Raw genomic sequence first — 50,513 nt, forward strand, 5'->3', positions numbered from 1 at the left:
GCTTTTTACCATAGCGAGCACCCAAAGAGCCTAACGATCGGCCTAACAGCAGTAAGAGGCGATAAGGGAGAACGTTAACAATAAGCGCCAATAACCCAAAACCAAACCATACACCCCAATATTTAGGGTGAAGTAGAGCTAGAGTAAAAGGCGGCTTAGTAATCACGTGTTGTGCTGTGCCGTTTGCTGAAGAAGTTTTCGTCGTCATAACCATCACTTAAGATTTGATTGCTACTTAATTTGATTGTTACTTAATCTGAGCGCTTAGCAGAGCCCAATAAGCATCAAAGTTTTCTGTTGGTTGATATTTGAAGTCTGAGCGAACAAATCGATTCAAGCTGCCTTCAACTTGACCGAGCAGTTGAGCGGCTAAGATTTTCTCATCAACCGGGAATGATTTCCCTTCACGAAGCTTTCTTTCACGCAGGATCTGGCGAAGTTGCGTCTCAATGCGTTCGAAAAGTTGGTTGATGCGTTCACGCAGGCGCTCATTCTCAAACATTAGGGCATGGCCCGACAAAATACGAGTCAAACCAGGGTTGCGCTCAGAAAAGACTAAGATAAGTTGCATCACGAGGCGGATACGCTCAAGAGTGTCTTTTTCTTCATCGAGAATGCGGTTGATTCGAGACATCAACGCTTCTTCAATGAACTCTATTAGGCCTTCAAACATGCGAGCTTTGCTTGGGAAGTGGCGGTAGAGCGCAGCTTCAGATACGCCGACTTGCTTGGCCAACTTTACCGTTGTGATACGAGAAGCACCTTCGGTCGATTCCAACATTTGTGCGAGAGCTTGTAGGATTTCTTCACGACGGTTTGATTTTCGAGTACCAGCCATCTATTTACTTCCTTTCCTAAAGATGAGGATTGAGTGAAGCAGGATTATAAACACCATTCAATTCTGTTTCCTAGTTTTGTGAGCCCTAGGTCAACAGAATCGAGAGGTGTCAGCACATTGTCAGAGCGAAATCGTATATTTATTCGACAATAAGTTGTTGGATCTGATCGAGGATCTGGAAACCAAGTGTGTCTTTGCTATCCAGTGGCAGAGATTTATCACCGTCTTTCCAATAAAGGTGCAATTCATTACTGCTGCTGTTGAAGCCTTGTCCTTCGACAGAGACATCATTAGCACAAATCATATCGAGGTTCTTTCTTTCCAGTTTGCCGCGCGCGTACTTCTCAACATCTTGAGTTTCTGCTGCGAAGCCTACGGTAAATGGACGGCCTTCCGTCATTGAGGCAACAGAAGCGACAATGTCCGGGTTCTTAACCATTTGAATGGTCATGTCATCTTTACCATCCACTTTTTTAAGCTTCTGGTCTGCAATGGTCTCGGGGCGATAATCGGCAACCGCAGCGCAGCTGATGAAAATATCGTGTTGAGCTGCGTTGGCAGTAACGGCATCAAACATCTGTTGTGCGCTGTCGACATCAATACGATTAACCTTGTTTGGCGTCGCTAATGAAACAGGGCCACTGATTAGAGTCACTGTTGCGCCTTGTTTAGCGGCCGCTTCAGCCAGTGCATAGCCCATCTTGCCTGAGCTGTGGTTAGTAATGTAACGCACCGGGTCGATGGCTTCACGAGTTGGACCCGCCGTAATTAACACCGAACGGCCAGCAAGTGGTTTAGGTTGGAAGAAGTCTTCACAACGATGCACAAGCTGCATTGGTTCTAGCATACGACCCATGCCGACATCACCACACGCTTGTTCGCCTGCGGCAGGGCCCCAGATTTCACAGCCACGACGTTTTAGCGTCGCGATATTCTCTTGAGTCGCTGGGTGGCTGTACATCTGTTGGTTCATTGCCGGAGATACCGCAACTGGCGCATCGGTTGCTAAAAGCAGCGTGGTCAGCAGGTCGTTGCCCATACCCGCCGTCATGCGAGCAATAAGATCTGCGGTTGCTGGCGCTAGTAATACCAAGTCAGCCCATTTTGCGAGCTCGATGTGCCCCATGGAAGCCTCAGCAGCAGGATCAAGCAAACTATCAGACACTGGCCTTCCAGAGACGGCTTGCATGGTGAGAGGAGTGATGAACTCCTTGGCTGCATTTGTCATCACGACTTGTACTTGCGCCCCACGTTCAATTAAGCGTCGAGTCAGTTCGGCACATTTATACGCAGCGATACCACCACTAATGCCAAGTAGGATTTTTTTCCCAGCTAGGCCTTGTAGGTCAGCGTTATCCAGTTGATTAACCAATGTTTGCATGATTCTGTTCCTTAATTTCTCTGCGACTTACGATATCAGAACAAAGGATAAGTGCCTAGAAGCAGAACTCGAACAGAGTTGACGCTCATCAAGTTGGTGTTATCAAACTTATCAATTACACGATTTTGTTAGTGTCTCGTTTCCTTTGATCTCTATCGAAGGATCTCTGATTACGATCTCATTAAGGTGATGGGTTGTGTTCATGACCAATGATTGTCTTTATATGCCAATAGATAAAATACCTGCCGAATCGATGCCGAGAGAAAAGTTGTTAAATAGAGGGCCTGATTCTTTGAGTGATGCTGAACTGCTCGCGATATTCCTGCGAACAGGGACACAAGGAATGAACGTGTTGGAACTCGCTGACAAGTTGATCAAAGACTTTGGCTCACTCCGTCATCTTTTTTCAGCAACACAGGAAGAGTTTTGTGCTCATAAAGGGATGGGGCAGGCCAAGTATGTTCAATTGCAGGCTGTATTAGAGATGACGCAGCGTTATCTAGCAGAGACTTTATCTCGTGGAGATGCGCTTACGAGCCCTAGCCATACTAAGCTTTATCTTTCGAGCATGTTGCGTGATCGCCAGCGAGAAGCCTTCTATATATTGTTCCTCGATAACCAAAATAGGGTAATAAAGGACGAGGTGATGTTTGAAGGAACCATCGATGCCGCATCGGTTTACCCGCGGGAAGTGGTTAAACGGGCACTTCATCATAATGCGGCGGCATTAATCTTAGCTCATAACCATCCTTCAGGTGTTGCTGAGCCCAGCCAAGCGGATAGGCGGATTACACGCCGATTAACCGATGCATTAGCGCTGGTGGACATCCGAGTTCTCGACCATTTTGTCGTTGGAGATGGCGAAGTTGTCTCTTTTGCAGAGCGTGGATGGATTTGAATCACATTTTAGGTTGTTAGTTGCGTTAAATCTGCTATTATTCCGCCCACATTTTTAGACCTAAAATCAGCTCTGATTACTCAAGCAAGCTGCGCTGCACAAAAAAAGATCACGAAATCCGTAAAAAGGATCTGTTCGGGTCTTGAGCAATGCGTGTCAAGTTAGTATAATGCGCGACCTTTGATAGCCTTGTATGGATTTTCCATAACGGTTTTTACCTTCTATTTTAACTGATAGAGAGGTTCGGCCACCAAGGTTGATATCGAGCTGAAACGATTGGAGAAGACATTCATGTCCCGAGTATGCCAAGTAACTGGTAAGCGTCCAGTAACGGGTAACAACCGTTCACACGCACGCAATGCTACTAAGCGCCGTTTTCTGCCGAACCTACAAACTCATCGTTTCTGGGTAGAGAGCGAAAAACGTTTTGTTAAACTACGTCTAACTGCTAAAGGCATGCGTATCATTGATAAGAAAGGCATCGATGCTGTTCTTGTTGATATCCGTGCACGTGGCGAAAACGTTTAAGAGGAATTAAGCAATGGCTAAAGGCATTCGTGAGAAAATTCGTCTAGTATCTTCTGCAGGTACTGGTCACTTCTACACAACTGATAAGAACAAGCGTAACATGCCAGGCAAATTTGAGATCAAAAAGTTTGATCCAGTAGTTCGCCAACACGTTATGTACAAAGAAGCTAAAATCAAGTAATTGATGCTTTTTTTGCTCTTCTTCAGTAGAAGAAAGAATTGAAAAACCCAGTTTAATCGCTGGGTTTTTTTATATCTAAAATTTGAGTAACTCAATTGTTCTTGCTTGATATAGCCTCTGATAGATAGAAATCTGTACAACATAGAAAGTATTGCCACTTTCACGATATACTGAATGTTCAATAGGTTAGATGAGCAGAATCAGATGAGATATCGTGGACGCCGGTGGAACAACATACTCATGTTCAGTGTGATCGCTTTTATTGGCGTGTTAAACCTTCCAACATTGATCAAAGCGTACCTTATCGAGCCTGAACCGCAGGTTGATAGCCCTTATCCTTATCTCCTGAACCCAACAGCAAAGCTTCAAGCGTTACACTTTGCTAAGTGGTCTGTCATTCAACAAGATAATCAATGGGTTTACCAGTTCGAAGATACTGACTTTCCTCAAGCCACCAATGCACAAGAGCTGTCACAACGTTGGAAAGAGCTTGTGGGCACGGAAGTCGACTCACAGACCTACACAGACCTTACGCCTCGGTTAAATACACCACACACCATCGAAGTATGGTATCAAGACCAAGAAGAGCCCCAGCGTATTACCTATTATCAATTGCCTGAGTTCTGGTTGTTAAAAAACTGGAATGATCAGTGGTTGGCGGTGTCTATTGAAGAGAGCTACCTGTTTCCAAGCTTTAACGCTAACCACTCCTCTAAATCGGACGACTAACTATGCCTGAATTACCCGAAGTCGAAGTAAGCCGTATGGGGATCTCGCCTCATTTAGTTGGCGAGACCATTAAAACCCTTACTTTTCGCACGCCTAAGCTGCGTTGGGATATCCCACAAGAGTTAAAAGCATTAGAAGGGCAGGTGATTCGCTCTATCTCGCGCCGTGCAAAGTACCTATTGATTGAAACGGATACTGGCACTGCCATTGTTCACCTTGGTATGTCTGGCTCACTACGCGTATTAGATGCTGACTTCCCAGCAGCAAAGCACGATCACGTGGATCTTAAGCTCACTAATGGAAAAGTACTACGCTACAACGATCCACGTCGTTTTGGCGCTTGGCTGTGGTCTGCTCCCGACGAAACACACCCTGTGTTACTCGGTTCTGGCCCTGAGCCGTTAACGGACGACTTTAACGCTGATTACATCGCTGAGAAAGCAGAAAAGCGTAAAGTCGCAGTCAAGCAGTTCATCATGGACAACAAAGTAGTGGTCGGTGTCGGGAATATCTACGCTAACGAAGCGCTATTTGCTTCACGTATTAGCCCTTTGCGCCCTGCAAGCAAAGTGACAAAACAAGAGTGGGCCTTGTTAACCCAAGAGATCAAACAAGTGCTTGCCACCGCCATCAAGCAAGGCGGCACTACTTTAAAAGATTTTGCGCAAGCAGATGGCAAGCCGGGGTATTTCGCCCAAGAGCTGCAAGTCTATGGAAAAGCAGGCGAAAAGTGCCCAAGCTGTGAAGCTCTAATCCAAGAGTTAAAAATAGGGCAGAGGAATACGTTTTTTTGCGAAGAGTGCCAAGTATAAAAAAACTGAACGCGCGTTCACTTTTTACTGCTAGTAGATATAAGTGCTAGTCGCTACAATTACATTAATGATATGAATTGAGAATAGTAGAATGAAATATTTAGTAACTGGCGTTGCCGGTTTTATCGGCTCTGCAGTGTCAGAGCGACTATGCGCAGCAGGCCATGAGGTTGTCGGTATTGATAACTTGAATGACTACTACGAAGTCTCTTTAAAGCATGACCGCCTTAAACGTATCGAACATGAAAACCTGACCTTTATTGAGCTGGATCTTGCTGATAGAGAGGGCATGGCGAAGCTGTTTGCTGAGCAAAAATTTGACCGTGTGATTCATTTAGCAGCGCAAGCTGGCGTTCGTTACTCAATTGATAACCCAATGGCGTATGCCGATAGCAACCTTGTCGGTCACTTAGCTATTCTTGAAGGCTGTCGCCATAATAAGGTTGAACACCTCGTTTATGCTTCATCGAGTTCCGTTTATGGCTTGAATCAAAAAATGCCATTCCATACAGCAGACAGTGTTGATCACCCGATTTCACTGTACGCCGCGACTAAGAAGTCGAATGAGTTGATGGCGCATACCTATTCTCATTTATACGACGTACCAACGACAGGTCTTCGCTTCTTTACGGTTTACGGCCCTTGGAGTCGCCCTGATATGGCGATGTTCAAGTTTGCGAATCTAATCGTAGCGGGCAAAGAAATCGACATTTATAACAACGGCGACATGATGCGTGACTTCACTTATATCGATGATATCGTTGAAGGTATTATTCGTGTTCAAGATCGTATTCCAGCCAAGCAACCAGATTGGACAGTTGAACAAGGGTCACCAGCAACCAGTTCTGCTCCGTATCGCGTGTTTAACATCGGTCATGGCAGCCCGGTTAAATTAATGGACTACATCGAAGCATTAGAAGGTGCTCTAGGTGTTGAAGCGAAAAAGAACTTCATGCCAATGCAGCCTGGTGATGTGTACGCGACTTACGCTGATACGGAAGATTTGTTTGAAGCGGTTGGCTATAAACCTCAAGTGAAGATCCAAGAAGGCGCGAAAGCTTTCGCGGATTGGTATAAAGCCTATTACTCGCTGTAGTAATTGATAAACTTTGAATAAAAAATAGCGCTCAATGAGCGCTATTTTTATAGGTAATCGCATGATTGCTTTTTAGGTATAAACATAAGCATAAAGAGAGGGGGCAATTTAATGTGAGTGTACTTTTCCTAGACCTAGAATTTTGGTCTGAACTCTTTATCTAGTACTGCAAGGTGATAAAGGTTTGTTGATAGATTAAGTGCCATACTCTTTATTTTGTTCACAATCTTCATAAAGGCGACAGAATAGTCTTTTCTACCTTTATGTTTACGACTACCGATAATTGACGGCCGTTTACTACGCTGTAATCCAGCAGAAGAAACACCAAACATGGGGTGCTTATGAATCCAAGTATTCCTTAAGAATACATCAACTGGATAATTAAAAGTTGAACTTTGTTCGATGAAAGCTTGTGCCGCTTTGGGAGATATAGCATAGCAGGCGGTTCCTTGAGGAACTTTTAAATACTTTACAAGATGCTGTGTATCGTACTTATCAACTGAATAATGTAGTCTATTCTTACTGTCTTGTAAGCGAATAAAACCACACTGCTCAATATGCTGCTCGGCGATAGTCAAAGTATTGCGAAATATATCGATATCAATATCGGCATGATCTTCGAAGACTAAAATGGGTTCATTTAACTCTATGCATTTTTGCCAAATAAGATAATGGCTTGCATAACACCCCACTTCCCCAATTGCATGCGGTCTACCCATATTGTGTAAAAAAGCTCTATCGTGAATTCTTGTTAGTAGAGGATGTTCATCGGTTCGTGCATCCACTCCGATAAAAAACTCAAAATCAACCTGAGCATCCTTAAGGGCGTTAGCTGTTGATTTTTGCCTACAATGGTTTGCTTTTAAGGTAATACAGTATGATTTCATAAAGCTATATTGATGTATTTATTCACAAGAAATTATGTTATCACTCGTTTGGCTTTTTGTAATGATTGTTCGCTTTGTTAGAGGTTATGGTTGTGACGAACCTCAAGAGTGTTCGGGGTTCGCATGATCTGATTCATCGGTTCTGCAGTGTTAGAGCTAATATGTAGGGGTCTAAATGAATTTATCTGTCTCAAAAAATAGCGCTCAATGAGCGCTATTTTTTTCGGTTTAGGTAAAGAGAATTACTTGGCTGTCTTCAGCTTTATCTCGGCTGCCACCTTTTGTGGCACAAACTGGCTAATGTCTCCACCATGAATGGCCACCTCTCGAACTATTGTCGAAGAGAGGAATGCATACTCCTCTGAAGGTGTTAAAAATACACTTTCAAGGCCTGGAAGTAGCTTTCTGTACATGCTGGTGAGTCCAAACTCGTACTCAAAATCCATGGTTGTTCTTAGGCCTCGCACCAACACATTCGCTTGCTGCTGTTTAGCAAAATCGACCAGTAACCCCGAAAATCCTTCAACAGACACGTTAGGTAAGTGAGACACCGCATCACGTAACAACTCTACACGTTCATCTAATTCAAACATGGTTTTTTTACTTGGGCTCGCTGCTACTCCAACAGTGATATGGTCAAACATGCTAGCGGCACGAACAATGATATCAAGGTGGCCATTGGTCACCGGATCAAAAGTTCCTGGATAAATAACGTGTGTGCTCATTTTAGCTGTCCTTGCTTAATGTAGTGTTCGAATTCGGTGCTTTACTAGAGTTTAAGGCCTTATCGAGTTGCTGCTTTACCATATCGAGTGTGATGTCTTTCATCAGGTCATCGCCTTTAGCACGGGTTCCCCATGGAAGGTCTGCGACTGGTTTACCTTGTTGTGCTTCTACGTGCTGTTGATAAACACTCACTACGATATCGAGATCGTTGTAAGGTCCTGTTCTACGAGGATCGCTGTGCGCGTACAAGCCGATTACAGGCGTTGACTGCGTAGTTGCCAAGTGGGCTGGGCCAGTATCAGGTGCCAATACCACCGTTGCATGTTTCAGTACGGCAGTCAGTTGCTTCAAGTTCGTTTTGCCAATCAAGTTGGTTACTGGCGACTGGCATAATTTTTCGATGTCGCTACCAAGGTTAACTTCTCTTGGTGCCGGAGAACCACATAACACCACTTGCATGCCTTGTTCGACAGCATAATCAGCAATAGCTGCATATCGCTCAGTTAACCAATTGCGTGAATCTTTGCTTGCAGCTGGGGAGATAACCAAGGTCGGCTTGTCTGCCATGGTGCTAATTGCGAGTTGTTCATCTTCAGGTGTCAAAGGGATATCCCATTGAGGCTTATCGAAGGGGACACCAATGTAGCGAGCAAATTCGGCAAAGTTATCCAACACATGAAACTTATCTGAAATAGGTAGATGGTGGTTGGTAAAGAGTGACTGCATTTCACGAGTACGGTTTTTGCCAAATCCCACTTTGCACTTCGCCTTTATCCCCCAAGATAGCACGCTGGCTCTGAGTGCGGCTTGCATATGCAGAAGTGCATCAAATTTACGATCAGATAGCTGACGCCATAATTCACGCATTCCTTTGAAGCCTTGTTTCTTATCGAAAACAATCACCTCAATACCGGGTAGATCACCGATCAGCATGGCTTCTATTTTGCCCGTTATCCAAGTGATTTTCGTTTCAGGCCACTGCTTCTGGATGGCTTGAACCACAGAAATAGCATGACAAACATCGCCAATCGCGGAGAGGCGAAGTATGCAAAGAGATTGAGGTGCAGTTGAGAACAGTGACATAAAGTGCCCGAAAAAAGTGAATAACATCAGAATTATGCAGATACTCGCATTAGTTGTAAAATAGCAATGACGAAAAGCGACCCAAAGGCCTCATAGATGGAAACGATTAGCACCAAGAACCAAACAATTTGGTACGACCCTGAACTTTTGGCTCAGGTACCAGAGGGCGATATCGCTCAGATCTTTGAGGCTGAATATTGGCAGCAACAAGACGCCATTTCAGGCAGTGCTCAAGGACGCGGTACCACATGGTTCATCCAGCTTGATGGAATACAGGCCGCATTGCGCCATTATCGCCGTGGCGGATTGTTTGGGAAGCTAGTCGAAGACCAATATCGCTTCTCTGATTGGGAAAGCACGCGCTGTGCGATGGAGCTTAATGTTCTCAAGGCATTGGCAAACTCAGGTGTGAATGTACCGAAGCCCATTGCTGCTAGAGCCATTAAAAGCGGACTACTTTATCGAGCGGACTTAATGTCTGAACGAATTCCCAATGCCAAAGATCTGGTTGATGTCTTGGTCAATGGCCCGATAGATGCGGATGTTTATCGTCGAATTGGGCAAGAGGTACGCAAGATGCACGATGCTGGGGTTAATCATACCGATCTCAACATTCATAATATCTTGCTTGATACTTCACAAAACGTGTGGATTATTGACTTTGATAAGTGTGGTCATCAAGCGGGTGATGACTGGAAAGAAGACAACTTGAATCGCTTAAAGCGCTCGTTCTTAAAAGAAGTGAACAAGCGCCAGATTCAATGGCAAGAGCAGGATTGGGAACCGTTATTGCAAGGCTACCAAGGTTAGTTGCTGTTAGTTAAGAGTGGTGACTAGCTAAGAATGGTCATTAATTAAGAATGTATACCAAGGTTTTATCCAACGCCCCTCGATTCTGTTCAACCACTTGATAAGCCGCTAAGCCTTTAGTTTTACGCAGTTCTGATTGTTTGAACAGTTGTTGGAGTTGGCCAGCGATATCTTGGCTATTTTGACAAATAGTGACGGCTTGAGCTTCAAGCAGTTTGTCTGTGATCTCGCTGAAGTTAAAATAGCTAGGGCCATTGAGTAAAGGTAACTGCAGTGCCGCAGGCTCTAGAAGATTGTGGCCACCCACCTTACCGCCCACAAGGCTTCCTCCCATAAAGCACACATCAGATCCGCCGAGTAATACCAACATTTCTCCCATCGTATCCGCAATATAAACTTCAACATTAGAGGTGATTGGTTGCTGACTCGTTCGAGTGATAGTCTTGAAGCCGTGCTCTTGAGCTAGCTCAGACACTTGGTTAAATCTCTCTGGGTGACGAGGCACAATCATCAGCAAGGTATTCGGATTGTCTTTAAGGAGCTGTTTATGAGCGTCTAAGACAATTTCATCTTCGCCTTGATGAGTGCTGGCTGCTATCCACACACAGCGTTCAAAGCCAATTTGTTCACGTAACGCTTTGCCTTTTGATACTTGTTCAGCTGAAACTTCAATATCAAACTTGATCGACCCAGTCACATGCACAGATGCTTTATCTAACCCTAATCGTATAAAACGCTCAGCATCACTTGGGTATTGGCAAAGTACTTGAGAGAGATTTTTGGCTAAGAGATCAAAAACGGCTTGGAATTTAGCATAACGCTGGCACGAGCGTTCAGATAGGCGAGCGTTGAGTACCGAAATGGGGATTCCAGCTTTCGCGACGCAGTGCAGTGTGTTTGGCCATAACTCGGTTTCCATGATTAACATCTGTTTAGGCTGAACAGTCTTCAAAAAACCTCGAATACACCAAGAAAAATCAATCGGCATGTAGCGATGCTCGACTAAATCACCGAGTTTTTCTATCTGCTCTGCACCCGTGCTGGTTGTCGTGGTAACGATAATGGCTTGGTTTGGATTGCGTCGCTTCAGTTGCTTGATGATCGGTACGGCGGCAATCGATTCACCAACCGATACTGCGTGAATCCAGATAGGATTCTTACCTTGAGTTTGCGGTGTGATCCCGAAATGTTCTTTCCAACGCTGACCAAAACTTGGCTTTCCAGGTTTGCTCTTATAAAGCCCATACAGCAGTAGCGGAGAAGCTAATGACAATATGAGAGTATAGATAAGTCGTATAAGCATAAGAACAGTGACACCAGAAGGTAAAATCAATATTCAGAAGAGTATTTTCTTCAATCTCGAAAGTAAAGAGCGTTATAATTAAATGCTTAGTTGCGCTTTCAAACGGACATGGTGAATTTTATCTCATCGCTTATGCAAACCGATCAAACCTATCGTTTCTTGCTCTACGTCGAGCAAAATTATTCATTTGCTATTCTTCGCCCATTCTATGATTACGCGAAGCAACTCGGCCATGAGGTTAAGTGGTTGCTTGTTGGTGAAGACGCTTCTGAACATCTTTTACTGGATCAAGAGCAGAGCGTCTCTTTGACAGAAGCTATTGTTTTTAATCCTTCTGCCGTTCTAGTGCCCGGTGATCGTGTTCCAGCGTTTATTCCAGGGTTGAAGGTACAAGTATTTCATGGTTTGAACGAGAGCAAACGTGGGAACTTATACCCTGAACGTGGTCTATTTGATTTGTATTGCACCGAAGGCCATGAAAGAACGAGCTCATTGGAACCACTAGCTAAACAGCGCGGCTATTTTCAAGTAAAAGAGACCGGGTGGCTGAAGCTCGATAGCTTGTTTAATTACCAAGCCAGTGACAAGCATTTTGAAAGACCGCAAATTCTATTTGCTTCCACTTTTTCGCCAAGCTTATCCTGTGCCGAATTGGTTTATGAAGAGCTTAAGCGCTTAAGCAAACTGAGCCAGTGGCAATGGTTAGTCACACTGCACCCTAAAATGAAGCTAGAGACACGAGAGAAATACCAAGCGTTGGAAGGTGATAATCTTCTGTTCTTCGATAATGATCGAGTGATTGAGATGCAGCATCGTGCTGATGTGATGGTATGTGACAACTCATCGATATTTCAGGAATTCTTGTTGCTCAATAAGCCTGTTGTCACGGTAAATAATCGAGACCCTCAAGCAAGCTTTATTAACATTACTCAAGCCGAGCAATTAGAGTCAGCAATTAAGCAAGCAATGCTACCTGATGAAGAAAGAGATAACGCTATCGCTCATTACGGACCGTCAATAACACCATATTTAGATGGGCAATCCTCAGCGAGAGTTCTGAGTGCTATTACGGATGTGCTAGAAAGCGGCTGGCAAGATAACAAGCCAAAAAATTGGATTCGTAACTTTAAAATCCGTAAATCATTAAACTATTGGAAATTCTAGGGCTGAATAATGAGAAAACATACCCTGTCTGTCATTGTTATTACCAAGAATGAAGAAGACCGAATTGAAACTTGCCTTAAATCTGTTGTTGATATTGCCGATGAACTGATTGTTCTAGACAGTGGCTCAACAGATGCAACCGTTGAAATATGCCAAAAATATACAGATAACGTGACAATCACAGATTGGCCTGGTTTTGGTAAGCAAAAGCAGCGAGCGCTAGATAAAGCGACATGTGATTGGGTGCTATCAATTGATGCTGACGAAGCTCTCGATAAAGAGATGAGCAACGCTCTTGTTGAACTATTAAAACAAGATCAAATCAAACACACTGCGTACAAGCTGCCTTGGGGAGTGACGCTTTATGGCACGACTCTAAAACATGGCCGCAGTGCTCGTGCAGTATTAAGACTGTTTAAGAGAGAAGGCTCTCGATATACGTTAGACGAGGTTCACGAGACCGTCGTTCCTGAGCAAGGCTCTACAGGAGTACTGAAGGGGTTTCTTCTTCATTACACCCATCGCGATTATGGTCATGGTTTAGACAAAGCAGCGCAGTACGCTTGGCTTGGATCGCAAAAGTATCATCGCAAAGGTAAGAAATCACACGGCTTATTTTTAGCTTTATTACGTGCAATATGGACGTTCTTCCTTGTGTATATCATTCGCCGTGGCTTTATGGATGGCAGTGTCGGCTTCATTATGGCGATGACTTACGCTCAAGTGAATTTCAATAAATATGTCGGCTTGTGGCTTATCGAAAAAGAAAGGAGTTAACCAGTGGCTTTTAAATTAGAGTACTGCCTGTCAGATACTTACAATGTAGGGGATGATCTTAACCCTTGGCTATGGCCACAACTGTTTGGTGACTTGATTGTAGAAGATAGCTCTCGTTATTTTTTAGGCATAGGGACGATTTTGACGGAGAAGCGATTAAATAAAACGCTTTCAGGTGCGGACGAAGTTATTATTTTCTCATCAGGTGCATGGGAGTGGAACGTCCCCAAGTTATCTGACAAGTGTACTGTTTATGGTGTAAGAGGGCCTAGGACGGCAAAAAAATTAGGGTTAAAACCCGAACTGGTGGTTGGAGATGGTGCTTATCTCCTTCGTGAAGTTGACTTCCCTAAAGCGGAAATACAAAAAGGGAAGATTGGCTTTATACCTCATCATCGTAGTGAAGATTTTATCGATTGGGATAAAGTTTGCCAGAAGATAGGTTTAACATACATTACAGCAAAACAACCGGTCGAGACTTTTTTGTTGGCTCTTCAAGAGTGTGAGTCCGTTGTGACTGAGGCCATGCACGGTGCAATTATTGCGGACGCACTTCGCATCCCTTGGAAAGGAGTTCGTTTCTCCCCGACATTTGACGATGAAAAGTGGTATGACTTTGCTGAATCTATGGATGTAGAGCTAATATTACACGACTTACCTTTTATGAGTGTTAATAAGATGCCCATTGGTAAATTGTTAGAAAATACGTTTAAGAGAAATGTAGCTAAATTATTTAAATCTTCATCGAGAAAGTGGCTGTCACTCGTGACTGTGTACAAACTGGCCTCTAATGACGATATGAAAAATTTACAATTGAAGCTTAAAGTTTTAGCCAATGACAAGAGCAATTACCAATTGAGCTCTTTGGCACAACTCAATGCGATAGTCGAAATTCAAAAAGAAGTGATAAGTAAAATTATCAAAGATCAAAACTAAATCGTTAGGGCAGGTTAACTCATTTTCCTGCCCTTTTAGTATTAAATTATTTCTTAGTTAGTTTTTCAAAAAAATTAATATGCTGTTTTACTGTTTCTGATGACGAAAAGTAGCGTTGAAGTCTGATTTTTGCTTTACGTCCCATCTCCGCGCAATGTTCTTTATTCTTCGCCATATTGTTTATAGAATCACCTAATAACTGGGCGTTTTTTACGGGAACAATGTAGCCAGTTTCGTTTTCTTCAATAAGTTCTGGGGAGCCACCAGTTGTCGTTACGATGGATGGTGTCCCATTAGCCATGGCTTCAACTATCGTTCTTGGAAGGCCTTCTCCACTGATTGATGGCTGGATTTGAAAGTCAGCCATTGCCATTATAGATGGCACATCTTTTCTGTGACCAATGAAGTGTATTCTTTCCGACATAGGGCTTTCTTTGGCCATTTCGAAATAAGGTTCGTAGCCACTGCCAATCAAAAGAAGATGGAAGTCGGGATTATCTACAAAGTGTGTAGCTCTGATTAGAACATCAATTCCTTTACTGGGTCTTACATGAGCAGCGCACACAGCAACGACTTTATTGGAATCTAAGCCAAATTCTTCCGGTTTATTTGCTTGAACAGTGTACCAGTCTAGTTCATGACCTTTGTAGATGGTGACTACATTGTCTTTATTGCACCAAACTCTCTTCTTGACGTCGTTAGCAACAGCTTTTGATACACAAACAACGCCGCTGACTTTTGGGTGCAGGTGAGTAAGATAGGCTGAAGGATCATGACGATACAGACCACCTGTAGTCCCGCGATATGTGATTAATTTTGTTTTTGTGCCAATACACGCAAACGCCGCGTTTGGGATTGTTTTGGAGTTAAATGCATAAAAGATGTCATAGCTTTTATTATTAAGTTCTTTTTTATAAGCTTTGATAGTCTTTATACAAATCTTTTTATTTGGGTAGGCATCAACAACTCTTACGCCATTTTCTTGAAACCGTTGAGCGTATTCTGCATCGCCTTGGGTAAGAACTGTGACCTCATGACCTTGCTTTACCATTTCTATAAACATTTCGGCTTCAGGACGTACACTATTTCGAGCATGATAGTAGGAACTAGCAATAAGAATTTTCATTGGATTACCGCTTCGAGTATTTGAATTTTATGTTATGTAGGTGACGCTGGATAGTTTCGTTTAAATTGAACCATTCACGCTTAAATTTCTTGAATAAACTTCTGGTGCTTGTGCGTTTTTCATATCCGATATCAGAATCAAACTTTGGGTCGTTCGTTAAACAGGGTACTGCAGTGCCGTAGCACTCGACTTCGTTTTGCCAGAATCGGTCCATATAAATATCTACAGCCATATACCACTCTTTTGAGTGTTCAAGGAATTTTTTAGCTCCTGAAGGTCTTAAGAAATAGGCTGTTGCACTCATATGCCCTTTAGTAAACTTATGAATACTAGTAGATTTAGCTTCGAAAACTTCGTAAGAACCATATTTACGGCGCTTATTTTTGAATAATCTCACACACTCTACATTTTCTGGTATGTCACTAATATCTCGAATGAAGTTAAGGAACTCATCTTTATATAGAAGAGCATCATCTTCGATTACGATTATTGGTTGATTGAGTTCAACACACTTTTCCCATAATAAAAAATGGCTTGCATAGCACCCTAGTTGCCCTGCACTCAGTGTTTTTGCTCGGTACGTTTGGCTTAAACTATCGTTATAACGTTTTAGTAGCGGATGAGGAGGAGAAATTCGACCATCTATCGCAGAAAAGAGCTCAAAAGGAAGAGATAGTTCATCTAGTTGACGACTAATGTTTTTTTTTCTATCTGTGGAAGATTCTAAATTTATGACAAATATTTTAGTCATTGGTAACTCTCTTACATCTTGAGCAAATAGGTAGAAGGAACAATAAATACAACATCAGGGGTTGAGGGTGATTGAAAGGGACATCTGTTAGCCCTGCAATGAAAAATAGACTAACTAAACCAATCACTATATATGTATCGAGTGATGGTAAATTTTTCACTATCATTAGTGGATAAATTAGAAGTCCAATTACAAGTGTTAGCCCTATAATTCCAGACTTAACCATTTTATCTAAAAATTGATTGTGGTAGTGAGCTGAAGCGAAGTGAAAAAGTTGTTTGGATATTTCACCATTTTTCAACTTACCTTTTAATATTTCTCGTTGTTCTTGTCCGTGTCCTAGTATTGGTTTTTGTTTTATTAGTTCTGGTGCCAGCATCCACATTTGTAGCCTAAGCCCAATAGAAGTACTATAGTCATTTGATTGTATTCTCTCTATTTCATAGATGGTTCTGTCATATCTATCATTTATTTTTTCTTTAAATAAGAATACACCAGTAGAAGTTAGAATGGCTGTGAATATAAAGGCAAGTAATATTTTCCTTTTTGAAGGCGGGTTCTTAATGCATTTAGTAATGAATATAAAAAAGATACTCAAAGTAAACGCTAACCAGATACCTCTAGTTTCACTTAGGATAATAGGTGGGAGTGACAATAAAAAAGCTATCAAAGGAAGTGTTTTTCCCTTTAAAGATGAATTATCTAGCAATAAAGAGAAAGCGATTATGGATATCAAAGCGCAAGCTGTCGCGTAAGGTATTGGGTTTATATAGCCAGCATCACGTTCTATACCTATATAAAGGTTGAAATATACGCTATTGACACATACAACAAAACTACCGATCAAAACTACCCATTGAATTACTTTTTGAGTAAGCATTTGATATGGGAAAGCTATAAGAAAAAGAGTAACGCCAATCAGTGACCTCAGTTCTCTAGAGCTTGCTCCATGATAATAGTAACTAAATACTGTATATATACATGAAATGCCAATTAACCACACAAACGGGCTCTGTATGTTATTTAATATAGTTTCTTTTTTAAATACTAATATACTGACGATGATACTAATCAAAAATAGTGGGATCATTTTCTTATCACCACTATCTAAAACTAACATACCTGTAACAGCAAGAAAGTAAGGTAATAGTAAGAGTGCTGTATAAATCTGCTTTCTGTTAATAATATTCATACTGTTGAATTTAATGCTAACTATTATAAGGATTTATATTACTTTCAGGACGAGTCTTAAGCAGTCTTAAGATCCACATATATTGCTCAGGCTTTTTGCTTACGTAGTCTTCAATACATTGATTCATCATACGCGCGTCCTCCTCTTCGCCTCCTGTTGGGAATGGTAGAGCAGGGTAGAAGTCCAAGGTGTATTGGCCTGTACTGCTATCGTATTGAGCAAACAAGGGCACAATTTTAGCTTTACTTAGTTTTGATAGGCGACCAAGGCCTGAGATAGTTGCTTTTTGAGTCGCGAAAAAGTCAACGAAGACACTGTGCTCACGGCCAAGATCTTCATCAGGGAGGTAGTAACCCAGGTACCCATCACGTACCGACTTGATGAAAGGTTTGATACCACCGCTGCGATCATAAACACGACCGCCGTATTGCACGCGCTGTCGGTGCATTAGCCAGTCACTGAGTTTGTTTTTTTGTGCTTTTGCCATCGCAGATACAGGTAAATTGCGTGAAGCTAATAATACCGCTGGGATATCGATAGCCCATGTGTGTGGCACCAGCAAGATCACATTCTCGCCACTGTCTGTAATATCGGTTAGGTTGCTCAGGCCGTTTATCGCAGTGTTATTCTCTAGCCAAGTTTTACTCTTGAGTGTCAGTGAAGCAAATCCCATCAAAAATGAGATGGAAGTAACGTATGACTGATAGAGAGTTTCTTCGCGCTCTTCGATAGATTGCTCAGGGAAACACATCTCAAGGTTAACTCGAGCCCGGCGGTTAGCCTTATTCTTAATTTTTACAGCTTGCTTAGCCATAAACTTAGCTAATGCTAAACGAATGTTGTTAGGTAAGAAGCAGACTAAAGACGATAACAAAACAGCAATCCAAGTTCCCCAGTATTTAGGTGCTAGAAAACCCCATTCAAACTCAGGGTTGTAAGCTTTTGGATCAAAATCATTGCGTTGTGTGGTCATTCATTCACTACATTATTTAAATCAGAGAGTTAACTTAATATCGGTCACTCTGGGAATGATTATATTCGTTAGATATTCCCAATAATACACGCTAAAAGTAAGGTGTATTATTGGTCCTAATCTGAAATATACGTTAAGCGTTTACGATCTTCATGTACTCAGCAACGCCATCGGCTACTGCTTTAAACTCGATATCGCAACCTGTACCGCGAAGCTTCGTTAGGTCTGCTTGAGTGAATTCTTGGTAAGCACCTTTTAAATGATCAGGGAAAGGAATCGTTTCGATTTCGCCTTTACCATGGTGCTTGATAACTGCCTTGGCGACTTCTTCAAACGACTCAGCATTGCCAGTACCTAGATTAAAGAGGCCAGATACCCCATTTTCTAAGAACCACAAGTTTACAGCCGCAACATCACCTACATACACAAAATCACGCTTAAAGGTTTCGCTACCTGCGAACAATTTCGGGTTTTCACCGGAATTCATTTGGTTGTTTAGGTGGAAAGCGACAGAGGCCATGCTGCCTTTGTGTTGCTCGCGTGGACCATAAACATTGAAGTAACGAAACCCTACGATTTGCGAAAGCTTTTCGTTGTGTGCTGCTGCATCCGCGGTTAAGCGGCGAACGTAGTTATCAAATTGTTGTTTTGAATAGCCGTAGACATTCAATGCACCTTCGTACTCTCGTTCTTCAATGAAAGTGTCGGTTTCACCGTAAGTTGCAGCTGAAGAGGCATACAAGAAAGGAATTTCACGTTCAACACAGTAATGAAGTAGCTCTTTTGAGTATTCATAGTTGTTGAGCATCATGTATTTGCCATCCCACTCAGTGGTAGCAGAGCATGCTCCTTCATGGAAAACAGCTTCAATATGACCAAAATCATCACCGGCCATGACTTGAGTTAGGAAGTCATCACGATCCATGTAATCCGTGATGTCTAGGTCTACAAGGTTCTTAAATTTCTTACCATCTTTTAAGTTGTCGACGACTAGAATATCGTTGTGGCCCGCTTCATTAAGCGCCTTAACAATATTGCTGCCAATCATGCCAGCACCACCAGTTACGATAATCATAATTTCTAACTCTTTTGAATACAAAACTGTCACGAGTATAGCAAGGAATGGATAAAGCGGGCTAGTGGAATAATTCCCCAACCAGAGTATGATACGGCAAGCTAAGTTATAAATTATGTTGAGTTAATTACTCAAAACTATAGGTATTATCATGAAGATTGCAGTAGCCGGTACTGGGTATGTGGGTCTATCAAACGCAATGCTGTTAGCACAACATCATGAAGTAGTCGCGGTAGATATCATCGATGAAAAAGTGGCAATGCTAAACAATAAGCAGTCACCGATTGTAGACAATGAGATTGAGCACTTTCTATCAAATAAGACACTGAACTTCATGGCTACAACGGATAAAGCCGCTTACAAAAATGCTGAATTTGTCATCATTGCTACACCTACCGATTATGACCCTAAAAACAATTATTTTGATACCAGCTCTGTAGAATCTGTCATCAAAGACGTCATGGAGATCAATCCTGATGCGGTGATGGTTATTAAATCAACGGTGCCGGTTGGCTATACCGAGCGTATTAAGCAAGAGCTGAACTGCGAAAACGTCATGTTCTCACCGGAGTTTTTGCGTGAAGGCAAGGCCCTGTTCGATAATCTACACCCATCACGTATTATCGTTGGTGAATGTTCTGAACGCGCTAAAGTGTTTGCGAATCTTCTTGTGGAAGGTGCGGAAAAAGAAAACATCGACGTACTGTTTACTCACTCAACGGAAGCAGAAGCAGTAAAGTTATTCTCAAATACTTATCTAGCGATGCGAGTTTCTTATTTCAATGAGCTTGATTCTTACGCGGAAGCGCATGGCTTGGATTCTCGTCAGATCATAGAAGGTGTTGGCTTAGACCCTCGTATCGGCAATCATTACAACAACCCTTCATTTGGTTACGGTGGTTATTGCTTACCAAAAGACACCAAGCAACTATTAGCAAACTATCAAGATGTACCAAACAACATTGTGGGTGCGATTGTTGATGCAAACCGTACCCGAAAAGACTTCATTGCGGATTCAATTATTAAGCGCTCGCCTAAAATTGTCGGTATTTATCGTTTGATCATGAAGGCGGGCTCTGACAATTTCCGTGCTTCTTCCATCCAAGGGATCATGAAGCGTTTAAAAGCCAAAGGCATCGAAGTCGTCGTGTATGAGCCGGTATTGGAAGAAGAGCATTTCTTTAACTCTAAAGTTTATTCTGACCTTGAAGATTTTAAAACAGTATCGGATGTGATTGTATCTAACAGAATGGTAGAAGAAATCGCAGACGTAGCAGATAAGGTGTACACACGAGACCTGTTTGGCAGCGATTGATTACAGTAGCGATTGATTGTACGAGTGATTAAGATTAATGACACGAGCGATTAATTACAGCTGTGATTGATCAAAGGTGTGACGGTTGAAGGTGAATTTTAGCGTTTGCTAATTCGACCAGATGTTATCAGCTCGATCTATCCGCTTAGTGGCGATATACTGAACCACTAAACGGATAGGGATACTAATAACTAATGAAAACACGTGACAAGATTGTTTACGCTGCTCTAGAGCTTTTTAATGAGCACGGTGAGCGTAGTATTACGACCAATCATATTGCTGAGCATATCGAGATTAGCCCTGGTAACCTCTACTACCATTTCCGCAACAAGCAAGAAATTGTCCGTGACATCTTTACTCTCTATTCGACAGAGTTACTTGAAAGGTTCACACCGATTCAAGGCCAACAAGAAAGCCTGACGCTACTAAAGCGCTACTTAGATTCTATCTTCACGTTGATGTGGAAGTACCGATTCTTCTATGCGAACTTACCTGAAATATTGTCACGTGATGAAAAACTCCACCTTGATTACATGGCCGTACAAGAAAAGCTGCAAACGAATCTTGTCGATATCATGCGAGCCTTCGTTGAGTTGAACCTGCTCAAAGCAACGGATACGGAAATGAAATCGATGGTGACGTCTCTTCACTTGATTGCATCAGGTTGGTTGGCGTATCAATCTGCGATGTCTCCAAAAGCTCAAATTACCGAGCAAGTGGTTCATCAAGGAATGCTGCAGATGATCGCGACGGTTAAACCGATTGCGACAGCTCAAGGTTTTGAGCAGCTGACATTATTGGAAGATGGTGTAAGGGCGTTGAACTCTAAATAGAAAGAGACGAGTAAGCGGTATACGGGATTCGAAGAAAGATACTCGCATCCCGTATCTGCTCTTTACCTAACCAACCAACTCTTTGGATTCTGAGCTTGGCTGTTTCTACGAATTTCAAAGTACAATGATGGGCGTGTTTGGCCGCCAGTGTCACCTGCAAGCGCGATGGCTTCACCCGCTTTAACCTTGTCACCTTCTTTCTTCAGTAGTGCTTGGTTAAAGCCATAGAGCGTCATATCACCTTTACCATGGTCGAGAAGAACCACTAAACCATAGCCTCGCAGATACTCGGAAAATACCACCGTACCTGAGTAAACGGATTTTACCTGCTGACCGTACTTGGCGTTGATCACCATGCCTTTCCAGTTAATTTGCCCCGTTTGACGTGAACCGTAGTTATGTAGAACTTTATCTTTGATCGGCCAAGGTAGCTTACCTTTACGTTTTGCTAGGCCATCCATCGGTACTGCATTACGTCGTTCTCGAGCCGCTTTTTCTGCTTTTGCTATTTCAGCTTTCAGGCGAGTTTCATTTCGCTGAAGTTCAGCCAAGTAATTTTTGTCGCCAGAAATATTCTTCTTAATGCTGCCAACGGTTTTCTTACGTTGTGTTTGAGTCTGAGACAACTTGTCACGCTTTGTGGTTTGCTGTTTTAACAATGTTGCAATTTGTTCTTGCTCAAGTTGACGCTGTTTGTGGCTTTCTTCTAATTCGAGTTGCGTCTGTTCAATCGTTTTAATGGTTGCGGAGCGAGCTTTGGCAAGGTGCTGGTAATAATGACTGATGCGATCTTCTTCTACACCGGTGTTGAGAATGTGAGAAGAAGCCTTAGCTCGACTCGTCATGTAGTAAGTCTGAATGAGCTGCTCTAACTTGTCTGTCTGGACTTTTTTCTGTGCAGTGAGCGCTTTAATCTTTGTGTCTAAATTAGCAATATTAGCATTAGCAGTATTGAGCTGCTTTTTACTGTCTAGAATCGCTTTTTCAAGTGAAGCGATGGACAGCTCCTGCTTCTTGAGGTTTGCCTGTAGGCTATCGAGTTTCTTTTGCTGGGAAGAGAGCGCTTTCTGTTGACGAGAGATTTCGCTTGATACGCCTTTCAGTTCACCTTGAGATGCAGCAAATGATGATGAAGACAAAAGAGCAACACCAAGGCTGGCAGATATCAAAAGAACAGTGCTCATTGATTGAACGGGTTTCATCATTATCGTCATTTTGCTCTTATTAATAATCAGCATCTGCTGCGAGTCTTTTCGCATCTCGGCTATCGGCTATTCGTCGGATCCCGAATCTGCTCTTAAATCCCATCACCATGGATGAAGTTCTGAGAGCGACCGTTAAACCCCTGATCCATGTCTAAAGATGGCTTATCAGTTTTCGGCTTTCCAACAATTTTTGCAGGAACACCAGCGACAGTCGTATGAGGCGGAACGGCTTGAAGAACCACAGAGCAAGAACCAATTTTCGCGCCTTCACCCACTTCAATATTGCCAAGTATTTTAGCGCCGGCACCGATCATTACACCTTCTCGGATTTTAGGGTGACGATCGCCACCTTCTTTACCCGTACCACCTAAAGTCACGTCTTGAAGGATCGATACATCATTTTCGACGACAGCAGTTTCACCAATCACGATACCAGTGGCGTGGTCGAGCATGATCGCTTTACCGATACGAGCGGCTGGGTGAATATCCACTTGGCAAGCAACCGAAATTTGGTTCTGTAGGTAAGTAGCAAGCGCAATACGCCCTTGCTTCCATAGCCAGTTAGCCACTCGGTAACCTTGCAAAGCGTGGTAGCCTTTCAGATAAAGCAGAGGCATCGAGTACATCTCGACCGCAGGATCTCGATTTACCGTCGCGCAGATATCACAAGCAGCCGCATCAATAATCGATTGATCTTGCTTGAATGCTTGTTCAACCACCTCACGCACCGCCATTGCGGGCATTGAAGCCGTCTTTAGCTTGTTGGCTAGGATATAACTTAATGCAGCGCCTAAGCTTTCGTGGTTGATAATGGTGGCATGGTAAAAACTCGCAAGCATAGGTTCTTGCTCTGACTGCTGTCGAGCTTCCTTCACAATGCATTGCCAAACCTTTTGCTGTTCACAGTGTTTCATTTTTCCATCCATTTTATCTATTTCATTCCACGACTTAATAAGCGATGTTATCGCTCTGACTTCTTGTCTCGTGCAAGTAGATCTTGTGCTGCTAAGTGTGCATCTTTCCCTTGATACAACACTTGATAAATTTGTTCAACAATTGGCATCTCAACGCCCATGCGTTCTGATAATAACCAAACTTCTTTGGTGTTGCGATAGCCTTCAACGACTTGGCCAATTTCTTTTTGTGCGGTATCCACATCTTTGCCTGCGCCAAGTGCCAAACCAAAGCGGCGGTTGCGTGATTGGTTATCAGTACAGGTGAGTACTAAGTCACCCAGCCCAGCCATGCCCATGAAGGTTTCTGGTTGCGCACCAAGAGCTGCACCTAAGCGGCTCATCTCAGCTAAGCCGCGAGTGATAAGTGCGGTACGTGCATTGGCACCAAAGCCAATACCATCCGACATGCCTGCGCCAATTGCGATAACATTCTTCACTGCGCCGCCAAGCTGCATACCAATGAAATCTGAGTTTGCATACACGCGGAATGTTTTGCCGCAGTGGATTTTTTCTTGGAGCTCTTCTAGGAAAACTTCATCAGGTGAAGCTACAGAGATAGCCGTTGGCATGCCCATCGCTAACTCTTTGGCGAAGGTCGGTCCTGATAGAACCGCTAACGAGTAACCATCACCCAGCACATCATGCGCGACATCTTTAAGCAGGCGGCCGGTCTCTGGCTCTAAGCCTTTGGTCGCCCAACAGATGCGAGAGTCTGAGGCTAAGTAAGGTTTAACGCTATTAAGCACAACGCCGAATACGTGGCTCGGGACTACAAGTAAAAGGTCTCGGCTTGATGTCACTGCTTTTTCTAAGTCTGATTCAATGATCAGGCTTTCTGGGAATTCTATATTTGGTAGGAACTCATGATTAGCTCGCTCAGATTCAAGACGAGCCATATGAACAGGGTCGTGCCCCCAAAGAACAACATTGGCACCGTTACGCGCTAGAGATATCGCTAAAGAGGTTCCGTAAGAACCGGCGCCTATCACTGTCATCGCAATGTCTTTACCGTAAGCGTCTGCCGTGTTAGTCGGGCGAGTTGTGTCTGTCATGCTTCCACCTAAAAATAATGAGGGAAATCGAAGAGTTTTGGAGAAACCCTTTACTAAGAAGAAAAAGCGCTCTACCAAAGTACAGTGTAAATAAAAAATGCACATCGCAGAAGCTGCGATGTGCATTTAAAACTAATTATTTCACAAAAACTAGCTATCGAATAAAAGGCAATCTTCTAATAGAAATAGCCGTTTGTTGGCCGTTCGTTTATTAGTTATTTATTGGTCATTTATTCGCTAAGCGTTAAGACTATATTGAGACTTAAGCTTGTTCGCCTTCAGCTTGTTGAGCTTGGTTTTGTAGGTAGTTCATGAACAAAGCATCAAAGTTTACTGGAGCTAGGTTCAATTGTGGGAACGTACCTTTAACCACTAGGCTAGAAATTGTTTCACGCGCGTATGGGAACAGGATGTTCGGGCAGAATGCACCTAGGCAATGTGCCAGTTGGCCAGCTTCCATTTCGCTTGCAGAGAAAATACCGCCTTGTTGAACTTCACAAAGGAACGCTGTGTCTTCTGCATTCTTAACAGTAACAGTTAGACGTAGGATAACTTCGTAAACACCTTCGCCAAGCTCACGGCTTTGAGTGTCTAGGTCCAGTTTTACATCTGGGTTCCACTCTTTTTGAAACATATCTGGAGAGTTTGGCGCTTCGAAAGAGACGTCTTTTAGGAAAATACGTTGGATTGCGAAGTTCTGTTGTGCGTCTTGTTGTGCTGCTTCAGCCATTTTCTTGTCCTTAAAAATTTATAATTAGGCTCTGTTCATCATATCAGTCGAACAAAGCCCTAAAGTAATATCGTTTTACTCGGTCAGCTTATTTCTTACCTTTAACCAAAGGAAGGTTAGCTTCGCTCCAAGCCACTAAGCCGCTTTTCAGCACGCTTACGTTTTCGAAACCTGCTTTAACCATTAGGTTAGCGCTTTCTTGAGCAGTTTGACCTGTCTTGCATACTACGATGATTGGGTCTGCTTTGTGGCTTTCAAGGCTACCAAAGCTATTTGCTTTGATATCTGACGGCAAAATGTGAACTGCGTCCGTAATATGGCCCTTTTTGAACTCATCTTTAGTACGAATATCAACCACAACACCGTTTTCACGGTTAATCATGTGTGTGGTTTGCGCTGCCGTGATCTCTTTGTAGGCTGCGTTTGATGTCTTGATAACGTTCGCAATGATGGCAACAACCAAGCCGATCCATACGATGGCTAAAATCATATTCTCTTGAACAAATGGAACTAACTCTTGCATATCTTGAACTCTTATTCGTTATTGGGCGAAAAATCATAGGGTAGGAGTATAGCGAGAAAGGATAGGAGAATACAGGGGAAGCATGGGGTTGGATAAACAAATAATGGATTTATAGTAAAGAAGTGTAGCTATAGCCTTTGATATTATGTGTTTCATGCATGGAATCTTGCATTATTTTTAGGGAAAGATGGTCGTATACTAATAGTGGGAGCTTGAAGAAAATATCACCCTAATTTTAGATAGATATTATACGTTACTCCTCTAAACGAGCAACATCAAAAATTGACTCTGTTACAACCATTCAACTACCACCTTATATCCAGACGGTAGTTTAATATAAGGTGGACTTTGACATTACTCGTTCAATATTTATATTACATGAGAGGTGTTGTTACGGTCCGATTAATTCCGATGCTCGCAAAATACGATAATAGTCGGTATTCAAAAAATCAGGTTCTGAAATAATGCTTTGATATGGAATGAATACAACATTATTTGGTTTATATCGTAATGTGTTGTGTAAATTAACAAATGAAAATAATATTATCAAAATGGCAGATAGGGTTCGGAATGAGTTTTTTCTAAATAATTCAATTAGTAAATAAGAGTATGTAAATGATGAGATAGTCATGAAGTAAAATTTCATTCTCGTATATATTACTTGGATGTCGATAAATAATATGTAAATTGAATAATAAGCTAAGAATAAGTAACCAATGGTACTAATGCGCTTCGTTGGCTTCATGTCGGATCGAAGGTAGTATGCGTGGAAAATAAATAGAGTTATAAAACCAAATTTTTCCACAAAACCGAGTCCAAGAGTTCTTTGGGAGCCATAGTAATTATTCCCCATATAGTGTTGTAGCTTGGAAACGATTGTATTTGGTAGTATTCCTTGGAACAGATGTAAGGATATTTCAACTAATGAAATTGGTAAAAATGCAAACATTGTAACAGAAGAAAACAAAATTAAATATAGGTGCCTTGGTAAGTAAGTATAGTTAGCTATTAATAATATAGGTAAAAAAACGATTGCGGTCATATGAAATAAACTAGCAAGGAATATCATCATTAAGCTGGCTATTATTTTTTTATTGAAGAGAAATCTCAACGACAATAACAGGATGCCGATTGCGATACCCTGACGTAAAATTGAAAAATTCAGAAACAAATAACATGTGCTGTAGAATAAGAGCACAGCTAAGTTTTTATGTTTTACTTCTTCATCAATGAAATTGTAAACACAAAACAACACAAATAAATTTGAAAGGAAAATAAGAAACTGAAAGCTTAAGTTTAATGTTTTTATTATTGAAATTAATAGTTTAAATCCAAATTCAAAATAAACATCTGGTGAAAATCCATTGTTCAAGAATATGGAAATTGTAGGTATCTTGTCGAAATAGAACCGATAAGTTGCAAAATCCCAACCAGTATCGAAGCGAAAACTACCGAAAACAAAAAGTAGAAGAAATGATAAAAAAAATGATATCGTCTGAAACCTTTTGTCTTTGAGTAAATCACTCAAAGACAAAAGAGATAAAATTAAAAAAATAAAATAATAAATCATATTACTAATCGATAGATACTAATAAATAAGTAGATACTTAATCCAAATATCTTTTGTTTTATGTCGACATTTAAGTTAAGTATATCACGGAAAAATAACGGTGTATCTACTGCTTCCATTTTTATTATTAGATGGAAACGAGATAAGTCAGTGTCCCTGATTGCGTTCAATACTACCCTTTTTAAGTAGTAGCTATAATAGATAGATGAGGCTGTATCGCGTTGACGGTAGCGAGAAAGTAGTTTAAAAATAACTAAGGCTGATTGCTTTCTATTTCGAACGGCACTATCAGAAACATTATGGCTTAATGATGTAGGGATTACTCGATACAAAAATTTTGCTTGATTATCTACAACTTTTATCGATTCTTCATTATCTAAAGATATAAGATAATGAATGTTGAAACAAAAATCTTCACCAACGCGTAAATAGGGGGCAAACAATAATTTATTATCCAACACGTGCTGCCTTAAATATAACTTACCCCATACATAGACAAAAAACCTATTTTCTTCAATAGGCAATAAATTAGTAGAATTAGCCGACCAAGGTTTGGGTTGTTGGTTGACGTAATCATGAATATTTTTAGCAATTACTAAATTTTTATTTTCTGATTGACAAACTAACTCGCTAATAAAATCTGGTTCTATAAGATCATCAGCATCAACGAACGTGATATATTTACCTGTGGATATTTTTATGCCTTTGTTGCGGCTATTGCTTACACCGCTATTTTTTTCGTTTAAAATAACAGTAGAAACGTGTGAGAATTCGAATTTTGATATGATATCAAATGTTGTGTCTGTTGAACCATCGTTTATTAGTATTAATTCTAATTCCGGGTAATCTTGATTTTCGATTGCTTGTAGTGTATCACGTATATATTCTTCCGAGTTATAGACTGGTACGATTATACTTATTCTAGGATTCATAAATTTTCCTTAACATCCCGGACTTTAATGAAAATATAAGCAATAAGGAGAAGCTGATAAATTCGGTAATAAGAATACCAATACCAGATCCAATTGCGCCATAGTAGTGAGATAGTGGGATTATATATGAAAAGTGAAAAATGCATGTTATTAACGGTACGCATAAATAGTATTTTTTATAATTCCAAGTTAATAAAACATAATTTGACAAGATAACTGAAAGAGGTACTAATATAACCATTGGGCTCATTAACCTTAGCAAGTCAATAGATTCTTGAAATTCAGAACCAAGATAATTGATTACTATATACGGTGCCGAGTAATAAATTGCTGTAGCAAAAGTTAACCCTAAAAAAAACTGAATCATGGTGATTTTTTTAATAAAACGAAAAGCTAAAAATTCGTTATCAACTTTTAGCTTGTTAATTCTTGGATATATCACATTCGAAAGAATTAGAAAAATTGAAATGAAGGCTCCTCGGATTTTATCTGTTGCGCTAAATTGTCCAACTTCAAATGCTGTATTCACTAAACCTAATATAATAGGTGTGCTCATAGTGTACAAACTGACACTAATTGTACCTGTAAATATATGAGATGCGCTAGATAGTATACTTCTGATGTCTGAAAAATTAATTTTCACTAAATATATATCGTAACGTTTGGCAATGGTTATTAATAGCAATGCTGATAATAGAAACGATACACTTTGTATTGTTGCAAGTATGTTAATGTCATTTATGTCTCGTACCAAAGTAAAAATCATAGGCAGCATTAATAACTTCACAACAACATTAACTAAAGAGTAGATGCGGATTTTTTCTAGGCCTTGATACAGCCAAACAGTCGAGATAACTGACGACAACATCTGGATTATCAATATGTAACAAACACTCTTAATATTATCGAATTGACTAACATTATTGACTGTAAATATTATTATTAAGGCTACAGGGAAAAATATAAGAAATTTGCTAGCTATTGTTACTGTATATAAGTGACGGATTTTTTCTTTATTTTCAGTCTTTGAGATCTCTCCGGTCGTATATAAATTGAACCCAAAATCAATAAACAAACAACCGTAAAGAATAATAGACAATGCTAAATTAAACTCGCCATATGATTCAGCTCCAAGAGTGCGAACGAGATATGGAACTAAAATCAAAGGGACCAAATAGTTCACCCCTTGAGATATAAATAACATGAAAATATTTTTAAGCATAAGCAAGTCTACTTACGAAGATTTTTTTTAATAAAAAAAGGATGAACGCTTATATTAAAAAATGCTAGTATCAAAGCAATGAAAAAACCAAATAATATAAATATGAATGTTATTGAGAGTACGATGTCATTTTTATTAGAACCTGCGGGTGTTAAGAGTTTTCGTGGTTTTTCTAAGAAATTAAAGAACGCATCATTTTGCACATCTGGTATAGTTAACGAGTTAATGGCATCTAACTTGTTTTTCAAAGTAGTATATTTATTGTTGAAGACAATAGATATATCGCTATTTTTCAATAAATCTCGTTCTGTAGTAAGCGCTTCTGAACCTAATGTTATATTTAAGTATTTTTTTTCTACATGGAAGTTAAGAAGCGGCTTTTTAATCTCACTTTTATTTGCAATTTTTATTGCTGCTTCAGTTTCAATAAGATGTCTTTGTCGCTCTAAGTCAGCATATGCTTCAGATTCTGATAGTTGATTCGTTAAGTCATGCATCAAATTATCTCGGAAATGACTCAACGACTTAAATACTTCAGTGTTAATATTTTTCCTTGTGTACTCAATATACCCTGTCAAGAAAGACAAGCTTTCATCTGGTGTCATAGCTAAAGTTATTAACTGGTAAGAATCAGAATTAAGAATCAATGATGTCTTTTTCACAATTATTTTTTTTGTGAAGTTATCAAGAGTCTTTATAATATCGGGCTCATCGTTTATTTTGTTAACAGTCAAATAATTTTTGAAGACGAGAGTGTTTTCAATGTAATTTTTCTTATTGGTATATGATGATAATTGGTTAATAAACATTGAATAATTTTCAATTGGATCAATAATCTTCGTTAACTCTTTATTACTTATATCTCCCATTTTTAAGCTATTTGCATATTGAGTGAAGCTAGAGTAACTATGATATTGAGGTTTTGATATCTCAGTTTGACTAGTCCACCAAACGGGAGTGTTTGAATAAATTAACATTGATATTAAAAAACCTAATGCAGCAAATGATAAGATCAAATAACGAGATGAAATAAATATAAGTAATAGTTCTTTTGTATTAATAGACCTACGGTTTTTAACATCATCTTCCAGTAACATCATGTATCCTAATTTTATTAAGTAAATTTATAGCGATAAAATGGAAATGTTTATCTTAGTAGCAAGTGTCAAAGTAGTTTTATAATTTTTTTATAATGCTCTTCGTTGTTCCCTTGATACTTTATATTGAATAATTTAATCAAGTATTCTTTTTGTTGGTCATAGTTACCGTTATTTTTAAGGTTTTCGATTAACTCTAACATAGAGCTAATCTTCGGTCCTGGTGTCAACTCATTATAATCCATTGAGAAACCTGTTCTGCTTACATACTTCTCTATATCATATGGAATGAAAATTAAATCAGTATTCCGATTTGCAATTACATCGAAATAAATGCTGGAGTAGTCGGTAATAACAACATCCATATCCGGTAAGTAAGGGGTAAAATCAGTAATCAGATCTGCGTTGAGTACAATAACACGTTCAAGCATTAAAATTTGCTTTGGAATGTCTGATTTATAGTAAGGGTGCTCTCTTAGAATTATTACAATTTCTTCTGATTCTAAAAAATCAGACAAAGTTTCAGAATTCAAGTCATCGAATGGAAAGAATTTTGCATTTTCATATGAACGCCAAGTCGGACAGTATAGAACTTTTCTCTTGACCGATAAATGAGCAACATACTCATCAATTTTTTTTGAGTTATCAGAGGATAAACTATCGTTACGTGGCTGACCTAATGATACAAATTCAGGAGTCAGAGGTAAAAACATCTTTTTCATATCATCACGGAATGCATCTGAGTAACAAACTGCGTGTGAAATGTTTCTCATACAAATATAACGATTTAACTTCCTTAATAAGGAAATCTTGGTTTCACCGAAGCCTATGTTTTTTAGTGGTATACCATGACCAAAATGATAGACGATTCGTTTTTTGTGCTTTAATGTAAAAGGTAGGGGCATGTCAATCGTTGAGCAAACCCATGTTTTTGCATTTAAAATTAGGTCTATGTCATCCTTACTTGTATTGCTAATAAATCGGCCAGGATGTATCGAGTTTAATATTGTTCGCTTTTCAATATCATTGATCACAAAATAATAGTCTAAACTAACATTTTTATTTAACAAGTATTCAAAGAAGAACTTAGAATTAAAGTTGAAATTATTATTTGCGGTTGAATTTATAATAACCACTTCAGAGTTTAATTCTCTTTTTTTACGGAGAAATGAATAAGTTAAAACTCTGCTGTTGCATGAAAATTTCTCAAATAAATCAATTATTTTTGATTGTTTTTTTTTAAATTTACTTATTAATTTTTTATGCAATTTTGTTTTGTAAATATAGGTTAACCCTGACGTCAAATCTAATATATTTAACTTTAACATTTCAGATATGTAGTATTTACTTTTCTTATTGGAATTTATCGAGTAGCCTAGCATGAAAATAAGCCACACTGCTTTTTGTGTTCGAACCATTTTATGTTTGTGATTATTATAAGCAAAAGATATCGCATTGATTATATTATCATTTATTTTTTTTATGGAATTTCCCTTCCCCCCTCCTTTACTCACATTGTCATCGCCTGAAAGATCATAAAAATAACCCACATCATTAATGTATGTAGGTTTTTTTATGTTGCTCATATACTCTCGCCAAAAATTCATGGCATCTCCCCAAGGTTGACATGCCATTCCTCCGGCCTTGCTGTATAATTTAGTATTTAAACAATAAGGTGGTAGTGCTGGGTAATTTAAAGGGGAGTTAAGTATATAGGAGTTTATATCTTTTGGAGCATCTACTGAGTCAATATGTAAGCCGTTCTTATCCAATTTTTTTATTTTTAAATAAGATACGAAATCGTAACCCGCATCTAATTTTTCAGCTATATCGTTCAACACATTATTATTAGGAAGTACATCATCACTATCCAAAAATATCAAATATTTAGACTTTGCGTGACTTGCCCCCGCATTTTTTGCTGCTCCTGGTCCTGCGTTTTGTTGGTTTATAAGTGTGATTTGCTCTAAATATGGAATTAGCTTTTCAGCAGATTTATCTGTAGATCCATCATTTACAACAATGATTTCTTTATGGGGATATTCTTGTTCTAGTGCACTTTCAACAGCAGCTACGATGGATCGCTCTCGGTTGTACAATGTAATTATTATTGCAATTGAAATCATTTACACACTTTTCTTGTTTTTCAATGCCTTATGGTTCTTTGTTAACTTAAGAAGCACCTTAAGCGCATTGATAATTGCTACACAACATTTCACGACGATTATATCGTCATCACTTTAATATTTCTATCTTTTAGTGTAAAGTTCATTATCTTTTTTTTACGCAACGCTTTTTTATGCCATTGACCAAGACGTTAACCCCTGTTACACACTCTTCTTCAGTTGCTGTGATCATGTCTGTTTATCGTGGCGATACAGTTGAACTATTTCGACTAGCTGTTGAGAGTATTAAACAGCAAACATACCCTTGTTCCTTATATATATATCGCGATGGTCTTGTTTCTACAGAGTTGCAAGACCAGTTAAACTTATACAAATCAGACCCCACGATTTCCGTGGTAGAATCTCAAGATAGCGAAGGTTTGGCTAATGGTTTAAATGCATTAATAGAAATTACTCTCGCAGGTGAATTCTATTATATTGCTAGAATGGATTCTGATGACATATCACTACCTAATCGTATATCAGAGCAGGTACGTTTTATGGAATCTAATAGGACGATAGACGTCCTTGGTACTGCTTGTGAAGAGTTTGGTGCGAGTTATGCTTTGACTGAAAAGCGGTTACCCATACAACATCATGAATTAGTCGAGTTTAGTATTACTCGTTGTCCCTTTATCCATCCAACAGTTATGTTTAGGAACGTTGTGTTTGAACGTGGTTTTAAGTATCCCGTAGATACGGAGCTTACTGAGGATATGGCGTTATGGTTCATTCTATTAGATCATGGATTCAAGTTTCATAACTTAGATCAGGTATTGTTAAAATATCGTTTGAATGAAAATACTGTTCAACGTAGAAAAGGTTTGAATAAAGCTGTTAGTGAGATTAAATTGCGTTTACGTTATATGATAAAACTCAGAAAATTCTCATTGAAAAATGTAGTGTTGATCTTGTTACGTATAGTTTTCCATTTTCTTCCGATCAGACTTCTCAAGTCTGCATATAAAAATCTACGTTAAAGTATACCTTACTGTGGTGGATTGTAATATAATCTAGGTTGGTACACTTTCTATGGTCTGGGGCTTTACACTGTTGTGTATTATGAAGTTTTCGGATTTGCACTTTTACTAAAAACATGATAGTTACAGGGCTTTATGAATAATAAAATTGTTTATGTATCAGGTACTTTTGATCTTTTTCACAGTAATCACCTCAAAATGATAAAGTATAGCCGCGGATTAGGTGAAACGTTGATTGTAGGCGTGAGTACTGACGAACTGGTGTGCTCTTACAAGAACCCGCCAGCTGTACCTTTTGAAGAGCGAATAGCTATAATAGAAGGTTTAAAGTACCCCGACCTTGTTATTCCCCAGCACACTCTAGAACACAATGAAACGGTAGAGAACCTTAACATAGATATTTTTGTTATAGGTGATGATTGGAAAGGTAAGTATGATTATTTACGTGAGCGTGGTGTACAAGTATTTTACTTACCTTATGGAAAAGGGGTGAGCTCTACTAACCTTAAAGAAAAGATCTACAGTCAATATAAAAAACTGATAAGGCCGGCAGACGACCACCCAATCCCAGAACCTCAAGATGTTGCTAAATTATGAAGTCAATTCTAATAACTGGTGGGAATGGTGATATTGCAAAAAAGCTAGTTAGAGTGCTTTCGGAGGACTACTTAGTTTTTTCCCCCTTACGCTCTGAGCTTGATGTTAGCAATTCTTGTAGTGTTGAAGAGTACTTTAATGGCAAGTCTTTTGATATTGTTATAAATGCAGCAGGAACTCTATATTCATCGTTAGTTGCTGATTCTGAGCCTGAACAATGGATAAACGATATTAACGTGAATCTCATTGGCACTTATCTGGTCTCTCGTTTAGCTGTCCAAAGAAATCGGAATTGCCTAGTTATCAATTTGGCTTCTACAGCTGCCTTCAATCACTACAAAGATTGGACTTCGTATTGTGCTTCGAAAGCTGGAGTCGTCACCTTCTCTAAGGGGATGGCATTAGATGGGTATAATGTAATAATTTTGTGTCCAGGAGCTATTGATACGAAACTGAGAGGTGGTTTGAATATTATAAATAATAATATAATGACGCTCGATGAAGCCGTTGCTCCGGTTCTTGACGCTATCTCTGGGTTGTATCATTCTGGTGATATTGTATTTTATCGTAAAGGGACTATTTCTGTTAATCCTCCGTCTGATATTTGGTAGTCTTTGCTAGCGTTCAGTACCTTTATGACAACTAATTACAGAACTTCTTTTATGGCAGCTAGTTCCTATCTTGAGGAACTAGTAAGCTATTCGCTGAGACTAAATAACGATATTCTCCAACCTAAAATCTGGTTATTATACTCCCTACATACCCAATGCCGACTTCTTAACTTCTTATTCGTAAGCTGCAGCAGAGCGGTATTACCTCTAACTTCATGTCATCACTTTTCTAATATATGCGATAATTTTCCAGATATTACTTAAAATTACTAGATATATAATAAAGCATGCTACGAATGAATAAAGCATAATAAACTCTGGAATTGCTACCATTTCAGCATAAATTCCTATAGCAGCATATGTAGCAGCAATAGTACAAATAACTATAAGAGTTTGAGTTGAGGTTAGTCCTAACCGTTGAAAGATATGATGCAAGTGCTCACGATCAGGTTTAAAAGGAGAGTCTCCTCTTTTTATTCTTCTAATCATTATTGCAGCCATATCCATTAGTGGTACAGCAATAAGCCATAAAGCTGTTACTGGTCTTAGTGGGGGTTTTGTGCCGTTTTGGCTTGATAGTAGTAAAAGCCAAATAACAGTAAAGCCGATGAGCATGCTTCCTGCATCTCCCATAAAAACCTTTCTTTTTCTGCCGAAAGCACCAAGGTTTAACAGGATATAAGGAGTAATCACAACGACAAGTACTAAGCAGATGTAAGCTAGATTATATTGTTTGTCGTAACCTAGCATAATTCCTAACCCGCCAAATGTGACTATTGACAATCCTCCAAGTAGCCCATCTATACCATCTACCATATTAAAGGCGTTAATAGCACCTACAACTGCAAATATTGTAACGAAGTAACCAAACCAGCCCAATGTTACAACTTCACCAGAGCCCAAGATATCGCCAATAGTGTTAAGCTCAATGCCGCCGACAATCATCATAGCTACAGATAAAGAGGCTTGAATAGCAAATCGTAGTTGAAAGCTCAAATCGAATTTATCATCTAGAGCACCAATTCCAACTAATGTTAGAATACATGCAGCATAAAGCTCTGTATTTGGGAGAATGTTCGGGTTGTTAAGAAGAAAATATAAAAGCGAGATGCAAATAGAAATCCCACCAACCAATGGCACAGCTCCGCTATGGAGCTTACGAGTATTAGGTCTATCGACTAAGCCAATTCTCTTGGCGAATTTACGCATAGTAAAAAGGGTTGCAAGAGAAAAGAAAAAGAGAAACAAGAGGTCAAGGGTTGGAGTTAGCACGATTAAACCTAATTATGTATGTTGCTGTTGATTTTAGTTTATTTATTATAGATATAAAAGGCTAATACAAAAGTAACGTGACTCATTTTTGTTAATTTTGGGGCTGGTTGATCAACGATGGGCGGATGTTTTTTTGTTGCTGCTGCTGTTATTCTTTAAACCTAAATACTAATCGAGGAATTCTTGTTAAGTTTTTAACTTTAAAGAGTGTAACCTGGTGTCACTTTCCGCTTTTGTGGTAGTGACTTATGCTCTTTGGCGGTGATGATCATTCCGTAGTTGCTTTTCATGTGATGTAATTTCCTAAATATTGCTTTATAAGGTATTGCTTATGATTTATCCATTTACTTGATTGTGGTTATTATCTATCATGATCAATCAGTTGTTTAAGCTGAGCAACTGTTTGAGGGTGTGAAAATCATCTTCTACATATAAACGTTTATATTAATGGAAATCATTATGAAAAAGATGGCTCTAGCAGCTGCATTAGCAGTTAGCTTCTCAGGTGCTGCATTTGCAGCTGAAACTACAGCAGCAGCGGGTACTGGTTCAGGTACTGGTACAGCAGCTGGCGCGGGTGCATCTGCAGCAGCAGCTGGCACAGCAACAACAGTTGCAGTAGCGACAGCAGCAGTAGCGGCAGCAGCAGCTGTAGCGGTTGCTTCTAACGAAAGCGGTGCAACAACGACAACAACGACTCGATAATTTTTGAGTAGGCGTTTAAAACCATTTTATGTGAAAGCATAAAGTGGTTTTTTTATATCTAATTGATTAATTTTCCATATTGGACATCAGCAACCAGATTGCTAGGAAGCAGAACTCGTCATGCTTAAACCTCTAATCATATCTCTTGGTCTTTTTCTTGCTGGTTGTTCTCAGCAGTTTCAAGACGTTAACTCTACTTTTGATGAAGCCTTTTTTGGAAGCTCCGATGTTGAGCTATCCAAGGAATACATTCAAACGTTACCTTATTCCAGCATTTATGCAGAAGTGAATGACCAAGGTAAGATCTTCATGGTCTTAGCGTACGTCGGTGAAAACCCGCAAACGGGCGCAGAGCAGTTAAAGTGGATGTCTTCTGACAAAGCGATGATCGTCACTGAAAATGGACGTATTGTACAAACGCTATTGCTTCCTTACGAAAACCTATCTGGTTTGGCATTCCAACCGTTAAATACATTCTCTTCTGCAAACAATTCGTCAGCCGATTCTTCTTCTGCGTTTGATGTGTCTGCCAACCCCGGAGCTCAAAAATGGCAAGCGGTTTACGACTGGCAACCTAACTATCGATTCGGCTATAAAGCGAACATCACCCGAACGTATGTGGGAAATGACACGGTTGAAACTCCGTTAGCGTCTATCGATACCAAGAAATTCCAAGAAAAAATTCAATTCCCAATATTAGAACAAGACATCACCAACGAATATTGGGTCGACAGCGAAGGCAAAGTGGTAAAAACCATACAGTATTTAGGCCCTGATATGACAAGGCTTGAGTTAACCGTCCTTAAGCATTATCAAAGCAATTAACGAACAGGGTAATGAACTAAAATGATGAATTATATGAGTCATACATCAAAAATGATGGGACGTCGGTTGCCATTGGTGAGAACTTTATTAACGATGAGAGCTCTGTTAATGATGAGCGCTTTGTTTGCTTTGAGCTCCGCTTCTTCGGCTTCTGATCTTGTTACGCCTGAACGCTCTTCGTCGGTTAAAACAACAATCGAGCTTCCTCTTCAAGGTGTGACGCTTGAGTATCAAACTAACGTTCGACTGCTTCGTGTATTAGACGACGCAAACGCGAATGCGAGCTCTAACGCTAACGGTACTATTGGTTACTTCCCCCTTTCGGCTCAACTGTTTGATATAACCAATACTGAAGCGACTGCAGTTACTGGATTTAAAGAAGCTAACCAAGCTATCGAAGCCAAAAAGCGCAATGTACTGAACCAGCTTGAAGCTTTCGCAGTAGAAGAGCCAGAAGCAAACTTAGTGCGCCAACAGTTAGCCTCTTTCCAATATCTCAATCGAGTTTTTATTGAGCTAGACCGTAATGCCGTTATCTCTCAATCAGATAAGAACCCACTGCTTGTTTCAAGTTCTCATACTAACAAGCCGTCAGACAGTCAAACTCAAGCCTTTTCTCTGTACTTACCACAACGACCAACGTCAATTCAGTTGATGGGTGCAATGAAAGAGTCGGTAACAATGAATCTGATTGAGCATGGTACGTTGAATGATTATCTCGATGCATTGCCGAATGGCTTTATTGGTGAATCTGCAGATAAAAGCGTGGCTTATGTTGTTCAGCCAGATGGCGTGGTACAAACCATTCAATACGCATACTGGAACGAACAGCCGGTTTACTTAGCACCAGGTGCCATCGTATTTATGGCGTTCTACTCTTTGCCATCGGAATACTCAACGTTGAACCAAGATATTGTCGATTTGCTACGTCATAAGGTTGGCCTGTAATGCTGAAACAGAAATCATTCCCTCTATCGGCAGTGTGTGCATCGGTTACCTGTGCTTTATTAATGACCAACAGTGCTTCCGTTTTTGCCGAAACAACCATAGATTCCTCTTCGATTCGAGCAGAAAAATCACCATTCGACGACACAGAATACAGAACGTCGCAAATGAACTTTGGTGGTGTTGGCTTAATGCAAATGCCAACAGGCCGAATGGCACCAGAAGGTGAGTTCAACTTTAGTGCTTCGTTTAACAATGAATACTACTTTTATAACGTGAGCCTGCAGGTGATGCCTTGGCTTGAAACCACCATTCGTTATACACAAGTACAAGATCTCTTTTATAGCGGTGGTGGCAATCAAGATTGCTCTCAAAACTCATTCAGTGGCTGTACTAAATACACAGATAAAGGCATCGACTTTAAACTGCGTTTAATCGAAGAAGGGTACTACTTACCAGAAGTGTCAGTAGGCGTGCGTGACTTCGGTGGTACTGGCTTGTTCGATGGCGAATTTGTCGCGGCAACCAAGCGTTTTGGCCCCGTTGATTTCACTTTGGGCATGGCTTGGGGATACATGGGCACCAGTGGCAATTTCACTAACCCACTGTGCAAAGCCAGTGACAAGTATTGTGAACGCCCGTCTGATTTTAAAGGCAATGGCGGCAGTGTCGATTTTGAGCGTTGGTTTAAAGGCGATGCTGCAATTTATGGCGGCTTTGAATACCAAACCCCTTATAAGCCGTTAACCTTAAAGCTTGAATACGATGGCAACGATTACTCTCAAGACTTCCCTGTAGTACGTGGTGGTGTCGACATGACACAGCACACGCCATGGAACGTGGGTGCTGTGTACCATTTCACTGATTGGGGTTCGGCGAAAGTCAGCTATGAGCGAGGCGATACTTTAACCCTTGGCTTCGATCTTTCTACCAACTTCAATGAAATGTATTCTGTGTGGCGAGATACTGAAACAGCAGAATTGCGCCCAAGTGGTGTCGATACGGTTGAGGATATTGATATGGCGGCCCTTGCAGAAGAACTTGAAACGATCGCGGGCTATGAACAAGCGCAAATCTTGGTCGACGATAATAGTATTGTGGTAAAGGGTACTCAGGTTAAATACCGAGACAGAGATATCGCCCTTGAGCGTGGTGCGACCGTGATTGCCAACGCGGTGCCGAGTTACATCGATACTTATAAAATCATCGAAAATGATAAATCGATGGAACTCACTGAGACAACGGTAGATGCACAAGCGTTCAAAGCGGCGGCTAATAACAGTTATCTCAATGCTCAAACCAGTGATGCAACCGATACTCACGAGTTAGAGCGTAAGAAATCCGTTATTTATCATGATGGGCGTGAGCGATTCGATGTGTCGATTTCACCAAACCTAGCGCAATCGTTCGGTTCGGCTGAAAACTTCTATTTATACAGTTTGGGTTTATACACCAACGCTTCGTTCTGGGCGTTAAACAATGTTGAACTGTCGGGCTCTTTGTACGTTAACTTAGTCGATAACTACGACAAGTTTAACTATACCGTCCCATCAGACGGCACTGACCAAACGCCAAGAGTAAGAACCTTATTCCGCTCTTACGTTGACGATCCGGTTCGCTTAGATCGCTTACAACTGACGTGGTTTGAAGACTACGGCAGCGGTGTCTACACCCAAGCTTACGGGGGGTACCTTGAAAGCATGTTTGCGGGTGTGGGTGGCGAAATCCTGTATCGACCATTCAACCAAAACTGGGCCATTGGTGCAGACATGACTGCAATAAGCCAGCGCGATCCTGAAAGTTGGTTCGGCACATTTGATCAAGAGATTCAAGTTAACCCAGACGACAGCAGCCGAACGTACAAAGTGATCGATAAAGGCACTACTGGCTTTATCACTGGTTATTACACCCCACAATGGGACTTCTTGAGCGATACCTTGCTTAAAGTGGGCGTCGGTAAATTCCTTGCGGGTGATATCGGTACGCGTGTCGATTTCTCTAAGCAATTCAAGAGTGGCGTTATTGCCGGTGCGTTTGTCAGCTTAACCGACATGACAACGGAAGAGTACGGTGAAGGCAGCTATACCAAAGGCTTCTATGTATCGATTCCGTTTGATCTTGTTACCGTGAAACCAAGCTCAAGCCGCGCTGGCTTTACCTGGTTACCGATCACACGTGACGGCGGCCAAGTGCTGAACAAGCAATACAACTTGTTCGATCAAACCGATGCTCGCTCACCTTGGTTCCAAAGGCCGAGTAGCGTTAAGTAGATCGAAAGCAGATGCGGGTGACGAGTAAGCGGGATACGAAGAGCGGGGAAAGAGCAGTCTCGAATAATCGAATAATCGAATAATCGAATAATCGAATAATCGAATAATCGAATAACGAATAGCTTAAGATATCGTGATATTCATTGGGTCTAGCTTTTGGTTCTCCCCCTTGAACGCCGTTCGTTTTTGATCGGTGATGTTCATCAAAGGGGGAGTTAGAGGGGGATATTAATCTATGTGTTACCAACCCCTCCCAGCCTCCCCTTATGTTGGTATTTTCTGCCAAGCAACAGTTGTGATAAAGGGGAGGAGCTAAAAGCATCCCGACACGGCTTTAGGCTCTTCGTTTACTCGTATCTCGCTACTCTCATCTGCTCTTTAGCTCTTCGCCACTCGTTCACTCGCATCCCGTATCTGCTCTTTAACCATTCAACTAGGTTGATAATAAACACAAATTGTGGATAATGCATACGCAATAAAATAACCGGGTGAAAGTCCGATCTTTGGCTCGGTTTATGACAAAAAACCTCTATCTCAATTCCAGATAGATAGAGGCAGATTAACTACGCAGTGTGATGTCGCGGAATATCAAAGGGCGGTAGCGTTCCTATCTTTGATATTAAGTGGGAGCGATATCACAGTAATAGCCCTCCTTAACTCTATTAAATACTGCGTAGCTGATAAAATTGTTTGTTCTAACTTCTTTGGGTGTCCTTTGGGATATCACGACACATTCCGTTTCTATGACTTGGTTAACATGAAGATTAATAAAAATCGTCTCCTTTTAGCGCTCCTTCCTGTATTGCTTGCAGGGTGTACTACTCCAGGAACTCACCTTTCTACTGGCAACAAGAATGTGATTCAGCCTTCAGAGGAACAGCAAGAATCTGATATCTCTGATGTGGTTAACCTTTACCCACTGACAGCTCAATCAGTATCGACTTACCAAACGGGTACATTGTCGGTGTCACAAGCCAACCCTGAACTCGACGTAGACATCGCAAAGTATGAATACAAAGTCGGTGTGGGCGATATCTTAAATATTACGATCTGGGATCACCCTGAACTGACCATTCCAGCGGGTTCTTACCGTAGTAGTACCGAAGCGGGTAACTGGGTTCATGCAGACGGCACCATCTTCTACCCGTACATTGGTACAGTCGAAGTGGCAGGAAAAACGGTTCGTGAAATTCGTTCTAATATAGCGGAACGTTTGGCGAAATACATCGAAAGCCCTCAAGTTGATGTAAACGTAGCGGCTTTCCGATCTAAGAAAACCTACATTACCGGTGAGGTTTCAAACCCTGGCCAACAAGCGATTACTAATATCCCCTTAACGTTATTGGATGCCGTGAACCGTTCTGGCGGTTTGTCTGAAGATGCTGATTGGCGTAATGTTTCATTAACCCGCAATGGCGTGGAAGAGAACCTTTCACTTTACGGTTTAATGCAACGTGGTGACCTAACCCAAAACCGCTTACTGCAAGCCGGTGATATTGTTCACGTACCGCGTAATGACAACCAGAAAGTGTTCGTGATGGGTGAAGTGAACGATCCTCAACTACTTAAGATTGATCGCGTTGGGATGAGCCTAACCGAAGCACTCAGCAACGTAGGTGGTATTAACCAGCTGACGGCAGATGCAACGGGTGTGTTTGTGATCCGAACTTCTGATGATAAATCAGAACGCATGGCGGACATCTACCAACTGAATATGGAAGACGCCTCAGCCCTAGTCATTGGCACCGAGTTTGATTTAAAACCTTACGACATTGTTTACGTAACGGCCGCACCAATCAGCCGCTGGAACCGTGTAATCGGTCAGCTTGTACCAACCATTTCAGGCTTCAACGACCTAACCGAAGGTATGTTGCGCGTTCGTAATTGGTAATAAGCCCTGGTTTGTAATAAACCCTAATTAATCATCAGGTTGCATTGTGCGTGTAACCTGATTTTTACATCTAAAAGTAAACCCAGCTTATAAGCCCAATACAATTAGAGACCATTATGTTTAATAAAATTTTAGTCGTATGCGTGGGCAACATTTGTCGTTCCCCGACTGGAGAGCGAGTTTTACAAAACTTGCTGCCCAACAAAGAAGTGGCCTCTGCCGGTATCGCTGCTGAGAAAAGCCGTTTAATTGGTAAGCCTGCAGACGACACTGCCATTTTAATCGCCGCTGAAAATGGGGTTGATGTTGAAAACCATCAGTCTCAGCAAGTTACGCCACAGCTTTGTGCTCAGTATGACTTGATCTTGGTGATGGAGAAGGGCCATTTAGAAGCGCTTACTCAAATATCGCCGGAGGCTCGCGGAAAAACGATGCTGTTTGGTCAGTGGATTGGCCAGAAAGACATTCCTGACCCTTATCGTCAAAGTCGTGAGGCGTTTGAACACGCTTATAAGCTGATTGACGAAGCGGCGCAAGCTTGGGCAAAAAAACTGTAGGTTTAAATGCAATAGATTTTAGATGCAGTAGGTTTTAAATAGACAGCTTTTTAAATGTCATGCTCTAAATGTAGGCATGGCAAAGCCACCAACGGAATAATATAAAAGAGAAGTACGCGGAGCGTATATATCGTCTCTTAAATAGCAATACTTTAGGAAGTAGCAAACAAATGACAACACAACCCTCTCAGCAATCGCATACAGATAACTCTGATGAGATAGATTTAGGAAAACTGCTTGGCATCTTATTAGATGCTAAATGGCTAATCATGCTCACCACATTCGTTTTTGCTGTGTTTGGTATTGCGTTTGCTTTGCTTTCGACGCCGATATACAAAGCGGATGCCCTGATCCAAATTGAAGAGAAAAGCTCTGGTGGCATCTCTTCTATGGTTGGTGATATGGGTGAATTGTTCTCTCAAGAATCTTCAGCTACAACCGAAGTCGAGATCATCAAATCTCGTATGATCTTGGGTGAAACGGTGGATAAGTTTAACCTCACGACGGTGACATCTCCTAACTATGCACCTATCGTTGGTAAGGGCTTTGCGCGCTTGACCGGCGACATCAACCACATTGCGGTTAGCCGTTTCAACATGCCAAGCTATGCGAGCGACTACGGGCACACGATCCAGATCCTAGATGCCGAGCAGGGCACTTACCAATTAGTTCGCGACGATGAGCGCGTTATCCTAAAAGGCAAAGTGGGTGAGCTAGCAACAGCAGACGACTACAGCTTGTTTGTGGCAGGTTTTGAATCACATAACGATTTTGAATTCTCTATTAGTCAACGTAGCCGACTAGAAGCGATCGAATGGTTGAAAGCTTCTTTGTCTTTGTCTGAGCAAGGTAAGCAAACCGGTATTTTGAAGCTAAGCTTTGAAGGTGAAAACAAGCAACAGATCTCTGAAATCCTTAATCATATCAGCCAGATCTACTTCTTACAAAACGTGAAGCGTAACTCAGCAGAAGCAGAGAAGAGCCTACAGTTCTTAGAAAGCCACCTTCCGGGCATTAAATCTGAGCTAACTGGTTATGAAGACGTACTAAATAATTACCGCCAAAAGAACGAATCGATCGACTTGGGCTTAGAAGCACAATCAACCTTGAAGGTAATGGTCGAGCTTGAAGCGCAATTGAATGAACTGACGTTTAAAGAGAGTGATATCAGTCAGCGTTTCACTAAAGATCACCCGGCATATAAGTCACTGATTGATAAGCGTAAAACGTTGTTGGGCGAGCGAGAGCGCCTGAACAAGCAAGTGCAAAAGCTGCCGAAAACACAACGTGAAGTACTGCGTATGACACGTGATGTTGAAGTAAACCAACAGATCTACATCCAGTTACTAAACAAGGTTCAAGAGCTAAGCATTATTAAAGCCGGTACGGTCGGTAACGTTCGTATCTTAGATGACGCTCAAGCTTATGCTCGCGCCGTTAAACCGAAGAAGCCGCTGATTGTTGTGTTAGCAACGCTACTGGGTGGCATGTTAAGTGTCGCGTTTGTATTAGTGAAAGCAGCGTTCCACCGTGGTGTTGAAAGCCCTGACCAAATTGAACAAATCGGCCTTCCGGTTTACGCAGCGGTACCAAAATCTGATTTACAGATTGAGCTAACCAACCGCTTTAAATCGAAGAAAGTACAAACAAAAGGCGTTCAGGCACTGCTTGCTGAATCGAACCCTGCCGATCTTTCGGTTGAAGCACTGCGTGGCCTTCGTACCAGCTTGCACTTCGCGATGCTAGAAGCGAAAAACAACGTTCTGATGATTTCAGGCCCTGCGCCAGGCATTGGTAAATCATTCATCTCGACCAACTTTGCCGCAGTAGCTGCTAAAACAGGCCAAAAGGTATTGTTGATTGATGCCGATATGCGAAAAGGTTACCTACAACAAAGCTTTGGTGTGAACTGGGACAATGGTCTTTCTGATGTGCTGAGCGGCAAGCAAGAGTTCGCTCAATCAGTGAAAACCACACCGGTAGAGAACCTAGATATTATTACTCGCGGCCAAGTGCCACCGAACCCATCAGAGCTGCTGATGCACCCACGCTTTGCAGAACTAATGGAATGGGCATCGAAAGAGTATGATTTGGTGATTGTTGATACCCCGCCCGTACTTGCGGTAACCGACCCAAGCATTGTCGGCGCCTTCGCTGGCACCACATTAATGGTCGCGCGTTACGGTCAAAACACCATTAAAGAGATCGATGTAGCTCGCAACCGCTTCGAACAATCGGGCATCGAAGTGAAAGGCGTTATCTTCAACGCCATCGAGAAGAAAGCATCAAGCTCATACGGCTACGGTTACTATAATTACGCATATTCGAGCGACAAGAAATAACTAAGAGCAGTAACGAGATGCGAGTAACCGGGTAAACGAAGAGCTAAAGACAGTAACGGGATGCGAGTGGCGAGATACGAAAAGCGCCACTCGAATCCGTTCTTCATCTCTTGTTACTCGTTTACCCGCTGCTCGAATCTGCTCTTTTAGCTCTTCGAATCCCGTCTACCCGCCACCCGTATCTATTCTTTATCCAATCTTCAAATTATTCGAAGACTTAGCTTTTGGTTCTCCCCCTTGAACACCGGACTATTGTGAGTGATGGTGTTAATAGAAGGGGGAGTTAGAGGGGGTTGCTAGCGATGCCTAATCAACCCCTCCCAGCCTCCCCTTATATTGATATTTTCTGCCAAGTAACAGTCGTGATAAAGGGGAGGAGCTAAAAGCACAACAACCATCTTCTTCTCCTCGCTCTTAATCTCTTCGCATCCCGTTTACCCGTCACTCGAATCTGCTCTTCTACTTCTTCACCACGCCACCCGTTAAATACAATCCAATTGCCGCTAACACCGGATAACCAAACGCTTCATTGGTCATTTCCCCTAATGGCTTCCAATCGTAACCGTGCATGCAGCCAAGAATCACCATCACATGCAGTGCCACATAAGGAATGGTGAACAACAACACAATGTAGCGCTGTACCAACTTAAAAGGTTCATACGCTTTAAGCAGTGCCAGCTTGTGCTTCGCTTTTTCTTCATCAGTAAAAAACATCGCATCTCCTGTGTTGGTGAGTGCATCTAACCCCTTGCTAATCGAAGACTGGCTCCCAAATATTCTTCCGAACAATGTCATACTGCTCCTTGGTTTATTGATTGGCTTTGACCGCATGTATAACCTTTGACTGTATAACCTTACGGTTTGACAACCTTAGCGAGACCTCTGCTCCGCCATTTATCCGTTGAATTAGATTCCCTATCACGTTCGTCCCTCACTGTAGGGAATGACGACTACTTTTATTAAGTTAATAATCTCACGACTCCGTCATTCCGCCATTCTGTTGCTTTAGAGGCGAGGAACGAAGTATCTGGAATCCGCTTTTAATCTCTTCGCTACTCGTTTACCCGCCACTCGCATCCCGCAACTGCTCTTCAAATTATTCGAAGACTTAGCTTTTGGTCCTCCCCCTTGAACACCGGACTATTGTGAGTGATGGTGTTAATAGAAGGGGGAGTTAGAGGGGGTTGCTAGCTAATGCCTAACCAACCCCTCCCAGCCTCCCCTTATATTGATATTTTCTGCCAAGTAACAGTCGTGATAAAGGGGAGGAGCTAAAAGCACCACTCTCACTTTATTTTCCTCACCTTTCGAATCCCGCATCTGCTCTTAAGCTTTTATCTTCAAAACAGGACACGCCTTATTCACGCCCCAATCTTTATGCCCCTTAACATTCTCATCTGAAATCAAGAACTGCTCTTGCAGTGCAGCCATCAAACCAAACAGTGCCTTGCGCTGCGCAAGTGTGAAGTTATCTTCTGGTTGCAGCTCGGCATTACAACCGCCAACCAAACAAACCCCAATATTGCCCTTGTTGTGTCCTTTCACATGCGCGCCAGTTTGCGACAGCGGCCTGCCCAATTGGACATCCCCATTGCGACGAATAACAAAGTGATACCCCACATCGCGCCAGCCTCTCTTTTTATGCCATTGGCGAATCTCGGCTACGCCTACATCTTGCTGTGGCGGCGTGGCGCTGCAATGCACAGTAATAAAGGAATATGGCGGGCAATGAGGTAAGCGGAGTAAAACCGAAACCAGGCTGAATGAATAGGATGCTGAAGGTAAACAAGGCTCTAACGAAGGGATAAGCTCTATCTTGCTAGCCTGCTCTTCCGAATCAATTCGTTCTTTGGTGTCAGCCCGCTCTGGCAAAACAGACGCTTCTAACGGCTGATTTGGAACTCGATCAGTTGCTGGTGGAGTGTTTGACAAAATAAATCCTCGTGTTGTTGTAAATAGACGATTAAAGACGTTGATAGCGATTCTTTTAAATCAGGGTGCAATGCGATGTGTTGTCGCAGACTGGTGGCTACGGTTTTTGCATAGCCGGGGTGGTGGCTGACATAACGTAAATACATCACGTAATAACCCAGAGGCTGCTTACGCCGTGCTCGGCTGATCATCCAACAAATATCGTCATAGCTGGGGGGGTCACCGCATTCATCCTCATTAAAATAACAACCTTCCAAATGGCTTTCTTTATAACCGTTAACTTCATAGCTCAGTACTTGGCCAAACCCATCACTATCACTAAAAAATAACGGCTGACGTGATTGAGTGAGGGAGTTAGCACGGCACTCGATGCTCGCCATACCGGGTTGATACGCTGAAATAAAAAGAGAAACTATCGCCTTCATTAAGCACCTTATTGCTGCATGGGGAGGGAAATGTACTTCAACATTCTTGATTGGGGTTGGCGGGAATAACACGAAAACAGACGAATACAGAAAAATGAGAGGTGCTTCGAAAAGCCATTGCTTAATAAGGTTGATGTTGCATATCTATCCGAGGCGATTAACCAAACATCTTTTCTTACAACTTATCTCATGGGCCTTTCGCCCCTAAAGCGCCAAAAAGTGTTGTTAATGCTTCTGTATATCAATGGATTTCTATACGAATGACTAATTAACAAGGAGCGTTAACCATGTGTGTTTCTCTAATTCTTTCTTTCATCCCATTAAAAACTGGCTCGCCCATCAGCAAGTTGGTGTTATTAAAATTGGCCGATAACGCCGATGCGCGCGGCGTGTGTTTTCCTTCCCTCAATTACTTGGCGCAATATTGCGAAGTGTCGGTAAGAACCGTGAAACGACACGTTAACGAGCTCGAAAAACAAGGTTTTGTGAAGCGGATAAAGCGCTTTGATGATTCAGACGCCAGCGCAGCAACATATATCAGCTGCGCCTTCCCAGCGACAGCCACATTCAGCAGACCGATCTAGCCCAAGCGAATCAAGAGAACACGAATGTAGAACAAACAGGTTTACCGTCAGCTTCGTCGGAATATCCACAGAAGACAGAACATGCGAAGAAAACCGACCATTCAGACACTCCCCTGGGTGACTCAAGATCCAACACGGAGAGTGATCATCTGGCACACATAATCTTTCATAAAGAACATAAAACAGAGTTGATCTTGAAAAACGGCAGCTTGGATGACACCGATGTACTTGATCCCCCAAGCGGTTCTGAACAACATGAGATCTCGACACCTAAAACCAACGTCACAAACCCCATAAGCCAACAGAATGAAGTCGTGATTCACCTGCTCACCAAAGAGGGCAGCGCGCCGATTTATCATGAGTTCACCACCATATTAGAACGCACCTACCCAAAGTTAGATGTGCTGCAAGAACTGCATGCCATGCAAGCCTGGCTGTACATCAACCCCGATAAGCGCAAACCCTTTGAGCACATTGGTCACTTTGTGAATGGCTGGCTAAGAAGAAGCGCCCAAGCCAAAGCGAAGCGAGACTCATCGCCAGTCTTTAAGCAGGCTAGAGCGGCTAAGCAAACAAAAGCGGCTAAACCAGCAAGGGCTTCTGCTTCTACATCGACCAAGGAAGCTAAAACCCAACCGGCAGCCAAGACCATGGTTCACAAACAACCCACGCCCGTCTCTCAGGCCCTAGCGGACTACCAAGCCAAAAGCACCACCAATCCGTTCGAAGCACGTATCAAGGCCCTAGTTCAATCCAAATCGCCCTGCACGGATTCTAAAAAGTGACCATTCGATCTTTCACAGACTAAGCGCTTGCTCACACAGCTAAAAGCTATTGAAAACCAATGATTTAGGAATCGAAAAGCTTAGGAAAACCAAAGGCTAGGGCAGACCAAGCGCGAATACAGACAAAAAACGTCAAGAAACAAAAGTAGAATTAGGGAGAGGGCAAATGGACGATATCAGCCTAAAAAAACTGACAACGGAAGAAAAAGTCACCATTTTAGAAAAAGAAATAGCGCGAGTGGAAGGGCGTATTGGCGAGTTCTTGAAGCTGCTGGTTAGCCACTACCCACAAGGGTTAACACGCACAGAGATTAAAGCGTTATTGGCGGTAAACAACAACCCAAGCTTCGTTTCGCTATACCGCAACGGCAATATTTTCATTGATATAGAAAAACGCTACTGCGACGCAGCACAAGAAAACAGGTACCACATAGGGACTCAGTATCTACAAGACGTACAATGCTCTCGCTGGCTGAATGCGTGGTAAGATGTTCGACCAGACAGGGTGAATTTCAAACTGGTTAATATGCACTTACTTTGCTAGAATACCCCGCATATTTAAAACCGTATGAAAAACGCATAAAGCGAACAAATTGTCACTATTGCCTTTAGGAGCCAAACCTAAGGGCGGTAGCGTACCCAAATGCGACTGGCTGGCAAGCAGGAAAGGTTTAATTAGCCGTTTTTGCGGCCTATTGGGGCGGTTTTTAAAAAGACAGCAAAATCTAGGTTTTATAAGGGATTGTCAAAAATAGACTGTCTCAAAATGAATGAAAAGTGTCTCAGTGTGTATATATTTCTGAGATTTATCTGTGTTATTTCAACATTTTTCATTAACCATACCCGAGCTCATTGAAGGTACTTGATTTTAACCCCAGGGCAAGATCATGAAAAACCCATATGGAATAAGGGGTAGCGTGAAGTGA

The 50,513-nt window shown here is 41.4% G+C and carries 49 protein-coding genes and 1 pseudogene (1 of these 50 cut by a window edge); 24 read left to right on the top strand and 26 right to left on the bottom strand.

The features are described from left to right. From lpxL to coaBC, 3 genes are all read right to left on the bottom strand, one after another. A protein-coding gene (lpxL, locus tag AB6E54_RS12095; RefSeq protein WP_102332608.1) for an LpxL/LpxP family Kdo(2)-lipid IV(A) lauroyl/palmitoleoyl acyltransferase crosses the window boundary here: on the bottom strand, window positions 1-208 show its start. It extends 773 nt beyond the left edge of the window; 208 of the gene's 981 nt are visible here — the first part of the coding sequence; its start codon is at window positions 206-208; its stop codon lies off the left edge, out of view. Between the two features lie 39 nt (window positions 209-247). Next, window positions 248-838, bottom strand: a complete 591-nt coding sequence (gene slmA, locus AB6E54_RS12100; RefSeq protein WP_016768952.1) for a nucleoid occlusion factor SlmA — start codon at window positions 836-838, stop codon at window positions 248-250. Window positions 839-977: 139 nt separating this feature from the next. Next, on the bottom strand, window positions 978-2,219 hold the full coding sequence (coaBC, locus tag AB6E54_RS12105; RefSeq protein WP_102548306.1) for a bifunctional phosphopantothenoylcysteine decarboxylase/phosphopantothenate--cysteine ligase CoaBC: 1,242 nt from the start codon (window positions 2,217-2,219) through the stop codon (window positions 978-980). 223 nt (window positions 2,220-2,442) lie between these two features. Here coaBC and radC point away from each other — a divergent pair, with 223 nt between their 5' ends. From radC to AB6E54_RS12135, 6 genes are all read left to right on the top strand, one after another. Beyond that, window positions 2,443-3,117 carry a DNA repair protein RadC gene (radC, locus tag AB6E54_RS12110; RefSeq protein ID WP_017071069.1) on the top strand — a complete coding sequence of 225 codons (675 nt, stop codon included), beginning with the start codon at window positions 2,443-2,445 and terminating at the stop codon, window positions 3,115-3,117. Between the two features lie 291 nt (window positions 3,118-3,408). Then, entirely contained in the window at window positions 3,409-3,645 is a 237-nt protein-coding gene (gene rpmB / locus AB6E54_RS12115; RefSeq protein WP_004728407.1) for a 50S ribosomal protein L28, read from the top strand. Between the two features lie 13 nt (window positions 3,646-3,658). After that, entirely contained in the window at window positions 3,659-3,826 is a 168-nt protein-coding gene (rpmG, locus tag AB6E54_RS12120) for a 50S ribosomal protein L33 (RefSeq protein ID WP_002535344.1), read from the top strand. Window positions 3,827-4,030: 204 nt separating this feature from the next. Further along, entirely contained in the window at window positions 4,031-4,555 is a 525-nt protein-coding gene (locus tag AB6E54_RS12125) for a hypothetical protein (RefSeq protein WP_032546317.1), read from the top strand. Window positions 4,556-4,557: 2 nt separating this feature from the next. Then, the gene (mutM, locus tag AB6E54_RS12130) at window positions 4,558-5,367 is read left to right on the top strand and encodes a bifunctional DNA-formamidopyrimidine glycosylase/DNA-(apurinic or apyrimidinic site) lyase (RefSeq protein WP_372105875.1); all 810 of its coding nucleotides are present in this window, start codon (window positions 4,558-4,560) and stop codon (window positions 5,365-5,367) included. Between the two features lie 91 nt (window positions 5,368-5,458). Then, complete coding sequence (locus tag AB6E54_RS12135) at window positions 5,459-6,463, top strand: NAD-dependent epimerase (protein WP_010433784.1); 1,005 nt, start codon at window positions 5,459-5,461, stop codon at window positions 6,461-6,463. Between the two features lie 134 nt (window positions 6,464-6,597). On the opposite strand, the gene AB6E54_RS12140 is transcribed toward AB6E54_RS12135, so the two are convergent. The 3 genes from AB6E54_RS12140 to AB6E54_RS12150 all read right to left on the bottom strand — a co-directional run bounded on the left by AB6E54_RS12140 (window position 6,598) and on the right by AB6E54_RS12150 (window position 9,159). After that, the gene (locus AB6E54_RS12140; RefSeq protein ID WP_016792613.1) at window positions 6,598-7,350 is read right to left on the bottom strand and encodes a glycosyltransferase family 25 protein; all 753 of its coding nucleotides are present in this window, start codon (window positions 7,348-7,350) and stop codon (window positions 6,598-6,600) included. Window positions 7,351-7,592: 242 nt separating this feature from the next. Beyond that, on the bottom strand, window positions 7,593-8,075 hold the full coding sequence (coaD, locus tag AB6E54_RS12145) for a pantetheine-phosphate adenylyltransferase (protein WP_010433787.1): 483 nt from the start codon (window positions 8,073-8,075) through the stop codon (window positions 7,593-7,595). A gap of 1 nt (window position 8,076) precedes the next feature. After that, complete coding sequence (locus AB6E54_RS12150; RefSeq protein ID WP_010433790.1) at window positions 8,077-9,159, bottom strand: glycosyltransferase family 9 protein; 1,083 nt, start codon at window positions 9,157-9,159, stop codon at window positions 8,077-8,079. A gap of 96 nt (window positions 9,160-9,255) precedes the next feature. On the opposite strand from AB6E54_RS12150, the gene AB6E54_RS12155 reads away from it, so the two are divergent. Continuing rightward, entirely contained in the window at window positions 9,256-9,969 is a 714-nt protein-coding gene (locus AB6E54_RS12155) for a 3-deoxy-D-manno-octulosonic acid kinase (protein WP_010433793.1), read from the top strand. A gap of 40 nt (window positions 9,970-10,009) precedes the next feature. Here AB6E54_RS12155 and waaA read toward each other — a convergent pair whose 3' ends face one another. Further along, on the bottom strand, window positions 10,010-11,272 hold the full coding sequence (gene waaA / locus AB6E54_RS12160; RefSeq protein WP_016792883.1) for a lipid IV(A) 3-deoxy-D-manno-octulosonic acid transferase: 1,263 nt from the start codon (window positions 11,270-11,272) through the stop codon (window positions 10,010-10,012). A gap of 132 nt (window positions 11,273-11,404) precedes the next feature. Here waaA and AB6E54_RS12165 point away from each other — a divergent pair, with 132 nt between their 5' ends. Genes AB6E54_RS12165 through AB6E54_RS12175 form a run of 3 tightly spaced genes read left to right on the top strand, consistent with a single transcriptional unit; the run spans window position 11,405 to window position 14,149 of the window. Further along, window positions 11,405-12,436, top strand: a complete 1,032-nt coding sequence (locus tag AB6E54_RS12165; protein ID WP_102332611.1) for a CDP-glycerol glycerophosphotransferase family protein — start codon at window positions 11,405-11,407, stop codon at window positions 12,434-12,436. 9 nt (window positions 12,437-12,445) lie between these two features. Continuing rightward, complete coding sequence (locus AB6E54_RS12170) at window positions 12,446-13,213, top strand: glycosyltransferase family 2 protein (protein WP_102332612.1); 768 nt, start codon at window positions 12,446-12,448, stop codon at window positions 13,211-13,213. Between the two features lie 3 nt (window positions 13,214-13,216). Continuing rightward, window positions 13,217-14,149 carry a polysaccharide pyruvyl transferase family protein gene (locus tag AB6E54_RS12175; RefSeq protein WP_372105877.1) on the top strand — a complete coding sequence of 311 codons (933 nt, stop codon included), beginning with the start codon at window positions 13,217-13,219 and terminating at the stop codon, window positions 14,147-14,149. Between the two features lie 46 nt (window positions 14,150-14,195). Here the strand turns inward: AB6E54_RS12175 and AB6E54_RS12180 are convergent, their stop codons facing one another. The 5 genes from AB6E54_RS12180 to rfaD all read right to left on the bottom strand — a co-directional run bounded on the left by AB6E54_RS12180 (window position 14,196) and on the right by rfaD (window position 19,266). Continuing rightward, the gene (locus AB6E54_RS12180) at window positions 14,196-15,275 is read right to left on the bottom strand and encodes a glycosyltransferase family 4 protein (RefSeq protein ID WP_102332614.1); all 1,080 of its coding nucleotides are present in this window, start codon (window positions 15,273-15,275) and stop codon (window positions 14,196-14,198) included. Window positions 15,276-15,279: 4 nt separating this feature from the next. After that, window positions 15,280-16,026 (bottom strand): glycosyltransferase family 25 protein, encoded by a 747-nt coding sequence (locus AB6E54_RS12185; protein ID WP_102332615.1) that lies wholly within the window; start codon window positions 16,024-16,026, stop codon window positions 15,280-15,282. Next, window positions 16,019-17,218 carry an O-antigen ligase family protein gene (locus AB6E54_RS12190; protein ID WP_372105879.1) on the bottom strand — a complete coding sequence of 400 codons (1,200 nt, stop codon included), beginning with the start codon at window positions 17,216-17,218 and terminating at the stop codon, window positions 16,019-16,021. Before AB6E54_RS12190 ends, AB6E54_RS12185 begins: the two co-directional genes overlap by 8 nt. A gap of 16 nt (window positions 17,219-17,234) precedes the next feature. After that, window positions 17,235-18,191, bottom strand: a complete 957-nt coding sequence (gene lpxM, locus AB6E54_RS12195) for a lauroyl-Kdo(2)-lipid IV(A) myristoyltransferase (RefSeq protein ID WP_102332617.1) — start codon at window positions 18,189-18,191, stop codon at window positions 17,235-17,237. 133 nt (window positions 18,192-18,324) lie between these two features. Next, window positions 18,325-19,266 (bottom strand): ADP-glyceromanno-heptose 6-epimerase, encoded by a 942-nt coding sequence (gene rfaD / locus AB6E54_RS12200; RefSeq protein ID WP_102332618.1) that lies wholly within the window; start codon window positions 19,264-19,266, stop codon window positions 18,325-18,327. Window positions 19,267-19,417: 151 nt separating this feature from the next. Here rfaD and AB6E54_RS12205 point away from each other — a divergent pair, with 151 nt between their 5' ends. Then, window positions 19,418-20,581 carry a nucleotide sugar dehydrogenase gene (locus AB6E54_RS12205; protein WP_102332619.1) on the top strand — a complete coding sequence of 388 codons (1,164 nt, stop codon included), beginning with the start codon at window positions 19,418-19,420 and terminating at the stop codon, window positions 20,579-20,581. Between the two features lie 194 nt (window positions 20,582-20,775). Further along, window positions 20,776-21,414: a TetR/AcrR family transcriptional regulator gene (locus AB6E54_RS12210; RefSeq protein WP_004733226.1), complete on the top strand. Its 639-nt coding sequence runs from the start codon at window positions 20,776-20,778 to the stop codon at window positions 21,412-21,414. 62 nt (window positions 21,415-21,476) lie between these two features. Here AB6E54_RS12210 and AB6E54_RS12215 read toward each other — a convergent pair whose 3' ends face one another. The 10 genes from AB6E54_RS12215 to AB6E54_RS12260 form a co-directional block, all read right to left on the bottom strand. Next, window positions 21,477-22,628, bottom strand: coding sequence for a murein hydrolase activator EnvC (locus AB6E54_RS12215; protein ID WP_265575842.1), 1,152 nt, complete (start codon window positions 22,626-22,628; stop codon window positions 21,477-21,479). Between the two features lie 83 nt (window positions 22,629-22,711). Beyond that, entirely contained in the window at window positions 22,712-23,533 is an 822-nt protein-coding gene (cysE, locus tag AB6E54_RS12220) for a serine O-acetyltransferase (RefSeq protein ID WP_009847961.1), read from the bottom strand. 47 nt (window positions 23,534-23,580) lie between these two features. Next, window positions 23,581-24,627 (bottom strand): NAD(P)H-dependent glycerol-3-phosphate dehydrogenase, encoded by a 1,047-nt coding sequence (gene gpsA, locus AB6E54_RS12225; RefSeq protein WP_102332620.1) that lies wholly within the window; start codon window positions 24,625-24,627, stop codon window positions 23,581-23,583. 262 nt (window positions 24,628-24,889) lie between these two features. Next, window positions 24,890-25,357, bottom strand: a complete 468-nt coding sequence (gene secB / locus AB6E54_RS12230; RefSeq protein ID WP_009847959.1) for a protein-export chaperone SecB — start codon at window positions 25,355-25,357, stop codon at window positions 24,890-24,892. A gap of 88 nt (window positions 25,358-25,445) precedes the next feature. Then, a complete protein-coding gene (locus AB6E54_RS12235; RefSeq protein WP_017061445.1) occupies window positions 25,446-25,880 on the bottom strand; it encodes a rhodanese-like domain-containing protein in 435 nt (144 codons plus the stop codon). A gap of 391 nt (window positions 25,881-26,271) precedes the next feature. After that, entirely contained in the window at window positions 26,272-27,450 is a 1,179-nt protein-coding gene (locus AB6E54_RS12240) for an EpsG family protein (RefSeq protein WP_102332621.1), read from the bottom strand. Next, window positions 27,447-28,382 (bottom strand): glycosyltransferase family 2 protein, encoded by a 936-nt coding sequence (locus tag AB6E54_RS12245; protein WP_102332622.1) that lies wholly within the window; start codon window positions 28,380-28,382, stop codon window positions 27,447-27,449. Before AB6E54_RS12245 ends, AB6E54_RS12240 begins: the two co-directional genes overlap by 4 nt. Then, complete coding sequence (locus AB6E54_RS12250) at window positions 28,372-29,604, bottom strand: oligosaccharide flippase family protein (RefSeq protein ID WP_372105881.1); 1,233 nt, start codon at window positions 29,602-29,604, stop codon at window positions 28,372-28,374. Before AB6E54_RS12250 ends, AB6E54_RS12245 begins: the two co-directional genes overlap by 11 nt. Window positions 29,605-29,612: 8 nt before the next feature. Beyond that, window positions 29,613-30,704 carry a hypothetical protein gene (locus AB6E54_RS12255; protein ID WP_157938693.1) on the bottom strand — a complete coding sequence of 364 codons (1,092 nt, stop codon included), beginning with the start codon at window positions 30,702-30,704 and terminating at the stop codon, window positions 29,613-29,615. Window positions 30,705-30,769: 65 nt separating this feature from the next. Continuing rightward, entirely contained in the window at window positions 30,770-32,827 is a 2,058-nt protein-coding gene (locus AB6E54_RS12260) for a CDP-glycerol glycerophosphotransferase family protein (protein WP_102332625.1), read from the bottom strand. A 173-nt stretch (window positions 32,828-33,000) separates the two neighbouring features. Between AB6E54_RS12260 and AB6E54_RS12265 the strand changes: the two genes are divergently transcribed. The 3 genes from AB6E54_RS12265 to AB6E54_RS12275 all read left to right on the top strand — a co-directional run bounded on the left by AB6E54_RS12265 (window position 33,001) and on the right by AB6E54_RS12275 (window position 35,054). Next, complete coding sequence (locus AB6E54_RS12265; protein WP_102332626.1) at window positions 33,001-33,846, top strand: glycosyltransferase; 846 nt, start codon at window positions 33,001-33,003, stop codon at window positions 33,844-33,846. Between the two features lie 135 nt (window positions 33,847-33,981). After that, window positions 33,982-34,443 (top strand): adenylyltransferase/cytidyltransferase family protein, encoded by a 462-nt coding sequence (locus tag AB6E54_RS12270; RefSeq protein WP_102332627.1) that lies wholly within the window; start codon window positions 33,982-33,984, stop codon window positions 34,441-34,443. Continuing rightward, window positions 34,440-35,054, top strand: a complete 615-nt coding sequence (locus AB6E54_RS12275) for an SDR family oxidoreductase (protein WP_102332628.1) — start codon at window positions 34,440-34,442, stop codon at window positions 35,052-35,054. The genes AB6E54_RS12270 and AB6E54_RS12275 overlap by 4 nt, the downstream gene beginning before the upstream one ends. Before the next feature lie 213 nt (window positions 35,055-35,267). Here AB6E54_RS12275 and wecA read toward each other — a convergent pair whose 3' ends face one another. After that, window positions 35,268-36,326: a UDP-N-acetylglucosamine--undecaprenyl-phosphate N-acetylglucosaminephosphotransferase gene (gene wecA / locus AB6E54_RS12280; protein ID WP_102332629.1), complete on the bottom strand. Its 1,059-nt coding sequence runs from the start codon at window positions 36,324-36,326 to the stop codon at window positions 35,268-35,270. 459 nt (window positions 36,327-36,785) lie between these two features. Here wecA and AB6E54_RS12285 point away from each other — a divergent pair, with 459 nt between their 5' ends. The 7 genes from AB6E54_RS12285 (at window position 36,786) to AB6E54_RS12315 (ending at window position 45,861) form a co-directional block, all read left to right on the top strand. Then, window positions 36,786-37,031: a hypothetical protein gene (locus tag AB6E54_RS12285; protein ID WP_016784037.1), complete on the top strand. Its 246-nt coding sequence runs from the start codon at window positions 36,786-36,788 to the stop codon at window positions 37,029-37,031. A gap of 120 nt (window positions 37,032-37,151) precedes the next feature. Then, a complete protein-coding gene (locus AB6E54_RS12290) occupies window positions 37,152-37,856 on the top strand; it encodes a YjbF family lipoprotein (RefSeq protein ID WP_065584528.1) in 705 nt (234 codons plus the stop codon). A 21-nt stretch (window positions 37,857-37,877) separates the two neighbouring features. After that, window positions 37,878-38,804: a capsule biosynthesis GfcC family protein gene (locus tag AB6E54_RS12295; RefSeq protein WP_372105883.1), complete on the top strand. Its 927-nt coding sequence runs from the start codon at window positions 37,878-37,880 to the stop codon at window positions 38,802-38,804. Next, window positions 38,804-41,071 carry a YjbH domain-containing protein gene (locus AB6E54_RS12300; RefSeq protein ID WP_372105885.1) on the top strand — a complete coding sequence of 756 codons (2,268 nt, stop codon included), beginning with the start codon at window positions 38,804-38,806 and terminating at the stop codon, window positions 41,069-41,071. Before AB6E54_RS12295 ends, AB6E54_RS12300 begins: the two co-directional genes overlap by 1 nt. Window positions 41,072-41,828: 757 nt before the next feature. Further along, entirely contained in the window at window positions 41,829-42,962 is a 1,134-nt protein-coding gene (locus AB6E54_RS12305) for a polysaccharide export protein (protein ID WP_372105887.1), read from the top strand. 116 nt (window positions 42,963-43,078) lie between these two features. Beyond that, the gene (locus AB6E54_RS12310) at window positions 43,079-43,519 is read left to right on the top strand and encodes a low molecular weight protein-tyrosine-phosphatase (protein WP_017069276.1); all 441 of its coding nucleotides are present in this window, start codon (window positions 43,079-43,081) and stop codon (window positions 43,517-43,519) included. 170 nt (window positions 43,520-43,689) lie between these two features. Beyond that, complete coding sequence (locus AB6E54_RS12315) at window positions 43,690-45,861, top strand: polysaccharide biosynthesis tyrosine autokinase (protein WP_372105889.1); 2,172 nt, start codon at window positions 43,690-43,692, stop codon at window positions 45,859-45,861. 459 nt (window positions 45,862-46,320) lie between these two features. Here the strand turns inward: AB6E54_RS12315 and AB6E54_RS12320 are convergent, their stop codons facing one another. The 3 genes from AB6E54_RS12320 to AB6E54_RS12330 all read right to left on the bottom strand — a co-directional run bounded on the left by AB6E54_RS12320 (window position 46,321) and on the right by AB6E54_RS12330 (window position 48,218). Next, the gene (locus tag AB6E54_RS12320; protein WP_004733275.1) at window positions 46,321-46,656 is read right to left on the bottom strand and encodes a hypothetical protein; all 336 of its coding nucleotides are present in this window, start codon (window positions 46,654-46,656) and stop codon (window positions 46,321-46,323) included. A gap of 531 nt (window positions 46,657-47,187) precedes the next feature. Continuing rightward, on the bottom strand, window positions 47,188-47,733 hold the full coding sequence (locus AB6E54_RS12325) for an N-acetylmuramoyl-L-alanine amidase (protein ID WP_372105896.1): 546 nt from the start codon (window positions 47,731-47,733) through the stop codon (window positions 47,188-47,190). 11 nt (window positions 47,734-47,744) lie between these two features. After that, entirely contained in the window at window positions 47,745-48,218 is a 474-nt protein-coding gene (locus AB6E54_RS12330; RefSeq protein WP_372105891.1) for a hypothetical protein, read from the bottom strand. A gap of 287 nt (window positions 48,219-48,505) precedes the next feature. On the opposite strand from AB6E54_RS12330, the pseudogene AB6E54_RS12335 reads away from it, so the two are divergent. Both AB6E54_RS12335 and AB6E54_RS12340 read left to right on the top strand, forming a co-directional pair. Continuing rightward, window positions 48,506-49,587: pseudogene (locus tag AB6E54_RS12335) on the top strand (helix-turn-helix domain-containing protein). A 166-nt stretch (window positions 49,588-49,753) separates the two neighbouring features. After that, window positions 49,754-50,074, top strand: a complete 321-nt coding sequence (locus AB6E54_RS12340; RefSeq protein ID WP_372105892.1) for a hypothetical protein — start codon at window positions 49,754-49,756, stop codon at window positions 50,072-50,074. The last annotated feature ends 439 nt before the right edge of the window (window positions 50,075-50,513 follow it).

The organism is Vibrio sp. 10N.247.311.49 (assembly GCF_041467655.1).
In the GTDB taxonomy this organism is placed as follows: Bacteria; Pseudomonadota; Gammaproteobacteria; order Enterobacterales; family Vibrionaceae; genus Vibrio; species Vibrio crassostreae_C.

Excerpts from the sequence above, each read along its gene's own strand:
- slmA (WP_016768952.1), bottom strand. The coding sequence starts at position 838 with ATGGCTGGTACTCGAAAATCAAACCGTCGTGAAGAAATCCTACAAGCT.
- coaBC (WP_102548306.1), bottom strand. The coding sequence starts at position 2,219 with ATGCAAACATTGGTTAATCAACTGGATAACGCTGACCTACAAGGCCTA.
- radC (WP_017071069.1), top strand. The coding sequence starts at position 2,443 with ATGCCAATAGATAAAATACCTGCCGAATCGATGCCGAGAGAAAAGTTG.
- rpmB (WP_004728407.1), top strand. The coding sequence starts at position 3,409 with ATGTCCCGAGTATGCCAAGTAACTGGTAAGCGTCCAGTAACGGGTAAC.
- rpmG (WP_002535344.1), top strand. The coding sequence starts at position 3,659 with ATGGCTAAAGGCATTCGTGAGAAAATTCGTCTAGTATCTTCTGCAGGT.
- AB6E54_RS12125 (WP_032546317.1), top strand. The coding sequence starts at position 4,031 with ATGAGATATCGTGGACGCCGGTGGAACAACATACTCATGTTCAGTGTG.
- mutM (WP_372105875.1), top strand. The coding sequence starts at position 4,558 with ATGCCTGAATTACCCGAAGTCGAAGTAAGCCGTATGGGGATCTCGCCT.
- AB6E54_RS12135 (WP_010433784.1), top strand. The coding sequence starts at position 5,459 with ATGAAATATTTAGTAACTGGCGTTGCCGGTTTTATCGGCTCTGCAGTG.
- AB6E54_RS12140 (WP_016792613.1), bottom strand. The coding sequence starts at position 7,350 with ATGAAATCATACTGTATTACCTTAAAAGCAAACCATTGTAGGCAAAAA.
- coaD (WP_010433787.1), bottom strand. The coding sequence starts at position 8,075 with ATGAGCACACACGTTATTTATCCAGGAACTTTTGATCCGGTGACCAAT.
- AB6E54_RS12150 (WP_010433790.1), bottom strand. The coding sequence starts at position 9,159 with ATGTCACTGTTCTCAACTGCACCTCAATCTCTTTGCATACTTCGCCTC.
- AB6E54_RS12155 (WP_010433793.1), top strand. The coding sequence starts at position 9,256 with ATGGAAACGATTAGCACCAAGAACCAAACAATTTGGTACGACCCTGAA.
- waaA (WP_016792883.1), bottom strand. The coding sequence starts at position 11,272 with ATGCTTATACGACTTATCTATACTCTCATATTGTCATTAGCTTCTCCG.
- AB6E54_RS12165 (WP_102332611.1), top strand. The coding sequence starts at position 11,405 with ATGCAAACCGATCAAACCTATCGTTTCTTGCTCTACGTCGAGCAAAAT.
- AB6E54_RS12170 (WP_102332612.1), top strand. The coding sequence starts at position 12,446 with ATGAGAAAACATACCCTGTCTGTCATTGTTATTACCAAGAATGAAGAA.
- AB6E54_RS12180 (WP_102332614.1), bottom strand. The coding sequence starts at position 15,275 with ATGAAAATTCTTATTGCTAGTTCCTACTATCATGCTCGAAATAGTGTA.
- AB6E54_RS12185 (WP_102332615.1), bottom strand. The coding sequence starts at position 16,026 with ATGACTAAAATATTTGTCATAAATTTAGAATCTTCCACAGATAGAAAA.
- AB6E54_RS12190 (WP_372105879.1), bottom strand. The coding sequence starts at position 17,218 with ATGAATATTATTAACAGAAAGCAGATTTATACAGCACTCTTACTATTA.
- lpxM (WP_102332617.1), bottom strand. The coding sequence starts at position 18,191 with ATGACCACACAACGCAATGATTTTGATCCAAAAGCTTACAACCCTGAG.
- rfaD (WP_102332618.1), bottom strand. The coding sequence starts at position 19,266 with ATGATTATCGTAACTGGTGGTGCTGGCATGATTGGCAGCAATATTGTT.
- AB6E54_RS12205 (WP_102332619.1), top strand. The coding sequence starts at position 19,418 with ATGAAGATTGCAGTAGCCGGTACTGGGTATGTGGGTCTATCAAACGCA.
- AB6E54_RS12210 (WP_004733226.1), top strand. The coding sequence starts at position 20,776 with ATGAAAACACGTGACAAGATTGTTTACGCTGCTCTAGAGCTTTTTAAT.
- AB6E54_RS12215 (WP_265575842.1), bottom strand. The coding sequence starts at position 22,628 with ATGACGATAATGATGAAACCCGTTCAATCAATGAGCACTGTTCTTTTG.
- cysE (WP_009847961.1), bottom strand. The coding sequence starts at position 23,533 with ATGAAACACTGTGAACAGCAAAAGGTTTGGCAATGCATTGTGAAGGAA.
- gpsA (WP_102332620.1), bottom strand. The coding sequence starts at position 24,627 with ATGACAGACACAACTCGCCCGACTAACACGGCAGACGCTTACGGTAAA.
- secB (WP_009847959.1), bottom strand. The coding sequence starts at position 25,357 with ATGGCTGAAGCAGCACAACAAGACGCACAACAGAACTTCGCAATCCAA.
- AB6E54_RS12235 (WP_017061445.1), bottom strand. The coding sequence starts at position 25,880 with ATGCAAGAGTTAGTTCCATTTGTTCAAGAGAATATGATTTTAGCCATC.
- AB6E54_RS12240 (WP_102332621.1), bottom strand. The coding sequence starts at position 27,450 with ATGATTTATTATTTTATTTTTTTAATTTTATCTCTTTTGTCTTTGAGT.
- AB6E54_RS12245 (WP_102332622.1), bottom strand. The coding sequence starts at position 28,382 with ATGAATCCTAGAATAAGTATAATCGTACCAGTCTATAACTCGGAAGAA.
- AB6E54_RS12250 (WP_372105881.1), bottom strand. The coding sequence starts at position 29,604 with ATGCTTAAAAATATTTTCATGTTATTTATATCTCAAGGGGTGAACTAT.
- AB6E54_RS12255 (WP_157938693.1), bottom strand. The coding sequence starts at position 30,704 with ATGATGTTACTGGAAGATGATGTTAAAAACCGTAGGTCTATTAATACA.
- AB6E54_RS12260 (WP_102332625.1), bottom strand. The coding sequence starts at position 32,827 with ATGATTTCAATTGCAATAATAATTACATTGTACAACCGAGAGCGATCC.
- AB6E54_RS12265 (WP_102332626.1), top strand. The coding sequence starts at position 33,001 with ATGCCATTGACCAAGACGTTAACCCCTGTTACACACTCTTCTTCAGTT.
- AB6E54_RS12270 (WP_102332627.1), top strand. The coding sequence starts at position 33,982 with ATGAATAATAAAATTGTTTATGTATCAGGTACTTTTGATCTTTTTCAC.
- AB6E54_RS12275 (WP_102332628.1), top strand. The coding sequence starts at position 34,440 with ATGAAGTCAATTCTAATAACTGGTGGGAATGGTGATATTGCAAAAAAG.
- AB6E54_RS12285 (WP_016784037.1), top strand. The coding sequence starts at position 36,786 with ATGAAAAAGATGGCTCTAGCAGCTGCATTAGCAGTTAGCTTCTCAGGT.
- AB6E54_RS12290 (WP_065584528.1), top strand. The coding sequence starts at position 37,152 with ATGCTTAAACCTCTAATCATATCTCTTGGTCTTTTTCTTGCTGGTTGT.
- AB6E54_RS12295 (WP_372105883.1), top strand. The coding sequence starts at position 37,878 with ATGATGAATTATATGAGTCATACATCAAAAATGATGGGACGTCGGTTG.
- AB6E54_RS12300 (WP_372105885.1), top strand. The coding sequence starts at position 38,804 with ATGCTGAAACAGAAATCATTCCCTCTATCGGCAGTGTGTGCATCGGTT.
- AB6E54_RS12305 (WP_372105887.1), top strand. The coding sequence starts at position 41,829 with ATGAAGATTAATAAAAATCGTCTCCTTTTAGCGCTCCTTCCTGTATTG.
- AB6E54_RS12310 (WP_017069276.1), top strand. The coding sequence starts at position 43,079 with ATGTTTAATAAAATTTTAGTCGTATGCGTGGGCAACATTTGTCGTTCC.
- AB6E54_RS12315 (WP_372105889.1), top strand. The coding sequence starts at position 43,690 with ATGACAACACAACCCTCTCAGCAATCGCATACAGATAACTCTGATGAG.
- AB6E54_RS12320 (WP_004733275.1), bottom strand. The coding sequence starts at position 46,656 with ATGACATTGTTCGGAAGAATATTTGGGAGCCAGTCTTCGATTAGCAAG.
- AB6E54_RS12330 (WP_372105891.1), bottom strand. The coding sequence starts at position 48,218 with ATGAAGGCGATAGTTTCTCTTTTTATTTCAGCGTATCAACCCGGTATG.
- AB6E54_RS12340 (WP_372105892.1), top strand. The coding sequence starts at position 49,754 with ATGGACGATATCAGCCTAAAAAAACTGACAACGGAAGAAAAAGTCACC.